General features: G+C 67.3%; 54 protein-coding genes and 2 pseudogenes (2 of these 56 only partly in view). 27 read left to right on the top strand and 29 right to left on the bottom strand.

Annotation, left to right across the window (positions count from 1 at the left end):
• The 3 genes in view from ACXI0U_RS04200 to nadE are tightly spaced (at most 15 nt apart) and all read left to right on the top strand, a layout consistent with a single transcriptional unit that may run on beyond the window.
• A protein-coding gene (locus tag ACXI0U_RS04200) for a nicotinamidase (RefSeq protein ID WP_411860980.1) crosses the window boundary here: on the top strand, window positions 1-528 show its 3' portion. The gene continues 162 nt to the left of window position 1, outside the view; the window shows 528 of its 690 coding nt (coding positions 163-690); its start codon lies off the left edge, out of view; its stop codon occupies window positions 526-528.
• A gap of 2 nt (window positions 529-530) precedes the next feature.
• On the top strand, window positions 531-1,736 hold the full coding sequence (gene pncB, locus ACXI0U_RS04195) for a nicotinate phosphoribosyltransferase (RefSeq protein WP_043242809.1): 1,206 nt from the start codon (window positions 531-533) through the stop codon (window positions 1,734-1,736).
• Window positions 1,737-1,751: 15 nt separating this feature from the next.
• On the top strand, window positions 1,752-2,579 hold the full coding sequence (nadE, locus tag ACXI0U_RS04190; protein ID WP_479549806.1) for an ammonia-dependent NAD(+) synthetase: 828 nt from the start codon (window positions 1,752-1,754) through the stop codon (window positions 2,577-2,579).
• 4 nt (window positions 2,580-2,583) lie between these two features.
• Here the strand turns inward: nadE and ACXI0U_RS04185 are convergent, their stop codons facing one another.
• The 3 genes from ACXI0U_RS04185 to dcd all read right to left on the bottom strand — a co-directional run bounded on the left by ACXI0U_RS04185 (window position 2,584) and on the right by dcd (window position 4,106).
• Entirely contained in the window at window positions 2,584-2,787 is a 204-nt protein-coding gene (locus ACXI0U_RS04185) for a hypothetical protein (protein ID WP_021219189.1), read from the bottom strand.
• A gap of 124 nt (window positions 2,788-2,911) precedes the next feature.
• Window positions 2,912-3,463, bottom strand: a complete 552-nt coding sequence (locus tag ACXI0U_RS04180) for a hypothetical protein (protein WP_271660294.1) — start codon at window positions 3,461-3,463, stop codon at window positions 2,912-2,914.
• Window positions 3,464-3,539: 76 nt separating this feature from the next.
• Entirely contained in the window at window positions 3,540-4,106 is a 567-nt protein-coding gene (gene dcd, locus ACXI0U_RS04175) for a dCTP deaminase (RefSeq protein ID WP_043242812.1), read from the bottom strand.
• Window positions 4,107-4,281: 175 nt separating this feature from the next.
• Between dcd and ACXI0U_RS04170 the strand changes: the two genes are divergently transcribed.
• Window positions 4,282-5,034, top strand: a complete 753-nt coding sequence (locus ACXI0U_RS04170; RefSeq protein ID WP_479549805.1) for a glycine-rich domain-containing protein — start codon at window positions 4,282-4,284, stop codon at window positions 5,032-5,034.
• Between the two features lie 20 nt (window positions 5,035-5,054).
• Here ACXI0U_RS04170 and apbC read toward each other — a convergent pair whose 3' ends face one another.
• A complete protein-coding gene (gene apbC / locus ACXI0U_RS04165; protein ID WP_479549804.1) occupies window positions 5,055-6,146 on the bottom strand; it encodes an iron-sulfur cluster carrier protein ApbC in 1,092 nt (363 codons plus the stop codon).
• A gap of 132 nt (window positions 6,147-6,278) precedes the next feature.
• Between apbC and metG the strand changes: the two genes are divergently transcribed.
• The 9 genes from metG to ACXI0U_RS04120 all read left to right on the top strand — a co-directional run bounded on the left by metG (window position 6,279) and on the right by ACXI0U_RS04120 (window position 14,336).
• Window positions 6,279-8,315 (top strand): methionine--tRNA ligase, encoded by a 2,037-nt coding sequence (gene metG, locus ACXI0U_RS04160; protein WP_265167858.1) that lies wholly within the window; start codon window positions 6,279-6,281, stop codon window positions 8,313-8,315.
• A gap of 101 nt (window positions 8,316-8,416) precedes the next feature.
• Window positions 8,417-9,220, top strand: a complete 804-nt coding sequence (locus tag ACXI0U_RS04155) for a DUF4349 domain-containing protein (protein WP_479550025.1) — start codon at window positions 8,417-8,419, stop codon at window positions 9,218-9,220.
• Between the two features lie 101 nt (window positions 9,221-9,321).
• A complete protein-coding gene (locus ACXI0U_RS04150) occupies window positions 9,322-9,873 on the top strand; it encodes an Rnf-Nqr domain containing protein (protein ID WP_043242816.1) in 552 nt (183 codons plus the stop codon).
• Window positions 9,870-11,255, top strand: a complete 1,386-nt coding sequence (rsxB, locus tag ACXI0U_RS04145; RefSeq protein WP_479549803.1) for an electron transport complex subunit RsxB — start codon at window positions 9,870-9,872, stop codon at window positions 11,253-11,255. Before ACXI0U_RS04150 ends, rsxB begins: the two co-directional genes overlap by 4 nt.
• Window positions 11,252-12,253 carry an RnfABCDGE type electron transport complex subunit D gene (locus ACXI0U_RS04140; protein ID WP_479549802.1) on the top strand — a complete coding sequence of 334 codons (1,002 nt, stop codon included), beginning with the start codon at window positions 11,252-11,254 and terminating at the stop codon, window positions 12,251-12,253. Before rsxB ends, ACXI0U_RS04140 begins: the two co-directional genes overlap by 4 nt.
• Window positions 12,250-12,852: an RnfABCDGE type electron transport complex subunit G gene (locus ACXI0U_RS04135; protein ID WP_479549801.1), complete on the top strand. Its 603-nt coding sequence runs from the start codon at window positions 12,250-12,252 to the stop codon at window positions 12,850-12,852. The genes ACXI0U_RS04140 and ACXI0U_RS04135 overlap by 4 nt, the downstream gene beginning before the upstream one ends.
• Window positions 12,849-13,394 carry an Rnf-Nqr domain containing protein gene (locus tag ACXI0U_RS04130; protein ID WP_479549800.1) on the top strand — a complete coding sequence of 182 codons (546 nt, stop codon included), beginning with the start codon at window positions 12,849-12,851 and terminating at the stop codon, window positions 13,392-13,394. Before ACXI0U_RS04135 ends, ACXI0U_RS04130 begins: the two co-directional genes overlap by 4 nt.
• A 16-nt stretch (window positions 13,395-13,410) precedes the next feature.
• On the top strand, window positions 13,411-14,049 hold the full coding sequence (gene nth / locus ACXI0U_RS04125; protein WP_021219178.1) for an endonuclease III: 639 nt from the start codon (window positions 13,411-13,413) through the stop codon (window positions 14,047-14,049).
• A gap of 107 nt (window positions 14,050-14,156) precedes the next feature.
• Window positions 14,157-14,336 carry a PA3496 family putative envelope integrity protein gene (locus tag ACXI0U_RS04120; RefSeq protein WP_021219177.1) on the top strand — a complete coding sequence of 60 codons (180 nt, stop codon included), beginning with the start codon at window positions 14,157-14,159 and terminating at the stop codon, window positions 14,334-14,336.
• A gap of 189 nt (window positions 14,337-14,525) precedes the next feature.
• On the opposite strand, the gene gloA is transcribed toward ACXI0U_RS04120, so the two are convergent.
• The 3 genes from gloA to ACXI0U_RS04105 all read right to left on the bottom strand — a co-directional run bounded on the left by gloA (window position 14,526) and on the right by ACXI0U_RS04105 (window position 17,327).
• Window positions 14,526-14,918, bottom strand: a complete 393-nt coding sequence (gene gloA / locus ACXI0U_RS04115; RefSeq protein ID WP_021222776.1) for a lactoylglutathione lyase — start codon at window positions 14,916-14,918, stop codon at window positions 14,526-14,528.
• Window positions 14,919-15,040: 122 nt separating this feature from the next.
• Complete coding sequence (locus ACXI0U_RS04110) at window positions 15,041-16,258, bottom strand: argininosuccinate synthase (RefSeq protein WP_043242821.1); 1,218 nt, start codon at window positions 16,256-16,258, stop codon at window positions 15,041-15,043.
• 127 nt (window positions 16,259-16,385) lie between these two features.
• Window positions 16,386-17,327, bottom strand: coding sequence for a flagellar protein MotY (locus ACXI0U_RS04105; protein WP_374981999.1), 942 nt, complete (start codon window positions 17,325-17,327; stop codon window positions 16,386-16,388).
• A gap of 227 nt (window positions 17,328-17,554) precedes the next feature.
• Here ACXI0U_RS04105 and pyrC point away from each other — a divergent pair, with 227 nt between their 5' ends.
• From pyrC to bfr, 4 genes are all read left to right on the top strand, one after another.
• On the top strand, window positions 17,555-18,601 hold the full coding sequence (pyrC, locus tag ACXI0U_RS04100) for a dihydroorotase (protein WP_479549799.1): 1,047 nt from the start codon (window positions 17,555-17,557) through the stop codon (window positions 18,599-18,601).
• Window positions 18,598-19,272 carry a ribonuclease T gene (gene rnt / locus ACXI0U_RS04095; protein WP_021222780.1) on the top strand — a complete coding sequence of 225 codons (675 nt, stop codon included), beginning with the start codon at window positions 18,598-18,600 and terminating at the stop codon, window positions 19,270-19,272. Before pyrC ends, rnt begins: the two co-directional genes overlap by 4 nt.
• 272 nt (window positions 19,273-19,544) lie before the next feature.
• The gene (locus tag ACXI0U_RS04090) at window positions 19,545-19,763 is read left to right on the top strand and encodes a bacterioferritin-associated ferredoxin (RefSeq protein WP_021222781.1); all 219 of its coding nucleotides are present in this window, start codon (window positions 19,545-19,547) and stop codon (window positions 19,761-19,763) included.
• A gap of 199 nt (window positions 19,764-19,962) precedes the next feature.
• Window positions 19,963-20,433: a bacterioferritin gene (gene bfr, locus ACXI0U_RS04085; RefSeq protein ID WP_021222782.1), complete on the top strand. Its 471-nt coding sequence runs from the start codon at window positions 19,963-19,965 to the stop codon at window positions 20,431-20,433.
• Window positions 20,434-20,494: 61 nt separating this feature from the next.
• Here bfr and grxD read toward each other — a convergent pair whose 3' ends face one another.
• From grxD to ACXI0U_RS04070, 3 genes are all read right to left on the bottom strand, one after another.
• Window positions 20,495-20,827: a Grx4 family monothiol glutaredoxin gene (gene grxD / locus ACXI0U_RS04080; RefSeq protein ID WP_031289067.1), complete on the bottom strand. Its 333-nt coding sequence runs from the start codon at window positions 20,825-20,827 to the stop codon at window positions 20,495-20,497.
• A 96-nt stretch (window positions 20,828-20,923) separates the two neighbouring features.
• Complete coding sequence (locus ACXI0U_RS04075; RefSeq protein ID WP_431483750.1) at window positions 20,924-23,032, bottom strand: molybdopterin oxidoreductase family protein; 2,109 nt, start codon at window positions 23,030-23,032, stop codon at window positions 20,924-20,926.
• A 137-nt stretch (window positions 23,033-23,169) separates the two neighbouring features.
• Window positions 23,170-23,607, bottom strand: a complete 438-nt coding sequence (locus ACXI0U_RS04070; RefSeq protein WP_043242824.1) for a hypothetical protein — start codon at window positions 23,605-23,607, stop codon at window positions 23,170-23,172.
• 473 nt (window positions 23,608-24,080) lie between these two features.
• Between ACXI0U_RS04070 and argF the strand changes: the two genes are divergently transcribed.
• On the top strand, window positions 24,081-24,998 hold the full coding sequence (gene argF, locus ACXI0U_RS04065) for an ornithine carbamoyltransferase (protein ID WP_263401218.1): 918 nt from the start codon (window positions 24,081-24,083) through the stop codon (window positions 24,996-24,998).
• Complete coding sequence (locus tag ACXI0U_RS04060) at window positions 24,995-26,104, top strand: ABC transporter ATP-binding protein (protein ID WP_374980121.1); 1,110 nt, start codon at window positions 24,995-24,997, stop codon at window positions 26,102-26,104. Before argF ends, ACXI0U_RS04060 begins: the two co-directional genes overlap by 4 nt.
• Here the strand turns inward: ACXI0U_RS04060 and ACXI0U_RS04055 are convergent.
• The 4 genes from ACXI0U_RS04055 to ybaK form a co-directional block, all read right to left on the bottom strand.
• Window positions 26,086-27,156, bottom strand: coding sequence for a GGDEF domain-containing protein (locus tag ACXI0U_RS04055; protein WP_081672399.1), 1,071 nt, complete (start codon window positions 27,154-27,156; stop codon window positions 26,086-26,088). The genes ACXI0U_RS04060 and ACXI0U_RS04055 overlap by 19 nt on opposite strands.
• A 64-nt stretch (window positions 27,157-27,220) precedes the next feature.
• Window positions 27,221-28,012, bottom strand: coding sequence for a substrate-binding periplasmic protein (locus ACXI0U_RS04050; RefSeq protein WP_184491585.1), 792 nt, complete (start codon window positions 28,010-28,012; stop codon window positions 27,221-27,223).
• A 39-nt stretch (window positions 28,013-28,051) separates the two neighbouring features.
• A complete protein-coding gene (gene glpK / locus ACXI0U_RS04045; protein ID WP_021222790.1) occupies window positions 28,052-29,548 on the bottom strand; it encodes a glycerol kinase GlpK in 1,497 nt (498 codons plus the stop codon).
• Window positions 29,549-29,577: 29 nt separating this feature from the next.
• Window positions 29,578-30,048 (bottom strand): Cys-tRNA(Pro) deacylase, encoded by a 471-nt coding sequence (gene ybaK / locus ACXI0U_RS04040; RefSeq protein ID WP_021222791.1) that lies wholly within the window; start codon window positions 30,046-30,048, stop codon window positions 29,578-29,580.
• A 106-nt stretch (window positions 30,049-30,154) separates the two neighbouring features.
• Between ybaK and ACXI0U_RS04035 the strand changes: the two genes are divergently transcribed.
• Window positions 30,155-30,913, top strand: a complete 759-nt coding sequence (locus tag ACXI0U_RS04035; protein WP_021222792.1) for a DeoR/GlpR family DNA-binding transcription regulator — start codon at window positions 30,155-30,157, stop codon at window positions 30,911-30,913.
• 138 nt (window positions 30,914-31,051) lie between these two features.
• Complete coding sequence (glpD, locus tag ACXI0U_RS04030; protein WP_479549798.1) at window positions 31,052-32,578, top strand: glycerol-3-phosphate dehydrogenase; 1,527 nt, start codon at window positions 31,052-31,054, stop codon at window positions 32,576-32,578.
• 221 nt (window positions 32,579-32,799) lie between these two features.
• On the opposite strand, the gene ACXI0U_RS04025 is transcribed toward glpD, so the two are convergent.
• A complete protein-coding gene (locus ACXI0U_RS04025; protein WP_043242827.1) occupies window positions 32,800-33,792 on the bottom strand; it encodes an alpha/beta fold hydrolase in 993 nt (330 codons plus the stop codon).
• 374 nt (window positions 33,793-34,166) lie between these two features.
• Here ACXI0U_RS04025 and glyA point away from each other — a divergent pair, with 374 nt between their 5' ends.
• Window positions 34,167-35,423 (top strand): serine hydroxymethyltransferase, encoded by a 1,257-nt coding sequence (gene glyA / locus ACXI0U_RS04020; protein WP_184491592.1) that lies wholly within the window; start codon window positions 34,167-34,169, stop codon window positions 35,421-35,423.
• Window positions 35,424-35,479: 56 nt separating this feature from the next.
• Here the strand turns inward: glyA and metE are convergent, their stop codons facing one another.
• Window positions 35,480-37,768: a 5-methyltetrahydropteroyltriglutamate--homocysteine S-methyltransferase gene (gene metE / locus ACXI0U_RS04015; RefSeq protein WP_479549797.1), complete on the bottom strand. Its 2,289-nt coding sequence runs from the start codon at window positions 37,766-37,768 to the stop codon at window positions 35,480-35,482.
• A 109-nt stretch (window positions 37,769-37,877) separates the two neighbouring features.
• Here metE and metR point away from each other — a divergent pair, with 109 nt between their 5' ends.
• Entirely contained in the window at window positions 37,878-38,795 is a 918-nt protein-coding gene (gene metR, locus ACXI0U_RS04010) for a transcriptional regulator MetR (protein ID WP_021217003.1), read from the top strand.
• Between the two features lie 669 nt (window positions 38,796-39,464).
• Here the strand turns inward: metR and ACXI0U_RS04005 are convergent.
• The 10 genes and pseudogenes from ACXI0U_RS04005 to ACXI0U_RS03960 form a co-directional block, all read right to left on the bottom strand.
• Window positions 39,465-40,721: an OprD family porin gene (locus ACXI0U_RS04005; RefSeq protein WP_479549796.1), complete on the bottom strand. Its 1,257-nt coding sequence runs from the start codon at window positions 40,719-40,721 to the stop codon at window positions 39,465-39,467.
• 52 nt (window positions 40,722-40,773) lie between these two features.
• Complete coding sequence (locus ACXI0U_RS04000; protein WP_479549795.1) at window positions 40,774-41,976, bottom strand: 3-oxoadipyl-CoA thiolase; 1,203 nt, start codon at window positions 41,974-41,976, stop codon at window positions 40,774-40,776.
• Window positions 41,976-43,511, bottom strand: coding sequence for a 3-hydroxyacyl-CoA dehydrogenase (locus tag ACXI0U_RS03995; RefSeq protein ID WP_479549794.1), 1,536 nt, complete (start codon window positions 43,509-43,511; stop codon window positions 41,976-41,978). Before ACXI0U_RS03995 ends, ACXI0U_RS04000 begins: the two co-directional genes overlap by 1 nt.
• Window positions 43,508-44,305, bottom strand: coding sequence for an enoyl-CoA hydratase-related protein (locus ACXI0U_RS03990; RefSeq protein ID WP_479549793.1), 798 nt, complete (start codon window positions 44,303-44,305; stop codon window positions 43,508-43,510). The genes ACXI0U_RS03995 and ACXI0U_RS03990 overlap by 4 nt, the downstream gene beginning before the upstream one ends.
• A 44-nt stretch (window positions 44,306-44,349) precedes the next feature.
• On the bottom strand, window positions 44,350-44,490 hold the full coding sequence (locus ACXI0U_RS03985; protein ID WP_479550036.1) for a hypothetical protein: 141 nt from the start codon (window positions 44,488-44,490) through the stop codon (window positions 44,350-44,352).
• Between the two features lie 76 nt (window positions 44,491-44,566).
• A pseudogene (locus tag ACXI0U_RS03980) lies at window positions 44,567-44,983 on the bottom strand (CoA transferase); the annotation flags it as partial.
• A 222-nt stretch (window positions 44,984-45,205) separates the two neighbouring features.
• Window positions 45,206-45,487: pseudogene (locus ACXI0U_RS03975) on the bottom strand (CoA transferase); the annotation flags it as partial.
• 81 nt (window positions 45,488-45,568) lie between these two features.
• Window positions 45,569-45,904, bottom strand: coding sequence for a hypothetical protein (locus tag ACXI0U_RS03970; RefSeq protein WP_479549792.1), 336 nt, complete (start codon window positions 45,902-45,904; stop codon window positions 45,569-45,571).
• A 90-nt stretch (window positions 45,905-45,994) separates the two neighbouring features.
• Window positions 45,995-46,297 carry a hypothetical protein gene (locus ACXI0U_RS03965; RefSeq protein ID WP_479549791.1) on the bottom strand — a complete coding sequence of 101 codons (303 nt, stop codon included), beginning with the start codon at window positions 46,295-46,297 and terminating at the stop codon, window positions 45,995-45,997.
• Between the two features lie 150 nt (window positions 46,298-46,447).
• Window positions 46,448-47,113, bottom strand: coding sequence for an acyl-CoA dehydrogenase family protein (locus tag ACXI0U_RS03960; RefSeq protein ID WP_479550024.1), 666 nt, complete (start codon window positions 47,111-47,113; stop codon window positions 46,448-46,450).
• A 299-nt stretch (window positions 47,114-47,412) separates the two neighbouring features.
• Here ACXI0U_RS03960 and ACXI0U_RS03955 point away from each other — a divergent pair, with 299 nt between their 5' ends.
• Window positions 47,413-48,321: a LysR substrate-binding domain-containing protein gene (locus tag ACXI0U_RS03955; protein WP_423498450.1), complete on the top strand. Its 909-nt coding sequence runs from the start codon at window positions 47,413-47,415 to the stop codon at window positions 48,319-48,321.
• Window positions 48,322-48,472: 151 nt separating this feature from the next.
• Window positions 48,473-49,861, top strand: coding sequence for an MFS transporter (locus ACXI0U_RS03950; RefSeq protein WP_374980110.1), 1,389 nt, complete (start codon window positions 48,473-48,475; stop codon window positions 49,859-49,861).
• A gap of 160 nt (window positions 49,862-50,021) precedes the next feature.
• On the opposite strand, the gene ACXI0U_RS03945 is transcribed toward ACXI0U_RS03950, so the two are convergent.
• The 3 genes from ACXI0U_RS03945 to ACXI0U_RS03935 all read right to left on the bottom strand — a co-directional run bounded on the left by ACXI0U_RS03945 (window position 50,022) and on the right by ACXI0U_RS03935 (window position 53,479).
• Window positions 50,022-51,098: a bifunctional transcriptional activator/DNA repair enzyme AdaA gene (locus ACXI0U_RS03945; RefSeq protein WP_021216995.1), complete on the bottom strand. Its 1,077-nt coding sequence runs from the start codon at window positions 51,096-51,098 to the stop codon at window positions 50,022-50,024.
• 128 nt (window positions 51,099-51,226) lie between these two features.
• Entirely contained in the window at window positions 51,227-52,549 is a 1,323-nt protein-coding gene (locus tag ACXI0U_RS03940; protein WP_479549790.1) for an APC family permease, read from the bottom strand.
• Between the two features lie 114 nt (window positions 52,550-52,663).
• On the bottom strand, window positions 52,664-53,479 hold the full coding sequence (locus tag ACXI0U_RS03935; RefSeq protein ID WP_479549789.1) for a carbon-nitrogen hydrolase family protein: 816 nt from the start codon (window positions 53,477-53,479) through the stop codon (window positions 52,664-52,666).
• Window positions 53,480-53,630: 151 nt separating this feature from the next.
• Between ACXI0U_RS03935 and ACXI0U_RS03930 the strand changes: the two genes are divergently transcribed.
• Window positions 53,631-54,419, top strand: a complete 789-nt coding sequence (locus ACXI0U_RS03930) for a helix-turn-helix transcriptional regulator (protein WP_479549788.1) — start codon at window positions 53,631-53,633, stop codon at window positions 54,417-54,419.
• A gap of 434 nt (window positions 54,420-54,853) precedes the next feature.
• Window positions 54,854-55,469, top strand: partial view of an IS110 family RNA-guided transposase gene (locus tag ACXI0U_RS03925; protein WP_350446189.1) — the 5' portion only. Its footprint extends 356 nt past the window's final position; only the first 616 of its 972 coding nucleotides appear in the window; the start codon lies at window positions 54,854-54,856; the stop codon falls past the right edge of the window.

Here is a 55,469-nt window from a genome sequence, read left to right as displayed (position 1 = left end):
GCCGAACTGCGCATCGGCAGCAAGGACGCCCACAGCCCACAGGCCGCCTGGGTCGTGCCCAGCCACGCGGAGATGCTCGCACCGCTGCCCCTGGCCAACGCCGACATCACCTGGGTCAGCCACTGCGTACCGGGCACCCCCGGCTTCGAGCTGCTGGACGAGCTGCCCCAGCCGCTGGACTACGACTACTTCGTGTGGAAGGGCGTGGAGCCCGACCTGCACCCCTACGGCGCCTGCTACCACGACCTGGCGGAACGCCGCAGCACCGGGGTGATCGAATTCCTCCGGCAGAACGCCGTCAGCCATGTACTGGTGGGCGGCCTGGCCCTGGACTACTGCGTGAAGACCACCGCGCTGCAACTGCGCCGCGCCGGCTTTGCGGTTATCGTCTACCTCCCGGCGTGCCGGGCAATCGCCGAAGCCACGGCCGAAGCCGCGCGGCTGCAGATGAACGAACTGGGCATCGCGCTGTGCGCCAGCGAGGCCGAACTGGACGCCTTGCTGAACAGCATCGAGAAGGAGATCTGATCATGGCCGAGAGCGTGTTTTCCGACCGCATCGTGCAGAACCTGCTGGACACCGATTTCTACAAGCTGACCATGATGCAGGCGGTGCTGCACAACTACCCCAACGCCGAGGTGGAGTGGGAATTCCGCTGCCGCAACGCCGAGGACCTGCGCCCCTATCTGGCGGAGATCCGCTACCAGATCGAGCGCCTGTCGGAGATATCCATCACCGCCGACCAGCTGGCCTTCCTGGAGCGCATCCCCTTCATCAAGCCGGACTTCACCCGCTTCCTCAGCCTGTTCCGCTTCAACATGCGCTACGTCCAGGCCGGCATCGAGGACGATCAGCTGTGCATCCGCCTGCGCGGCCCCTGGCTGCACGTGATCCTCTTCGAGATCCCGCTGCTGGCCATCGTCAGCGAGGTGCGCAACCGCTACCGCTACCGCGAGGTGATCCTCGAACAGGCCAGCGAGCGCCTCTACCAGAAGCTCGACTGGCTCAAGGGCGAAGCCAGCGCCAGCGAGCTGGAAGGCTTCCAGATCGCCGACTTCGGCACCCGCCGGCGCTTCTCCTACCGGGTGCAGGAAGAGATGGTGCACATCCTCAAGCGCGACTTCCCCGGGCGCTTCGTCGGCACCAGCAACGTGCACCTGGCCCGCGAGTTCGACATCAAGCCCATCGGCACCATGGCCCACGAGTGGCTGATGTCCCACCAGCAACTGGGCCCGCGCCTGATCGACAGCCAGATCGCCGCGCTGGACTGCTGGGTCCGCGAGTACCGCGGCCTGCTGGGGATCGCCCTGACCGACTGCATCACCACCGATGCCTTCCTCAAGGACTTCGACCTGTACTTCGCCAAGCTCTTCGACGGCCTGCGCCACGACTCCGGCGACCCGCTGGAATGGGCCGAGAAGTGCATCCGCCACTATGAAAAGCTCGGTATAGACCCGCAGACCAAGACCCTCGTATTCTCCGACGGCCTCGACCTGGCCAAGGCGCTGAAGCTGTATCGCGCCCTGCACGGTCGTATCCACGTCAGCTTCGGTATCGGTACCAACCTGACCTGCGACATCCCGGGCGTCGAGCCCATGAACATCGTCATCAAGATGACCGCCTGCAACGGCCAGCCGGTGGCGAAGATCTCCGACACCCCGGGCAAGACCCAGTGCCGCGACGAGAACTTCGTCACCTACCTGAAACACGTTTTCCGCGTATCAGACGCGCGCTAGCGCCAAGGAACCGCCATGAGCAATCGCCAGAAAGAGATAGCCGCCGCCCTGGATGTGGTACCCCCCTTCGCCGATGAAGCCGCCCTGCAGGCCGAGATCGAGCGACGCAAGGCCTTCATCAAGACCTGCCTGCGCAACGCGCGGCTCAAGGTGCTGGTGCTGGGCATCAGCGGTGGCGTGGATTCGCTGACCGCCGGCCGCCTGGCCCAGGTGACGGTGGAAGAGCTGCGCGCCGAGACCGGCGACCCGGACTACCGTTTCATCGCCGTGCGCCTGCCGCACAACACCCAGCACGATGAGCATGACGCCCAGGAATCACTGAAATTCATCCGCGCCGATGTCGAGGACACGGTGAACATCGCCGCCAGCGTGACCGGTCTCGGTGAGCAGGTGACCCACCTGCAGGCGCTGAGCGATGCCCGCCGCGATTTCGTGATCGGCAACGTCAAGGCGCGTATCCGCATGGTCGCGCAATTCGCCATCGCCAACGCCAACAACGGCCTGGTGATCGGCACCGACCACGCCGCCGAGGCGGTGATGGGTTTCTTCACCAAGTTCGGTGACGGCGCCTGCGACCTGGCCCCGCTGAGCGGCCTGGTGAAGAACCAGGTGCGCGCCATCGCCCGCTACTTGGGCGCGCCGGACAACCTGGTGCAGAAGGTGCCCACCGCCGACCTTGAGGAACTGCGCCCCGGCAAGCCCGACGAAGAGGCCCATGGCGTCAGCTACGCCGAGATCGACGCCTTCCTGCACGGCGAGAGCGTGCGTCAAGAGGCCTACGACATCATCGTGCGCACCTACGACGCCACCCAGCACAAGCGCGACCTGCCGCTGGTGCCCTGAGGCGCTACACCACCGGAGCGGGCGGCGGCGGGTCGGGAAGGGTCGGCTCGCCCGGTTCGTGGGGCTGGGTGGGTTCACCCGGCTCCTCCGGGTCGCCCGGCCCTGGCACCTGTTGCAGCACCAGCGACGGGTCGCTATGGGCGAGGATGGCGTCCACCAGCGCACTGGCACTGGGCGTCAGGGCTTCGAGGATGATCTGGGAGCGCATGGCATTCCTCCAGCGTTTACAGTGGCTTCAAGCAGTAGAGCCCCGCGATTGCCGAAGAATTCCGCCTATTTCCGTCCCTGCCCCGTAGCCCGGGCTTCAGCCCGGGGCTCTTCCCGAAGCGCTCTCAACGCGGGTCGTTGAAATGCACGGTGATGGAGACCAGCACCGACTCATCCTCATTGCCCTGCTGGTTGAACTCCGGCTCGAAGCCGTAGCCCAGCCACACCTCGCTGCCGTTCTTGACCACCAGGTCCGAGCGCTCGTCGCCGGTGCCTTCCAGCCCTTGCAGCCACGGGGCGGTCTGCTCGCGCCGCTGGCCCAGGTGCAGCTGGCCATCCAGGCTGAAACGCCAATTCGCGCCGCGCTCGCCCACGCCCTGCATCCAGCCGAGGAACAGGCTGTCGTTGTAGCCGCCCAGCTCCCAGCAGCGCACTTCGCGCAGGCGGTCACCGAGGAACACCAGCATCATCGAATTGCCATACAGCAGCCCGCGCCGCTTGCCGTACATGGGCAGCTCGGCCGTGGGCTTGCCCAGGCGCTCGACGAACTGCGCGCGGGTGGCGCTGGCCGGCAGGCCGAATGCCCCGGTACCGCTGAGCACGGAGAGTTCCGCAGCCTGCAACAACGAGCAAACGCCCAGGCCGAGGGTGAACAGGAGGGATTTGAGCAGGTTCATTCGTCAGGTTCCTTTGACTGGACAGAGCCATGAAAAAGCCGGGCATGGGCCCGGCTTTGGTCGCAACGCAGGTGGATCAGGCCTTGGGCAGGGTCACGCCGGTCTGGCCCTGGTACTTGCCGCCGCGGTCGCGGTAGGAGACTTCGCAGGCTTCGTCCGATTGCAGGAAGAGCATCTGCGCCACGCCTTCGTGGGCGTAGATCTTCGCCGGCAGGTTGGTGGTGTTGGAGAACTCCAGGGTCACGTGGCCTTCCCACTCGGGTTCCAGCGGGGTGACGTTGACGATGATGCCGCAGCGCGCATAGGTGCTCTTGCCCAGGCAGATGGTCAGCACGTCCCGCGGAATGCGGAAGTACTCGACCGTGCGGGCCAGGGCGAAGGAGTTCGGCGGAATGATGCAAACGTCGCTGTTGATATCGACGAAGCTCTTCTCGTCGAAGTTCTTCGGGTCGACCACGGCGGAGTGGATATTGGTGAAGACCTTGAATTCAGCGGCGCAACGCACGTCGTAGCCGTAGCTGGACACCCCGTAGGAAATCACCCGGTTGTCGTCCGCGCCGCGCACCTGGCGCTCGACGAAGGGCTCGATCATCCCGTGTTCCTGGGCCATGCGGCGAATCCACTTGTCCGATTTGATGCTCATGGCGGGGGGTCCTGTGAAGGTGAAAAATGATCGCGAATCTTACCGGGCGCGGGCCTTTCGGGCAAAGGGCAGCGACCGGTAGCGTGCCCTGCCGCCCAGCGCCGCCGAGCGGGGCTTGTGGCGGCGACGCCGACTGCGCCACTGTTGGCCCGCCCTTGTGGAGAAAGGACCCACCATGACCCCCTGGCTGATCATTCCCGGCCTGTTCTTCGCCGTCTTTTCCTTCTCGTTCTTCAAACGCCGCCGCGCAATCGGCCGGGAACGCTTCATCCGCGAGTTCCGCCCGGCCCCCTGGCTGTTCGATGAACTGCGCAAGCGCCACCCGCAGCTGCGCCTGGAAGACTGCATGCTGGTGAGCGCCGGCCTGCGCCAGTACTTCCTCTGCTACCTGAAGAGCGGCTACGGCTACGTCTCCATGCCGTCCCAGGTGGTGGACGACCTGTGGCACGCCTTCATCCTCGACACTCGCGAATACAAGCACTTCTGCCAGAAAGCCTTTGGCCGCTTCCTGCACCACCGCCCGGCGCGCACCCTTTCGGGCAACGCCCGCCAGGCCGACGCCGGCCTGCGCCGCTGCTGGTGGTACGCCTGCGAGCAGGAACGCATCGACCCGCGCAAGCCCGGCCGCGTACCGCTGCTGTTCGACCTGGACAGCCGCCTGGGCATCCTCGGCGGCTTCCTCTATGTGGCCGACTGCCAGGGCGTACGCCGCAACGACAGCGGCGACGCGGGCAGTGGCGTCATCTACTGCGGCGGGGACTTCGTCGGCGCCGACTCGGGCTACGGCTCCAGCGACTTCGGCGATGGCAGCGGCACGAGCGGCAGCCATCAGAGCGGCGATTCATCGAGCGATGGTGGAGGTTCGGACGGCGGCGGGGACAGCGGAGGCGGATGTGGCGGAGGGTGTGGCGGCGGCGGGGGCGACTGAGCCCCCACCGCCGTGCGACATCAGTCGTCGCTGATGGTGATGGTCGGCATGGCACCGGCGCCCATGCCGGACTGCGCGATGCGCGCGCCGACGCAGCGGGCCATTTCCTGGTAGATCATGGCGATCTGGCTTTCCGGGTCGGCCACCGTGGTCGGCTTGCCGCCATCGGACTGCATGCGGATGGCCATGGACAGCGGCAGGGAAGCCAGCAGCTCGACGCCGTACTGGGTCGCCAGCTTCTCGCCGCCGCCTTCGCCGAACAGGTGCTCGGCATGGCCGCAGTTGGAGCAGATGTGCACCGCCATGTTCTCCACCACGCCCAGCACCGGGATGTTGACCTTGCGGAACATCTCCACGCCCTTCTTGGCGTCCAGCAGGGCCAGGTCCTGCGGGGTGGTGACGATCACGCTGCCGGCCACCGGCACCTTCTGCGCCAGGGTCAGCTGGATGTCGCCGGTGCCCGGGGGCATGTCCACCACCAGGTAGTCGAGGTCGTCCCAGGCGGTCTGGGTGATCAGCTGGATCAACGCGCCGGACACCATCGGGCCGCGCCACACCACCGGGGTGTTGTCGTCGGTGAGGAAGGCCATGGACATGACTTCCACACCGTGGGACTTGATCGGCACGAAGAACTTCTGGTCACGCACCTCGGGGCGGGTGCCCTCGGCGATGCCGAACATGATGCCCTGGCTGGGGCCATAGATATCGGCGTCGAGGATGCCCACGCGGGCGCCTTCGCGGGCCAGCGCCAGGGCCAGGTTGGCGGCGGTGGTGGACTTGCCCACACCGCCCTTGCCGGAGGCTACGGCGATCACGTTCTTGACGTTGGCCAGGGCCGGCACCTGGGCCTGGGCCTTGTGCGGCTCGATCACGCAATCGACCTCGACCTTGGCCGAATCGATGCCGTCCTGGTTCTCCAGGGCCATCTGCAGCATCTGCGCCCAGCCGCTCTTGAACAGCCCGGCGGCATAGCCCAGCTCCAGGCGTACGTGGACCTTGCCGCCCTGGATGTCGACCTCGCGCAGGCAGCCGGCGCTGACCGGGTCCTGGCCAAGGTGGGGATCGGTGAACTGACGAAGCGTGGCTTCCACCACGGCGCGGGTGACAGGCATGGAAGACTCCGGGAAAAAGACCGAGCGAAACAGGCGGGCATCTTAACCCAAAGCCCATGCAACAGATGAAAATGCCCCGCCACGCCTATATAGTTACCGACTTTCCCCGTGTTCCCAGTGCAGCCGATCACCATGACCGAAGCCCGCAAGATCCTCGTTACCAGCGCCCTCCCCTATGCCAACGGTTCCATCCACCTCGGGCATATGGTCGAGTACATCCAGACCGATATCTGGGTGCGCTTCCAGAAGATGCGCGGCAACCAGGCCATCTACGTTTGCGCCGACGACGCCCACGGCTCGGCCATCATGCTGCGCGCCGAGAAGGAGGGCATCACCTCCGAGCAGTTGATCGACAACGTGCGCGCCGAGCACACCACCGATTTCGCCGACTTCCTGGTGGAGTTCGACAACTACCACTCGACCCACTCGGACGAGAACCGCGCGCTGTCCAGCAGCATCTACACCCGGCTGCGCGACGCCGGCCATATCGCCACGCGCCCGGTGACCCAGTATTTCGACCCGGACAAGCAAATGTTCCTGGCCGACCGCTTCATCAAGGGCACCTGCCCGAAATGCGCGGCCGACGACCAGTACGGCGACAACTGCGAAGTCTGCGGCGCCACCTACGCGCCCACCGAGCTGAAGAACCCCAAGTCGGCCATCTCCGGCGCCACTCCGGTGCTCAAGGAATCGCTGCACTACTTCTTCAAGCTGCCGAACTTCGACGCCATGCTGAAGCAGTGGACCCGCAGCGGTGCCCTGCAGGAGTCCGTGGCCAACAAGATCGCCGAATGGCTGGATGCCGGCCTGCAGGAGTGGGACATCAGCCGTGATGCGCCCTACTTCGGCTTCGAGATCCCCGATGCCCCGGGCAAGTACTTCTACGTCTGGCTGGACGCGCCCATCGGCTACATGGCCAGCTTCCAGAACCTCTGCGCGCGCCGCCCGGAGCTGGACTTCGACGCCTTCTGGGCCAAGGACTCCAGCGCCGAGCTGTACCACTTCATCGGCAAGGACATCGTCAACTTCCACGCCCTGTTCTGGCCCGCCATGCTCGAAGGCGCCGGCTACCGCAAGCCGACCGCGCTCAACGTGCACGGCTACCTGACGGTGAACGGGCAGAAGATGTCCAAGTCCCGCGGCACCTTCATCAAGGCGCGCACCTACCTCGACCACCTGAGCCCGGAATACCTGCGCTACTACTACGCGGCCAAGCTGGGCCGCGGCGTGGACGACCTCGACCTGAACCTCGAGGACTTCGTGCAGAAGGTGAACTCCGACCTGGTGGGCAAGGTGGTCAACATCGCCAGCCGTTGCGCCGGTTTCATCCACAAGGGCAACGCCGGCCGCCTGGTGGCCGCCAATGCCGCGCCGGAGCTGTTCGCCGAGTTCAAGGCCGCCGCACCGAGCATCGCCGAGGCCTTCGAGAACCGTGACTTCGCCCGCGCCATGCGCGAAATCATGGCCCTGGCCGACCGCGCCAACGCCTGGATCGCCGACAAGGCGCCCTGGGCCCTGGCCAAGCAGGAAGGCAAGCAGGACGAGGTTCAGGCCGTGTGCGCTGCGGGCGTCAACCTGTTCCGCCAGCTGGTGATCTTCCTCAAGCCGGTGCTGCCGAACCTCTCCGCCGCTGCCGAGCAGTTCCTCAACGTCGCCCCGCTGACCTGGGCCGACCACGAGACGCTGCTGGCCGACCACCAGCTGAACGCCTTCACCCCGCTGATGACCCGCATCGAGCCGGCGAAGATCGAAGCCATGGTCGCTGCCTCCAAGGAAGACCTGGCCGCCGCTGCACCGGCCCCTGCCGGCAACGGCGAGCTGACCAAGGACCCGCTGGCCGCCGAAATCGGCTTCGACGCCTTCGCCGCCGTCGACCTGCGCATCGCGCTGATCGAGAAGGCCGAGTTCGTCGAAGGGGCCGACAAGCTGCTGCGCCTGTCCCTGGATATCGGCGACGAGAAACGCAACGTGTTCTCCGGCATCAAGAGCGCCTACCCGGACCCGAGCAAGCTGGAAGGCCGCCTCACCCTGTACGTGGCCAACCTGGCCGCACGCAAGATGAAGTTCGGCGTCTCCGAAGGCATGGTCCTGGCCGCCGGCCCCGGTGGCGAGGAGATCTACCTGCTCAGCCCCGACAGCGGCGCCAAGCCCGGCCAGCGCGTGAAGTAATACACGCCGGCCATCACGAAGCGCCTGCCCGCTCACCGGCCAGGCGCTTCGTCGTTTCAGGAACCGATAAACCACGCGACACCACGCAAGGAACGCACATGATCAAGCACTGGACCCTGCCCCTGCTCCTGGCCCTCACCGCCCTGGCCGGCTGCTCCCAATCAGAAGGTGAAGGGAGCGGCGGTGCAGCCGCTTTCCGGGGCGAAGCCTCCAAGCCCGGTGCCTTCCTCGCCTACGAGCACCAGGTCACCATCCACCTCGCCGCCGAGAACGTCGCCCCGCGCCTGGCCGCCGCCCGCGAAGCCTGTGGTGACGGCCGCTTCGGCACCTGCGACCTGCTGGCCATCGAGCAGAGCCAGGGCGACTACCGTGCCGGCCAGTTGGTGCTGCGCATCGTGCCCGAGGGCGTGGAAAAGATGGTTGCCCTGGCCGCCGAAGGGGGCGAACTGGCAAGCCGCAACACCCGCGCCGAAGATCTGGCCCAGGCCGTGGGCGACAACGCCCGCACCCGTGAGCGCCTGGAGCGCCAGTACAAAACTCTCGAGGAGTTCCAGGGGCGCAAGGACCTGGCCGTCGCCGACCTGCTGGCCCTGGCCCGCGAGATGGCCGAGCTGGAAGTGCAGCTGGCCGCCACCAACCAGGAAGCCGCCCAGCAGCAGCGCCGCATCGCCACCAACCTGCTGACCCTGGACTTCACCACCGACCAGCAACGCCCGAGCCGCCTGTCGCGCATCGGCGACGCCGCCTCCGGCCTGCTGGACAACGCCACCGAAGGCACCGCCCAGGCCCTGGAGATGCTCGGCTACGGCATCCCCTTCGTGATCATCCTGTTCCCCCTGGCGCTGCTGGTGCGCTGGTTGTGGCGCAAGGCCACGCGCCGCAACAAGGCCGTCGCCCAAGGCTGAGCTAGCCTTGCTGACAAGGGCCGCGACCGTGCGGCCCTGTACCGCTCCGGCAGCATCCCGGATAATGCGCGGCCTTTTCGATAGACCCGACGCCCCTGACCATGACCGACTTCATCCTCGCCCTGCTCGGCGCAGCGCTGGTCAACAACCTGATTCTCGTCCTGCCCCTGGGCACCGACGCCCTGCGCCAGTCCCGCAGCCGCAGCCTGGCGCTGGCCGGCGGCCTGCTGCTGGTGCTCGCCACACCGCTGGCCTGGGCCCTGGACCGACTGCTGGCGCCCCTCGGCCTGGGCTACCTCGGCATCGCCCTGCTGCTCCCCGCCCTGCTGCCGCTGGCCTGGGCGAGCCTGGCCCTGCTCGCCCGCCTCGCGCCGCACCTGCCCCGTGACGGCCTGCTGCCCCTGCTGCTGGGCAACGGCGCGGCACTCGGCGCCATGCTGCTGGCCGCTGCCGGTGATTTCGCCAGCGCCCTCGGCCTGGGCATCGGCGGTGGCATCGGCTTCTGGATCGCCCTGCGCCTGTTCGACGACCTGCTGCAACGGGTGGAGGCGGCCGACGTGCCCGCGCCCTTCCGCGGCCTGCCGGTGATGCTGATCTGCGCCGGGCTGATGGGCGTCGCCCTGCTCGGCTTCAACGGCATGGTGGCCTCATGAGCCAGGCGGCGCTGATCCAGCGCATCGATGCCCTGCTGCCCCAGACCCAATGCGGCAAGTGCGGCCACCCCGGCTGCCGGCCCTACGCCGAGGGCATGGCCCGGGGCGAGGCGATCAACAAGTGCCCACCCGGCGGCAACGCCACCATCATCGCCCTGGCCGACCTGCTGCAGGTGCCGACACTGCCCCTGGAGGCCCCCGGCGGCCAGGTGCCGCCGCAGCTGGCGTTCATCCGAGAGGCCGAGTGCATCGGCTGCACCAAGTGCATCCAGGCCTGCCCGGTGGACGCCATCGTCGGCGCCGCCAAGCAGATGCACACGGTGATCGCCGATGAATGCACCGGCTGCGAGCTGTGCGTGGCGCCCTGCCCGGTGGACTGCATCGACATCCTGCCCCTGGCGGAACCGGCGGCAGGCGAGCAACGCCAGCGCGCCGACCAGTTCCGTCATCGCTATGAACAACGCAACCGCCGCCTCGCCCGCGACGAAGCCCGACGCCTGGCCGAGCGCGAAGCCCGCGCTGCCAGGGCGGCACAGGCGCAGGCGCGGCAACCGGTGGCGACGCCCACGCCCAGTGACCCGGTGCAGGCCGCCATCGAACGGGTAAAGGCACAGAAGGCCGCGGCCGGCATCCAGACCGAGCGGCAGAAGCGCCTGAAGGTCGAGGCCGCGCTGGCCAGGGTCGCCCTGGCCAAGGCCGAGAAGCAGCTGGAGGTCTACGGCACCTCCGATATCGCGGCCGAAGTGGAAGCGCTGCGCATCGCCAACGCCAAGGCCCAGGCCGCGCTGGAAGCGGCCAACGAGAGCACGCCGACCGCCCTGGACCAAGCCGCCTACAAGAAGGCCAAGATCGCCGCCGCCATGGGCCGCACCCAGTTGGCCAAGGCCGAGAAGGCCTTTGGCGATGAGCCGGACGCCGAGCAGCGCAGCCAGCTGGACGCACTGCGCGCCAGCGTGGCTCAGGCCGAAGCCGAGCTGGATCGCCTGCAAGGCGCCCAGCCGGCCGCCGTCCCCACACCGGGCATGGCCGCACTGAAGCAGGCGAAGATCGCCCTGCTCAGCCGCCGTACCGAACTGCGCAGCGCCGAGGCCCGTGGCGCCGCCGGAGCGGAACTGGCACCCCTGCGACAGGCCCTCGCCGACGCCGAGCAGGCGCTGCACGCCGCCGAAGACGCCAGTGGCAAGACCCCGCCGGACCTGCAACGCATCGACAAGAACCCCATCGACCCGGCCCTGCGCGCGCTGAAGACCGAGCTGGCCATGGCCCGCGCCGAGGTGAGCAAGCTGGAGCGGCGCCAACCCGTCGACGAACAGGCCCTGGCCCGCGCCCGGGAACGCCTGGCGCGGGCCCAGGCGCAGCTCGACGGGCACCCGGGAGCATGACCGCACAGCCTGGCTTCGACCCGCGCCCAGGCATGCGCCTGGTGCTGCTGGCCTGCCTGCCGGGCCTGTTCTCACTGCTCTGGCAATACGGCTGCGGCACCATGGCACAACTGGCCATCGCCATCCCCACGGCGCTGGCCTGCGAGGCGCTGGTCCGGCACCTGCGCAACCAGCGCATCGCCCCGACCGACGCCTTGTTCGGCCTGGCGCCCCTGGCCGAGGGCGGCGCCCTGGTCACCGCCGTGCTGCTGGCGCTGGCGCTGCCGCCCTACGCGCCCTGGTGGCTGGCCCTGTGTGCGAGTGCCTGCGCCATCCTGCTGGGCAAATCGCTGTTCGGTGGCTTCGGCCACAACCCCTTCAACCCGGCGATGCTCGGCTTCGCCCTGGCCCTGCTGGCCTTCCCCGCCCACTTCACCCACTGGCCCGCCGCCGGCCAGGTCCACGGCCCCTGGGGCGCACTGCAACAGGTGTTCGGCTTCGGCAGCGGCCTAGTGGATGGCTGGAGCCAGGCCACGGTGCTGGATACCCTGCGCCACAACGACCGCCTGACCATCGACGAGCTGTTCGCCGGCCACGGCGCCTTCGGTGGCGTCGGAGGGCACGGTGCCGAGTGGGTCAACCTGGCCTTCCTCGCCGGCGGCCTGATCCTGATGCAACAGAAGGTGATCCGCTGGCACGCACCGGTGGGCATGCTCGCCGCGCTCTTCGTCGCCGCGCTGCTGTGCTGGAACGGCAGTGGCTCGGACTCCAACGGCTCGCCCCTGCTCCACCTGTTCTCCGGCGCCACCATGCTGGGCGCCTTCTTCATCGTCACCGAGCCGGTTTCCGGCCCCTCCAGCGACCGTGCGCGCCTGCTGTTCGGCGTGGGCGTCGGCCTGCTGGTCTATGGGATCCGCACCTGGGGCGGCTACCCGGACGGCCTGGCCTTCGCGGTGCTGGCGATGAACCTGCTGGTGCCCACGCTGGAGCGGGTCGCCGCACGCGGGGTACGCCCATGAACGGCCGCTCGCTGGCGGTGTTGCTGGCGCTGGGCCTTGGCGGCCTGGCGCTGCTGATCGCCTCGTACCAGGGGCTCGGCCCGCAGATCACCGCGGCCGCTGTGGATGCCGACGAACGCACGCTGCTCGACCTGTTGCCGCCCGGCAGCTACGACAACCACCCCCTGCGCGAGCCGATCGCCCTGCCGGACGCCGAGGCCCTGGGCCGCCCCGCGCCCACCGCCGCCTGGCTAGCGCGCCGCGAAGGCAAGGTGGTGGCGCTGCTGCTGCCGGTCACGGCCGCCGGCTACGAAGGCCCGATCCGCCTGCTGCTGGCCATCGCCCCGGATGGCCGCCTGTTGCGCAGCAAGGTGCTGGAACACCGCGAGACCGCCGGCATCGGTGACCGTATCGAGCCCGCCCGCAGCCCCTGGCTGGCAAGCCTGGAAGGCGTCTCACTGGATAGCCGCCCGGGGGAGTGGCGGGTCAAGGCCGATGGCGGTGCGTTCGACCAGATCGCCGGCGCCACCATCACGTCCCGCGCCGTGGTCGCCGCGACCCAGCAGGGTTTGCGCTACTTCGATGCCCATCGCGAGCAGTTGCTGGGGGATGCGCCATGAAGCCCGCCATCGCCCTGCCCCTGCTTGGCCTGGCGCCCCTGCTGTGCGCCAGCGATCTACTGGTCAAGGCGCTGGGCATCGCCCTGGTTGCCCTGCCGCTGCTGAGCCTGTTCGGCCTGCTGCTGCCTGTGCTGCGCCGTGCACTCTCGGGCCACGCCCTGTGGTTCGGCGCCCTGCTGCTGGCCGGCGTGCTGGTGGGCCTCGCCCAATTGCTGATGCAGGCCTTCGCCTTCGAGCTGCATCGGGCCCTGGGCCCCTTCCCCGCCCTGCTGGCGCTGCCCTGCCTGCTGCTGGTGGCGAGCGAGCCCGCCGGCCCCGGCACCGGCCTGCGCCAGGGGCTGCTGTTCGCCACGTGCGCCCTGCTGCTGGGCGCGCTGCGGGAACTGCTCGGCCACGCCAGCCTGCTGCTCCACGGCGAATGGCTGGGCCTTGGCGCCCTGCACTGGCAGGCGGCTGCCGACGGCCTGCCGCTCTTCGCCTCGGCGCCGGGAGGCCTTATCCTCCTGGGCCTGCTCCTGGCGCTCGTGCGCCTCAAACCCTAATCAGAAGCCGTCGACCATGAATGCCGCCAAACGCCTGGAAATCTTCCGCCGCCTGCATGAGGACAACCCCGAGCCCAAGACCGAACTGGCCTATTCCTCACCCTTCGAGTTGCTGATCGCGGTAATCCTCTCCGCCCAGGCCACCGACGTCGGGGTGAACAAGGCCACGGCCAAGCTGTTCCCGGTAGCCAACACGCCGGAGGCCATTCATGCCCTGGGCGTGGAGGGGCTGTCGGAGTACATCAAGACCATCGGCCTGTACAACAGCAAGGCGAAGAACGTCATCGAGACCTGCCGCATTCTCGTGGAGAAGCACGGCAGCCAGGTGCCGGACGAGCGCGAGGCGCTGGAGGCCCTGCCCGGCGTCGGCCGCAAGACCGCCAACGTGGTGCTCAACACCGCCTTCCGCCAGCTGGCCATGGCGGTGGACACGCACATCTTCCGCGTCAGTAACCGCACCGGCATCGCCCCCGGCAAGAACGTGCTGGAGGTGGAGAAGAAGCTGCTCAAATTCGTACCAAGGGATTACCTGCTCGACGCGCACCATTGGCTGATCCTGCATGGACGTTATGTCTGCGTGGCCCGCAAGCCGCGCTGTGGCGCCTGCCGGATCGAGGACCTGTGCGAATACAAGGCGAAAACCTCGGACGATTGAGGCTTCATTGAACGGCTCGATGCTTCGATTGAAAAAATCTTTTTTACCGGCCCCTGCTTTGTCGCTATAAGGTGCGCCAATAGCGCCCCGCATCGTGGAGTGACCGTATGAGCACAGCCAAAGAAGAGATCGAGACCGAGGAAGACTTCGTCGTCGAGGACGCTGATGATGGCGAGGCTCCGGTCGAGGTTGCCAAGACCAACCTGACCAAGCGCCGCATCATCGACAACTACCTGGAAGAGCGCCGCCTGCAGAAGCAGTTGTCCGATTACGATTTCGACCTCTGATGTGAAGCCACCCGAAAGCCCCGCCGATGCGGGGCTTTTTGTTTGTCGGATTTCACCTAGGTTGGCGTCGAGCCTGCGAGGCCCAACGGTGCCGGGCTGAACAACGCTGCGTTGGGCTTCGTGCCTCAGCCCAACCTACAGACGAAAAAAAGCCCCGCATTGGCGGGGGCTTCTTCAAGCGCCTGGCGCTCAGTCGTTGCGCGAGGGCGAGAGCAGTTCGATCTTGTAGCCGTCCGGGTCTTCGACGAAGGCGAGGATGCTGGTGCCGTGCTTCATCGGGCCCGGCTCGCGGGTGATCTTGCCACCACGGGCGCGGATGTCTTCGCAGGCCTTGTAGACATCGGCCACTTCCAGGGCGATGTGGCCGTAGCCGGTGCCCAACTCGTACTTGTCCACACCCCAGTTGTAGGTCAGCTCGATGACGCTGTTCTCGGCTTCGTTGCCGTAGCCGACGAACGCCAGGGTGAACTGGCCGTCCGGGTAGTCCTTGCGACGCAGCAGGGTCATGCCCAGGACTTCGGTGTAGAAGGCGATGGATGTGTCCATGTCGCCGACGCGCAGCATGGTATGCAGCAGTCGCATCTCGGTTTCTCCTCATTGGCTTGAAACGACAAGCCCCGGCTCGTGACCGGGGCTTGGAAGGCAGCTTAAAGCCACAAGCCTGAAGCGGGAAGTCTTCCAGCTTCAGGCTCTCAGCTTCCAGCTCAAAACAGCTTGCGGCCCTTGCCGGCGGCGATGCGCATGCGCAGGGCGTTGAGCTTGATGAAGCCCGCCGCGTCCGCCTGGTTGTAGGCGCCGCCGTCTTCCTCGAAGGTCGCGATGTTGGCATCGAACAGCGAGTCGTCGGACTTGCGGCCGACCACGATGACGTTGCCCTTGTAGAGCTTCAGGCGCACGACACCGTTCACGTTGGTCTGCGAGGCGTCGATCATCTGTTGCAGCATCAGGCGCTCGGGGCTCCACCAGTAGCCGGTGTAGATCAAGCTGGCATACTTGGGCATCAGCTCGTCTTTCAGGTGGGCCACTTCGCGGTCCAGGGTGATCGACTCGATGGCGCGGTGGGCGCGCAGCATGATGGTGCCGCCGGGGGTCTCGTAGCAGCCACGGGACTTCATGCCGACATAGCGGTTCTCGACGATGTCGAGGCGGCCGATGCCGTTCTCGCCACCGATGCGGTTCAGCTCGGTCAGCACCTGGGCCGGGGACATGTCCTTGCCGTCGATGGCGACGATGTCACCGGCACGGTAGGTCAGCTCGATGTAGGTGGGGGTGTCCGGCGCCGCTTCCGGCGACTTGGTCCACTTCCACATGTCTTCTTCGTGCTCGGTCCAGGTGTCTTCCAGCACGCCGCCTTCATAGGAGATGTGCAGCAGGTTGGCGTCCATGGAGTACGGCGACTTCTTCTTGCCGTGGCGCTCGATCGGGATGGCGTGCTTCTCGGCATAGTCCATCAGCTTCTCGCGGGACAGCAGGTCCCACTCGCGCCAGGGGGCGATCACTTTCACGCCCGGCTTCAGCGCATAGGCGCCCAGCTCGAAGCGGACCTGGTCGTTGCCCTTGCCGGTGGCGCCGTGGGAGATGGCGTCGGCGCCGGTCTCGTTGGCGATCTCGATCAGGCGCTTGGCGATCAGCGGGCGGGCGATGGAAGTACCCAGCAGGTACTCGCCTTCGTAGATGGTGTTGGCGCGGAACATCGGGAACACGAAGTCGCGGACGAATTCTTCGCGCAGGTCGTCGATGTAGATTTCCTTGACGCCCATGGCCTGGGCCTTGGCACGGGCCGGCTCGACCTCTTCGCCCTGACCGAGGTCGGCGGTGAAGGTCACCACTTCGCAGTTATAGGTATCTTGCAGCCACTTGAGGATTACCGAGGTGTCCAGGCCACCGGAATACGCCAGGACAACCTTCTTTACGTCCGCCATGCCATCAACTCCACGGGGTTGTGCGAAAAACCCGTGATTCTACTGACCCTGGCGGCCAAATTACAGGGGCGCGACAGGCAATGACGACCAAGCGACAGATTCTTTCGTCGAATCGACCCGGGCGGGCTCAGGACGCCGCGCCCTGGGTGGCCTTGTCGGCCTCGGGGATGATCGGCGCAGGGGCCGCTGCCGGCGCTTCGGCGGGAGGCGGTGCTTCGGCTTCGCGGGACAGGGCGAGGGTGACGCGACGGTTCTTCGCCCGGTTGGCTTCGTTGCTGTTGGGCACCAGCGGGTAGCGCTCGCCATGGAAGCGCATGACCATGTGCGACTCGGGAATGCCGTTGGCCTTGAAGTAGTCGTACACCGCCAGGGCGCGGCGGCGCGAGAGGTCGCGGTTGGTCAGGCGATTGCCGGCGTTGTCGGAGTGACCGTCGATCTCGATGTGGTTCACGCTGGGATCGGCCTTGAGGTAGTCGAGGATGATCTCCAGCCGCGCACGGCCCATTTCGTCCAGCGCCGTGCCACCGCCCGGGAAGGCGAGCTGGGCATTCTTGATCTGGTCGAAGTTCACCGGCAGCAACTTGGTGGTGCAGGCGAGATAGTCGTTGTAGGCCTTGTTGAAGTTCACCGGCAGCAGGCGCACTTCCATGGCTTCGCCGCCCTGCAGGGTGCGGTGGCGCACCAGCGGGCTGCGCCCTTCCAGCAGGCCGGTGAGCAGGCGCCCGCCCTGGAGCTGGCTGCTGTTGAACGGGACTTCGCCATTGCCGACGCTGACGGCGCCGAGGTTGATGTCGCCCCGCCCGGGCTGCCAGGGGGCGGCAGCGGCCAGCAGGGTGGCTGAACCTGCGCCCATCCAGCGTTCGCGGGCCTTGAGACGGAAGGTCACCTGCTCGCCGGCGCGGCGCACGAACTCACCGCTGCCGAAATCGGTGATCGGTTGCGATAGGCGGCACTCGAACTTGTCGCCCTCGACCGCCCACTCGGCCTTCTCCAGGCGGGTCTGGAAGGTAATGGCCATGGCCGGAAGGCTGGCGAACAGGCTGAGCAGGGCGACATAGCACTGGCGCACGACGGCGGGCTCCACGGGAAATTTCTGCACTCCCCAGGGCTATCGGTGGCGGCCTGCAAAACTTGAGTGGATTCGCCGTATCCGTTCGTTGCCCGCAGCGCCGCCGCAAGGCCTTCTCTGTCACACCGTGAAAAAACCGCCGACGCCTTGAAACACAAGCCCCGCGTGCCCCGAAAAAGCTTTTCCGGTAGCATGCACGACGAGTTTTGCCCGCCTGGAAGCCCCCCATGTCCGACCGTTTGACCTTGCTGCGCCCCGACGACTGGCACATCCATCTGCGCGATGGTGCCGTGCTGTCCCACACAGTCGCCGATGCCGCGCGCACCTTTGGCCGCGCCATCATCATGCCCAACCTGGTGCCCCCGGTGCGCAACGCCGAAGAGGCCGACGCCTATCGCCAGCGCATCCTCGCCGCACGCCCTGCCGGCAGCCGCTTCGAGCCGCTGATGGTGCTTTACCTCACCGACCGCACCCGCCCCGAGGACATCCGCGCGGCCAAGGCTTCCGGCTTCGTCCATGCCGCCAAGCTGTACCCGGCCGGCGCGACCACCAACTCGGACTCGGGCGTCACCCGCATCGACACCATCTTCCCGGCCCTGGAAGCCATGGCCGAAGTCGGCATGCTGCTGCTGGTCCACGGTGAAGTGACCCGTGGCGATGTTGACGTGTTCGACCGCGAGAAGATCTTCATCGACGAGCACCTGCGCCGCGTGGTCGAGCGTTTCCCGACCCTGAAGGTGGTCTTCGAACACATCACCACCCGCGACGCCGTGCAGTTCGTGGAGGCCGCCTCGGCCAACGTCGGCGCGACCATCACCGCCCACCACCTGCTGTACAACCGCAACCACATGCTGGTCGGCGGCATCCGCCCGCACTTCTATTGCCTGCCGATCCTCAAGCGCAACACCCACCAGGAAGCCCTGCTGGATGCGGCCACCAGCGACAGCACGCGCTTCTTCCTCGGCACCGACTCGGCGCCCCACGCCAAGCACGCCAAGGAAGCCGCCTGCGGTTGCGCCGGCTGCTACACCGCCTACGCCGCCATCGAGCTCTATGCCGAAGCCTTCGAACAGCGCAACGCGCTGGACAAGCTGGAAGCCTTCGCCAGCAAGAACGGCCCGGACTTCTACGGCCTGCCGCGCAATACCGACAGCATCACCCTGGTCCGTGAAGAATGGACCGCCCCCGCAAGCCTGCCGCTGGGCGAGCAGACCGTAATCCCGCTGCGCGCTGGCGAGAAGCTGCGCTGGCGCCTGCTGGAGAAAAACGCGTGAGCGAAGACCTGTACGACGACGAGCTCGACGGCAGCCTGCCCCAAGGCCCTCGCCACCCCATGGCCGCCCGCTTCCGCGGCTACCTGCCCGTGGTGGTGGACGTGGAGACCGGCGGTTTCAATGCCGCCACCGACGCCCTGCTGGAGATCGCGGCGACCACCATCGCCATGGACGAACAGGGCTTCCTCTACCCGGACCACACCCACTTCTTCCGCATCGAGCCGTTCGAAGGCGCCAACATCGAACAGGCGGCGCTGGAGTTCACCGGCATCAAGCTCGACCACCCGCTGCGCATGGCGGTGAGCGAAGAGCACGCGCTGAATGAAATCTTCCGGGGCCTGCGCAAGTCGATCAAGGCCAGCGGCTGCAAGCGCGCCATCCTCGTGGGGCACAACAGCAGCTTCGACCTGGGCTTCCTCAATGCCGCCGTGAACCGCACCGGGCTCAAGCGTAACCCCTTCCACCCCTTCTCCAGCTTCGACACCGCCACCCTCGCCGGCCTCGCCTACGGGCAGACCGTCCTGGCCAAGGCCTGCCAGGTGGCCGGCATCGAGTTCGACGGCCGCGAAGCCCACTCCGCGCGCTACGACACCGAGAAGACCGCCGAGCTGTTCTGCGGCATCGTCAACCGCTGGAAGGAAATGGGCGGCTGGATGGAAGACGACGACTGAGGTCGCCGTTGTCCACAGACCCTCTATAAGAAAGCCCGGCCGATGCCGGGCTTTCTTTTGCCTGGGTTGTAGGGTGCCCCGTAGGTTGGCGACGAGTGCAGCGAGGCCCAACGTCGCGGAGCCCGGAATCGCACCACCGGACCTGGCTCCTCGCCCTGGTTTAAGGCCAGGACCGCTCTGGAATGCAGCCTGACGGACGGACTTTGACAATCATTCTCATTATGATTAGTATCGCTTTCCATCAAGCCCACTACCGAGCGTTGAGCCCACCCATGTACGTCTGTCTCTGCCAAGGTGTCACTGACGGCCACATTCGTGATGCGATCTATGAAGGCTGCTGCAGCTACCGCGAGGTCCGCGAGACCCTCGGCGTAGGCACCCAATGCGGCAAATGCGCCTGCCTCGCCAAGCAGGTGGTGCGTGAAACCCTCACCGAAGTACAGAGCAGCCAGGCCGCCCTCGCCTATCCCGCGACCTTCGTGCCTGCCTGATACAAATTGGTTTTTGAAGAACCGGACCTAGCGTCCGGTTTTTTTATGCCAATAATTCAAGCAGTTAGCGCCAAGACGCGGAATCTAAACGTTCTTATTCACATTCAAATTCTCTTACTAATCAATAACTTACGTTGACTTTGCCGGGCGACTGGATAAAATTCGATCACTTCCACCCCTTTGCACGGCAGGACTCCACATGAAAGGCGACAAGAAAGTCATCCAGCATCTCAACAAGATCCTCGGCAACGAACTTGTGGCCATCAACCAGTACTTCCTGCATGCCCGCATGTACGAGGACTGGGGCCTGGAGAAGCTCGGCAAGCACGAGTACCACGAGTCCATCGACGAGATGAAACACGCCGACAAGCTCATCAAGCGCATCCTCTTCCTGGAAGGCATCCCCAACCTGCAGGACCTGGGCAAGCTGATGATCGGCGAGAACACCAAGGAAATGCTCGCCAGCGACCTGAAGCTGGAACTGACCGCCGTACCGGACCTGAAAGCCGCCATCGCCTACTGCGAAAGCGTCGGTGACTACGGCACCCGCGAACTGCTCGAAGACATCCTCGAATCCGAGGAAGAGCACATCGACTGGCTGGAAACCCAGCTGGGCCTGATCGACAAGGTCGGCCTGGAGAACTACCTGCAGTCGCAGATGGACGAGTAAAACGTCCGGACATGAAAAAGCCCCGCATCTGCGGGGCTTTTCTTTTGGAGCGGGAGCGGTATCAGGCGCTGGCGCCGGACTTGCTCACTGCATCCTTGATCAGTTGCTGCAGCTCGCCCTTGTCGAACATCTCGGCAAGGATGTCGCTACCACCGACCAGCTCACCGCCCACCCAGAGTTGGGGGAAGGTCGGCCAGTTGGCGTAGGTGGGCAGGTTGGCGCGGATTTCCGGGTTCTGCAGGATGTCGACATAGGCGAACTTCTCGCCACAGCCCATGACCACCTGCGCGGCACGCGCGGAGAAGCCGCACTGCGGGGCATTCGGCGAGCCCTTCATGTACAGCAGTACGGTGTTGTTGGCGATCTGCTCTTTGATGGTTTCGATGATATCCATGGCTACCTCGGCTGAACGTTCCGACTCGTCGGTCGGCAGGATGGCGGCATTGTAACGGAAGTCCAAGCACAACGCTCGGGCTTGCCCCTACGACTTTCAGGCGGCCACCACCTCCACCGGCACCCCATTCAGCGCGGCATTGCCGGAGACCGCATCCAGCTGCCGTTCGTCGGTCAGGTCGTTGGCGCTGGCCCCAGGCTGCTCGCTGGCGATGCCCATCATCACCCCGGGCCGTGCATGACCCCAGCCATGGGGCAGGCTGACGACGCCGGGCATCATCTCCTCGCTGGCCGCCACCTCCACCTCGATCATCCCCACCCGCGAACGCACCCGCACCCGCTGCCCATCCACCAGCCCGCGACGCTCCAGGTCGCCCGGATTCATCAGCAACTGATGACGTGGCTTGCCCTTCACCAGGCGGTGGTAGTTGTGCATCCAGGAGTTGTTGCTGCGCACGTGGCGGCGGCCGATGAGCACCAGCTCGCCTTCCGCCGGCAGTTGCTGGGCGGCGAAACGGCCCAGGTCGTCGAGGAAGATCGACGGTGCGCCGACCACGCGCTTGTCAGCCGTTTTCAGGCGCCCCGCCAGGTTGGGTTTGAGCGGCCCCAGGTCCAGCCCATGGGGGAAATCGCCCAGGCGCTGCACCGAGAGCTTGTGCTCGGAACGATCGCCATAAGGGCCGAAACGCAGGCCCATGTCGATCATCTGCTTCGGCTCCAGGGTCGGCTTCAGCTCGACGCCGGTGCGCGCGGCGAAGGCCTGGGCCAGGCCGACGAAGATCTCCCAGTCGTGCAGGGCACCCTGGGGCTTGGCCAGCACCGGCTCGTTGAAGCGGGTGACGTTGCGCACCGCGAAGACGTTGAAGGTGGTGTCGTAGTGATCGTGCTCCAGCGGCGCGGTGGGCGGCAGGATCAGGTCGGCGTAGCGCGTCGTCTCGTTGATGTAGAGGTCGATGCTGAGCATGAAGTCCAGGCCGTCCAGGGCCTGCTCCAGGCGCCGCCCGTTGGGGGTGGACAGCACCGGGTTGCCGGCCACCGTCACCAGCGCACGGATCTGCCCATCGCCCGGGGTCAGCATCTCTTCGGCCAGGGCCGAGACGGGCAGCTCGCCGCCGTATTCCGGCAACCCGGAAACGCGGCTCTGCCAGCGGTTGAAATGCCCGCCACCAGTGGTCGCCACCAGGTCCACCGCCGGCTCGGTGCAGAGCACGCCGCCGACGCTGTCGACGTTGCCGGTGACCAGGTTGATCAACTGGATCAGCCACTGGCAGAGGCTGCCGAAGGCCTGGGTGGAAACCCCCATGCGCCCGTAGCAGACGGCGCTCTCGGCGGCAGCGAAGTCCCGCGCCAGCTGGCGGATGGCCGCGGCGTCGATGCCGCAACGGGGGCCCATGCTCTCGGCGGTGAAGCCGCTGATGGCGCGGCGCACTTCATCCAGCCCGTCCACGGCCAGGTGGGTGCCGCGGCCCAGGTTTTCCTCGAACAGGGTGTTGAGCAGCGCCAGCAGCAGCGCCGCATCCTGGCCGGGGCGCACGAACAGGTGCTGGTCGGCGATGGCCGCCGTCTCGCTGCGGCGCGGGTCCACCACCACCAGGCGGCCGCCCCGGGCCTTGAGGGCCTTCAGGCGTTTCTCCACATCGGGCACGGTCATGATGCTGCCATTGGACGCCAACGGGTTGCCGCCGAGGATCAGCATGAAGCCGGTGTGGTCGATGTCCGGGATAGGAATCAGCAGGCCATGGCCGTACATCTGCTGGCTCACCAAGTGGTGGGGCAACTGGTCCACCGAAGTCGCGGAGAAGCGGCTGCGGGTCTTCAGCAGGCCAAGGAAGTAGTTGCTGTGGGTCATCAGCCCGTAGTTGTGCACGCTGGGGTTGCCCTGGTACACCGCCACCGCGTTGTTGCCGTGGCGGGCCTGGATCTCGGCCAGGCGCTCGGCCACCATGGCGAAGGCTTCATCCCAGCCGATGGGCTGCCACTCGCTGCCGGCACGGCGCATGGGCTGGCGCAGGCGATCGGGGTCGTTCTGGATGTCCTGCAGGGCCACCGCCTTGGGGCAGATATGGCCACGGCTGAAGCTGTCCTGGGCATCGCCCTTGATGGAGAGGATGTGGCGGGAGCCGTCGTCCCGGTCCTCGGTTTCGATGGTCAGCCCGCAGATGGCTTCGCAGAGATGGCATGCACGGTGGTGAACGGACTTGGTCATGGCCTTGCCTCATGTTCTTGTGTCGAGACGACCGGTCGGGTCGCAAGAGCAGAACTATGGAAGCAGATCGATCGGTCGGCCAGTAGATTCAACGATATGAATCGGCAGGCATCAGGCCTGCCGATTCGCTTCGCGGGTCAGCGGATGGACTGGATGGTGCCCTTGTTGCCGGTCACCTTGGCGCTCACTTTCTTGAAGACGAAATAGTCCTGGATGGTGAGCTCGTAGCGCGGCGCCACGATCAGGTCGGCACCCGAGGACTTGACGGCCTTGAACGCGGCAGCGGATTTCACCGCCGAGATGGGATCGGGCCCGAAAGGCAGGCTGCCACCGGCATCACCGCCATAGACCACGCCATCGGCGAACTGGGAATCGCCGCCGAACTGCAGGAAGTGGAACAGGATGTTCACTTCGGACTGCCCGCTGATCGGCTCACCTACCGCCACGTCGGCCTTCAGGCCGGTCTTGACGTTGCCGTTGAGCGGAGCGCTCGGCTGGCTGACGTTGTAGGTGCTGCAACCGGTCATACCACCAATAGCGACGACCAGGGCGGCAGGTGCGAGGAACTTCTTCATTGATATCTCCATGATCAGAACATGCTGGCCGGGCCCAACATCCGTAAGCGGACCCTGCCCCCGAAACCGAGTGATTTCGAGGTGGCACACGCTAGCAACGCGCCCTGAGCCGCATAAGTTCATGCAGGCTGATTTGTCCCTTGGAAATTTCCCAAACCCCACCTTTTCGCCGAATTTCCTCGCATTCGGCCAGGCGTTCGTGCCATCCCCTTCGGCCGCGATCCCAGACCGCACGCCTTGCCTATCGGCCAGGGTGATTCCCGCCACCCCCTCGCCCAGCCGCCGACAGAGACGCCGGCACCTCTCAGGCACGGCCCCCTCGAGGCACAGGTTGGCAGAGTGCGACAATTCCTTATAAGATCGCGCCTCCCCCCATTCCGTCGCCCCGTGCGGCTTAGCCCGCCGGTCCCGCCTGCTTTTCCCTGAAAAAACCGACCAGGACCCGCGGCCAGAGGCAAAAAAGGTAGTCAGCAATGAGCGCAAGGCATTTTCTCTCCCTGATGGATTGCACCCCCCAGGAGCTGAGCAGCCTGATCCGTCGAGCCATCGAGCTGAAGGACCTGCGCCACCGAGGCGTCCCCTACGAGCCCCTGAAGAGCCGTGTGCTGGGCATGATCTTCGAGAAGGCCTCCACCCGTACCCGCCTCTCCTTCGAGGCCGGGATGATCCAGCTCGGTGGCCAGGCGATCTTCCTCTCGCCCCGCGACACCCAGCTGGGCCGTGGCGAGCCGATCAGCGATTGCGCCATCGTCATGTCGCGCATGCTCGATGCGGTGATGATCCGTACCTTCGCCCACAGCAAGCTGGTGGAGTTCGCCGAGAACTCCCGCGTGCCGGTGATCAACGGCCTCTCCGACGACCTGCACCCCTGCCAGCTGCTGGCCGACATGCAGACCTTCCAGGAACACCGCGGCGCCATCCAGGGCAAGACCGTGGCCTGGATCGGTGACGGCAACAACATGTGCAACACCTATATAGAAGCGGCGATCCAGTTCGACTTCCGCCTCAACGTCGCCTGCCCGGAAGGCTTCGAGCCCAACCCGGCGTTCCTCGCCCAGGCCGGCGACCGCGTGCAGGTACTGCGTGACCCGCGGGAAGCGGTTCGCGGCGCCCACCTGGTGAGCACCGACGTGTGGACTTCCATGGGCCAGGAAGAAGAGACTGCGCGGCGCCTGGCGCTGTTCAAGCCCTACCAGGTGAACCAGGCGCTGCTTGCGCTGGCCGATGAAGCGGTTATCTTCATGCACTGCCTGCCGGCGCACCGGGGCGAGGAAATCAGCATGGACCTGCTCGACGACCCGCGTTCCGTGGCCTGGGACCAGGCAGAAAACCGCCTGCATGCGCAAAAGGCGCTGCTGGAATTCCTCGTCGAACACGCGTCCCGAGCATGAGCCACGAACTGCTTCTAAACCTGCGCAACCTGAGCTGCGGCTACCAGGACCAGCGCGTCGTACAGAACCTCAACCTGCACCTCAACGCCGGCGACATCGGTTGCCTGCTGGGGCCATCGGGCTGCGGCAAGACCACCACCCTGCGCGCCATCGCCGGTTTCGAGCCGGTGTTCGAAGGCGAGATCGAGCTGGCCGGTGAGGTCATCTCCAGGGCCGGCTTCACCCTGGCCCCGGAAAAACGCCGCATCGGCATGGTGTTCCAGGACTACGCGCTGTTCCCCCACCTCACCGTGGAAGAGAACGTCGCCTTCGGCATCCGCAAGCACCCCGAGCGAGCGCGCATCACCGGTGAGCTGCTGGAGCTGGTCAAGCTCGGCCAGTTGGCCAAGCGCTACCCCAACGAACTCTCCGGCGGCCAGCAGCAACGCGTCTCCCTGGCCCGCGCCTTGGCCCCCGAGCCGGCGCTGCTGCTGCTCGACGAACCCTTCTCCAACCTCGATGGCGAGCTGCGCCGTCGCCTCAGCCTCGAGGTGCGCGACATCCTCAAGGCCCGTGGCACCAGCGCCGTGCTGGTTACCCATGACCAGGAAGAAGCCTTTGCAGTGAGCGACCAGGTCGGCGTGTTCAACAACGGCAACCTGGAGCAGTGGGACACCCCCTACAACCTCTACCACGAGCCGGCGACCCCTTTCGTCGCCAGCTTCGTCGGCCAGGGCTACTTCATCCGTGGCCAGCAGGTGTGCCCGGACACGGTGCAGACCGAACTCGGCCTGATCCGTGGCAACCGCGCCTACGCCTGGCCGGAAGGCAGCGCGGTGGACGTGCTGCTGCGCCCCGACGACATCGTCCCGGCGCCCGAGGGTGAGCTCAAGGCCCTGGTGACCGGCAAGACCTTCCTCGGTGCCGCCACCCTGTACCGCCTGCAACTGCCCACCGGCACCCAGCTGGAAGCCATTTTCCCCAGCCACGCCGACCACCAGCCCGGCCAGCACGTGGGCATCCGCGTGGCCGCCGATCACCTGGTGGTGTTCCCTGCCCATGGCAGCGTCGCCGCCCAGGCCGCGATGCAGGACGAGGGCGTGCGCCGCTACAGCACCGCGAGCTGATCGCGGCCGCTGTGCTTGGCCTCGTAAAGCGCCATATCGACCCGTAGCAGGCTTTCCTCCCAGGATTCGCCGGGCCGGTAGGCGCTGACCCCCAGGGACAGCGTCAGCTTCAACCCCGGGCAATCGTCCCAGTGCGCCGCACGCACCTTGGCCTGCAAGCGTTCCAGCATCACCTCGGCCCCCGCCTCGTTGGTGCGCGAAAGCACCAGCAGGAACTCCTCGCCCCCCAGCCGCGCCACGAAGTCCACATCCCGCACCGACTCCTGCAGCATCTTCGACAGCTGGCGCAGCACCGCGTCGCCACAGCCGTGGCCATAGCGATCGTTGACGTTCTTGAAGTAGTCCAGGTCCACCAGGCAGAGCACGAAGCCGTAGTCGCCCCGATCGGCCAGGGCTTTCTGCTGGGCGAGGATTTCCTTGGTGAAGCGGCGGTTGTAGAGGCCCGTGAGTTCGTCGGTGATGGCCAGCTTCTGGATGCTCTCCAAGGCCAGGCGCAAGTCGTTGTTGCGCTGCACCAGGCTGCGCCGCAGGCCGTTCATCTCCAGGGAGAGCAGGCCGACGCCGGTCAGCAGCACGAAGAACTCCACCGCCTGGATCGCCTCGCTGTGCAGGTCCAGCTCCCGGCCCGAAGCGACCAGCGAGCTGATCAGCAACGCGTAGCACACGGCCGTCAGCAGGATCACCAGCAAAAAGCCGCGCAACAGCAGGCGGAAGGTGCCGAACATCAGCACCAGCAGCACCGTCATCAAAAACAGCAGGCGCAGCTCGCCGGCATGGTAGGCGGTGGCGAAGATCACGCAGATCGCCCAGCTCATCAGCGGCAGCGTCAAGCTGGGATCATGGAAGCGCAGGTTGAGGTTGCTGCGCACCAGGGCCAGGAACGCCAGGCAACTGAGCCCGACCAGGCCCGTGAGCAAGAGCATGCCGCCCAGGCTCAGGCCCAGGTAGCCGGCGGCATGCGCCGACCAGCACAACAGCAGGAACAACAACGATGCACCACTGGCCAGCGATACCCTTCGCAGGCGCAGCAGCTGATGTCGGGAGGGCTGCATGGGCTCCCCTTCTATAACGATGAATGGCCGGGAGTATAGACAGGCGTCGTAATCCCGCCGCCAATCAGGGCGTCGTCACGCCATAGCTGCGCATCAGGGCATCCAGCCGGCCCGAGGCGCGGTAACGCTGCAGGCCCGCCTCGAACAGGGCGTTGTAGCGGGCGCTGGCCTCGATGGCGGGCGAGAAGGCCAGGTAGATGGGCACGTCCGGGGCGCGGCAGCCCGCCGACTGCAGGCGGTCCTGCTGGCGGGTACGGGCCAGCAGGTTCTCCATCACCCAGCTGTTCTCCACCGTGGCGTCGAGGCGGCCGAAGCGCACCTTCTCCACATTCATCTCCAGTGCCTGCTCGCCGGAAACCACCTGCACCCGGTCGCCCTTGGCGCGATGCATGCGGACGTAGGCGTCGATTTCCTGGCCATAGCTGTAGCTGTTTATGGTGCCCAGGCGCACCTGCGCCAGCGAACCCAACCCCTGGTAGCGCCAGGGCGCGCCCTGGGCGACGTAGAAGCACATGCGCGAAATGCCAGGCGCGGTGGGGGTGTAGAGGAAGTCCGGGGCATCCTGGATGCCGGCGCCTATCACCGCGTTGAGCTTGCCGGTGCGCGCGTCGCTGATGGCCCGCGCCCAGTTGATCACGCGGTACTCAACCTGGATGCCGGCCTCGGCGAAGATATCCCGCGCCAGCTCGACGAAGATGCCGGGCTTGGCCGACTCGGGCGCGCAATTGATGGGGCACCAGATATCCCCGGCAATGACCAGGGTCTCGGCCCGCGCGGGGCCGATGGCGAGAAGGGCGAACAGGCCGAGAACCAGCCTGCGCCATGGTCGATGAACACGTGCATCCCTGACAGCCACGTCAAACTCCCTGCGTTGCTTACCGCTCCAGTGTGCAGCTTACGCCTCGGAGGCCTCGCTGCGTACCCGCTGGACGGCGTCCAGCCATCCATCGTAAAGCTTGGTCCGATGCGCGGTCGCCATGTGCGGGGTGAAGCGCTGCTGGCGGTGCCAGTGCCGGGCGATCTCGTCGAGGTCGCGGTACAGCCCCGCCTTCAGGCCCGCCAGGTAGGCCGCGCCCAGGGCCGTGGTCTCGGTCACCTCGGGGCGTTCCACCGCCACGCCGAGGATATCGGCGAGGAACTGCATCACCCAGTTGTTCTCCACCATGCCGCCATCCACCCGCAGCGCGCTGGGTGCGGCAGCGCCGTCCTGGCTCATGGCCTCCAGCAGGTCGCGGGTCTGGTAGCAGACCGATTGCAGGCCGGCGGTGACGATCTCCTTGATCCCGGTGTCGCGGGTCAGGCCAAAGATCGCGCCACGGGCGCGCGGGTCCCAGTAGGGGGCACCCAGGCCGGTGAAGGCCGGCACCAGGTACACGCCGCAGGCATCGCCGGTCTGCTCGGCCAGGGCCTCGGTGTCGCGGGCATGGCTGATCAGCTTGATGCCGTCGCGCAACCATTGCACCGCCGCGCCGGCGACGAAGATGCTGCCTTCCACCGCGTAGGTGACCTTGCCGTCCAGGCGATAGCCAACGGTGGTGAGCAGGCGGTTGCGCGAGGTCACGGGCGTCTCGCCGGTGTTCTGGATCAGGAAGCAGCCGGTGCCGTAGGTGCTCTTGACCATGCCCGGCTGGAAGCAGGCCTGGCCGATCAGCGCGGCCTGCTGGTCACCGGCCATGCCCAGCACCGGGATGGCCGCGCCCAGCAGCGGCGCCTCGGTGGTGCCGAAGTCGGCGGCGCTGTCGAGCACCTCCGGCAGCAGGCTGGCGGGGATCTCGAACAGCTTGAGCAGTTCCTCGTCCCACTGCTGGGTGTGGATGTTGAAGAGCATGGTCCGCGAAGCGTTGGTGGCATCGGTGCGGTGCGCCTTGCCGCCGGTCAGGCGCCAGAGCAGGAAGCAGTCCACGGTGCCGAAGCGCAGCTCGCCCTGCTCCGCGCGGGCCCGGGCGCCCGGCACGTTCTCGAGGATCCAGCGCAGCTTGGTGGCGGAGAAGTAGGGGTCGATCAGCAGGCCGGTGCGACGGGCGACTTCGTCTTCGTGGCCGGCCTCCTTCATGGTCGAGCAGTAATCGGCGGTACGGCGGTCCTGCCAGACGATGGCCGGGTGGATCGGCGTGCCGGTGGCGGCGTCCCACACCAGGGTGGTCTCGCGCTGGTTGGTGATGCCGATGGCGGCGATGTCCGCAGCCGGCATGCCGCTCTTCTGGATGGCCTCGCGGCAGACCTTGAGGGTGGTCAGCCAGATTTCCTCACCGTCGTGCTCGACCCAGCCGTCCTTGGGGAAGTACTGCTTGAACTCCTGCTGGGCGCGGGCCACGGGCAGGCCCTGGGCGCTGAAGACGATGGCGCGACTGCTGGTCGTGCCCTGATCGATGGCAAGTAGGTACTGGGCCATATGCAGGCTTCCTTGTTGTTATGGGGGCGTCACTCGCGGCCGATCGCCGCGAACTGCGCCTGGGTGTGCTGGGCCAGGGTGTCCGCACTCAGTTCCACTTCCAGGCCGCGCCGCCCGGCGCTGACGTGGATGCTCGGGTGCGCCCGGGCCGATTCGTCGATGAAGGTGCGCAGGCGCTTCTTCTGCCCCAGCGGGCTGATGCCGCCCACCAGGTAGCCAGTGGCGCGCTGGGCCGCATCCGCCGCTGCCATGTCCACCTTCTTGGCCCCGGCCGCATGGGCCAGCGCCTTGAGGTCGAGGGTGCCGGCCACCGGCACCACGGCCACCAGCAGCTCACCCTTCTCGGTGGCCGCCAGCAGCGTCTTGAACACCCGCGCCGGGTCCAGGCCAAGCTTCTCCGCCGCTTCCAGGCCATAGGAGGGCGCCTTGGGATCGTGGGTGTAGCTGAGCACCTTGTGCTCGGCTTTGGCTTTCTTCAGCAGATCGATGGCAGGGGTCATGTTCGATTGTGAAAACAGGAGGGCGAATTGGGCGTACCTTAGCTGAAAAGTCGCCGTTCGGCAGCACGTCGCTATAATGCGCGACAAAAATCCGGAAGCCGTTCCCATGACCTTGGCTCCTCGCCAGCAGGAAATCCTCGACCTCGCCCGCGACCGTGGCTACGTCAGCATCGACGAGCTGGCCCAGGCCTTCGCCGTGACCCCGCAGACCATCCGCCGCGACATCAACCAGTTGGCCGAACAGGGCCTGCTGCGGCGCACCCACGGAGGTGCTGCCAGCGAGTCGTCGAGCATCCAGAACACCGCCTACGCCATGCGCGCCGGGCTGATGCGCGACGAGAAGCAGCGCATCGCCGAAACCGTGGCGGCGCTGATTCCCGACCATGCCTCGCTGTTCATCAACATCGGCACCACCACCGAAGCCATCGCCCGCGAACTCATGGGCCACAAGGGCCTCAAGGTCATCACCAACAACCTGCACGTGGCCGCGCAACTGGCCGACCGCGCGGATTTCGAGGTGCTGGTGGCCGGCGGCACGGTGCGCAGTGACGGCGGCATCGTCGGCCCCTCGGCGGTGGACTTCATCCAGCAGTTCAAGGTGGACTACGCCATCGTCGGCATCAGCGGCATCGACGATGACGGCAGCCTGCTGGACTTCGACTACCAGGAAGTCCGCGTCTCCCAGGCCATCATCGACAACGCCCGCCAGGTGCTACTCGCCGCCGACTCCAGCAAGTTCGGCCGCAACGCCGTGGTGCGCCTGGGCTCCATCGCCCTGGTGGACCGCGTGATCACCGACCACGCGCCCTCCCCCGCCCTGGCCCGCCTGATGGCCGAACACAAGGTCCACCTCGACCTGGTCTGAGCCGCGCCAGCGCGCCCCTCCTTTCGTCGCCCACCCGCTCGCAGCCGCGCATGCGGGCTGGCGGTTTCATGCGTATTCGACTAGCATTTTTCGGAAACGAACATTCAAAGTTCACTTTCGACTTACGGTGCCGCCTGCATGAACCCTCCGATGAGCCGCCAATCGCCCATTTCCGAAGTCTATGACCTGGCCGTCGTCGGTGGCGGCATCAATGGCGTGGGCATCGCCGCCGATGCGGCCGGGCGCGGGCTGTCGGTTTTCCTTTGCGAAAAGGACGACCTCGCCCAGCACACCTCCTCCGCCAGCAGCAAGCTGATCCACGGCGGCCTGCGCTACCTCGAGCACTACGAGTTCCGCCTGGTGCGCGAAGCCCTGGCCGAGCGCGAAGTGCTGCTGGCCAAGGCCCCGCACATCGTCCGCCCCATGCGCTTCGTGCTGCCCCACCGCCCGCACCTGCGCCCGGCCTGGATGATCCGCGCAGGCCTGTTCCTCTATGACCACCTCGGTAAGCGCGAGAAGCTGCCGGGCTCCCGTGGCCTGAAGTTCGGCGCCGGCAGCCCGCTGAAGGCGGATATCGCCCGCGGCTTCGAATACTCCGACTGCTGGGTCGACGACGCCCGCCTGGTGGTGCTCAACGCCATGGCAGCCCGCGAGAACGGCGCGCACATCCACACCCGCACCCGCTGCGTCAGCGCCCGCCGCAGCAAGGGCCTGTGGCACATCCACCTGGAGCGCGCCGACGGCACCCTGCTGTCGATCCGCGCCCGCGCCCTGGTCAACGCCGCCGGCCCTTGGGTGGCGAAGTTCATCAAGGACGACCTCAAGCAGAAGTCGCCCTACGGCATCCGCCTGATCCAGGGCAGCCACATCATCGTGCCCAGGCTGCATGACGGCGAGCACGCCTACATCCTGCAGAACGAGGACCGCCGCATCGTCTTCGCCATCCCCTACCTGGAACGCTTCACCCTGATCGGCACCACCGACCGCGAATACCAGGGCGACCCGGCCAAGGTGGCGATCAGCGCCGAGGAAACCGCCTACCTGCTGGACGTGGTCAACCGCCACTTCAAGCAGCAGATCAGCGAGAAGGACATCCTGCGCACCTATTCCGGCGTGCGCCCGCTGTGCGATGACGAGTCCGACGACCCTTCCGCCGTCACCCGCGACTACACCCTGTCGCTGGAAGCCCACCCGGGCGAAGCGCCGCTGCTCTCGGTGTTCGGCGGCAAGCTCACCACCTACCGCAAGCTCGCCGAATCGGCGCTGGCCCAGCTGGCGCCGTTCTTCCCCAACGCCAAGCCGAGCTGGACCGCCAGCCTGCCGCTGCCCGGTGGCGAACAGATGAGCAGCCAGGCCGAACTGGCCGCCGCCCTCTGCGCCCGCTTCGGCTGGCTGCCCGACAGCCTGGCACGGCGCTGGGCCGGCACCTATGGCAGCCGTACCTGGAAGATGCTGGATGGCGTGCAGAACCTCACCGACCTGGGCGATCACCTCGGCGGTGGCCTGTACGCTCGTGAAGTGGATTACCTGTGCCGCATGGAATGGGCCACCGGCCTGGACGACATCCTCTGGCGCCGCACCAAGCTCGGCCTGTTCATGACCCCCGGCCAGCAGGAACGCCTCGCCCAGTACCTGCTCAACCGCCCCAAGGCCGATGCTGCCTGACCCTGAAGGCCAGCCACACCATCACGCCGTAGGGTGGGCCGGGCGGCGTTCCGCTTCAGCCCACCAACAACGACGCGATAAACGGACCCGGGAAGAAATGATCATTCCGCAGGTAGCCCGGGCTTCAGCCCGGGGAGCCTGGCACGAAGTGGGCGGATGACCGTGGGGCGTCTATTGGTGGGCTGAAGCCCACCCCCTCTCACAGCCCTCGAGCGATCAACTCACAGCTGCGCCACGTGCCCATCCACCTGCCGATGGGCCAGCAGGTGCGGCAGCACTGCCGCCAGCAGGGGCTCCTTGAAGGCCTCCTGGAATCGGTGGGCCAGCCCCGGGATCAGCTTCAGTTCCGAACCCTTGATATGCGCCGCCACGTGCACGCCATGCATCACCGGCAGCAGCGGGTCGGCGGTGCCGTGCACCACCAGGGTCGGCACGCTCAGGCGGTTGAGCATCTCCACGCGGCTCGGCTCGGCGAGTATCGCCAGCATCTGCCGCTGCACGCCCTCGGGGTTGAAGGCGCGGTCATAGGCCCGCGCGGCTTGCTCCAGCAGCTGGGTGCGATCGTCCGCCACATCCGGGCTGCCCAGGGCGGCCAGCAGGTCGGCCTGCTGCTCCAGTGCCACCTCGCGGCTCGGCGCCTCACGGCGGGCCAGCAGGGCGATCAGCGCATGGCTCGGCGCCGGCAGCCCCTGGGCGCCGGAGCTGGTCATCACCAGGGTCAGGCTCAGCACCCGCTCCGGGGCGATATCGGCCACATGCTGGGCGATCATCCCGCCCATGCTCGCGCCCAGCACATGGGCCTGGCGGATATGCAGGGCGTCCATCAGGCTCAGCGTGTCACCGGCCATGTCACGCAGGCTGTAGGGCGCCTGCACGGGGAAGCCCAGGCGGTAGCGCACCGCTTCGTAGGTCAGGTTGGCGGCGGGTTCCGGGTGGGTCCAGGCGGAAAGACCGACGTCGCGGTTGTCATAGCGGATCACCCGGAAACCCTGCTCGCAAAGGGCCGCCACCACCTCGTCGGGCCAATGGATGAGCTGGCCACCCAGCCCCATGATCAGCAGCAGCGCCGGGTCCTTTTCATCGCCGATGCTCTGGTAGGCCAGCCGCACTTCGCCCAGGTGCACGGTCTCCGTCGGCACCTGCGTATCGCAGCGCGCGGAGGCAAAAGCAGGCAGGCCGCAGAGCAAGGCGGCGAGGAAAATGAAAAGACGCATGATGAAAATCCAGAACGCAAAACCCCAGTGAAGCGCGATTCTGATGAATCTCTTTCGCGCGCACTGCCACAGAACCGTGACAGTTTCATGAAGGGCGCCCAACGGTCGTTGCGGGTCTCTGCAACGGCATTTCCACAAGCCTTGTAGCGCTTCCGTTACAGCGTAACGGCAACGCTACAGGCGCTGCAGGCCCGGGCTGACGGGAGTCAGACTGCAGCGGGCGCGGCCGGGTTCGCCCTGTTGTAGCGAAATCCCTACAGCCGCTTCGTCGTGCTCCACCCCGAATATCCCCAACCCCTTGATAAACCTGTGTTTATTACCCCTGGCACCGCCCTTGCTATCCCTCACCCCAGGACCATGACCGAGGATTTCCCATGTTCAGCAAGCACGACCAGATCCAGGGCTACGACGACGAACTCTTCAGTGCGATGCAGGAAGAAGAGCAACGCCAGGAAGACCACATCGAGCTGATCGCCTCCGAGAACTACACCAGCCAGCGGGTGATGGAAGCCCAGGGCAGCGGCCTGACCAACAAGTACGCCGAGGGCTACCCGGGCAAGCGCTACTACGGTGGCTGCGAATACGTCGACAAGGTCGAGCAGCTGGCCATCGACCGCGCCAAGGAGCTGTTCGGCGCCGACTACGCCAACGTCCAGCCGCACTCCGGCTCTTCCGCCAACTCCGCCGTCTACCTGGCCCTGCTCAACGCCGGCGACACCATCCTCGGCATGAGCCTGGCCCATGGCGGCCACCTGACCCACGGCGCCAAGGTGTCGTCCTCCGGCAAGCTCTACAACGCCGTGCAGTACGGCCTCGACACCCGCACCGGGCTGATCGACTACGACGAAGTCGAGCGCCTGGCCGTGGAACACAAGCCGAAGATGATCGTCGCCGGCTTCTCCGCCTATTCGAAGACTCTCGACTTCCCGCGCTTCCGCGCCATCGCCGACAAGGTCGGGGCGCTGCTGTTCGTCGACATGGCCCACGTCGCCGGCCTGGTCGCTGCCGGTCTGTACCCCAGCCCGCTGCCCTACGCCGACGTGGTCACCACCACCACCCACAAGACCCTGCGCGGCCCGCGCGGCGGCTTGATCCTCGCCCGCCGGAACGAGGAGATCGAGAAGAAGCTCAACTCCGCCGTGTTCCCCGGCGCCCAGGGCGGCCCGCTGATGCACGTCATCGCCGGCAAGGCGGTGTGCTTCAAGGAAGCGCTGGAGCCCGGCTTCAAGACCTACCAGGCCCAGGTGATCAAGAACGCCCAGGCCATGGCCCAGGTGTTCATCGAGCGCGGTTTCGACGTGGTTTCCGGCGGCACCGACAACCACCTGTTCCTGCTGTCGCTGATCAAGCAGGGCCTCACCGGCAAGGACGCCGACGCCGCCCTCGGCCGCGCCGGCATCACCGTGAACAAGAACGCCGTGCCCAACGACCCGCAATCGCCCTTCGTCACCTCGGGCGTGCGCATCGGCACCCCGGCCATCACCACCCGTGGCTTCAAGGAGCCGCAGAGCATCGAGCTGGCCGGCTGGATCTGCGACATCCTCGACCACCTCGGCGATGCCGATGTCGAGGCCCAGGTGGCCAAACAGGTCGCGGCCCTCTGCGCCGATTTCCCCGTGTACCGCGGCTGATCCACGCCCATGAAAAAGGCGGCCCGAGGGCCGCCTTTTTCGTTACCACGCCCTGGTCAGGCGAACTGTGCGCGCAGCTGCCGCGCCGCCGCCACCATGTTCACCAGTGCCGCTTCGGTCTCCGGCCAGGCGCGGGTCTTCAGGCCGCAATCCGGGTTGACCCACAGGCGCTCGGCGGGGATGCGCTCGGCCGCCTTGCGCAGCAGGCCGGCCATCTCGGCGCTGTCCGGCACACGGGGCGAGTGGATGTCGTAGACGCCCGGGCCGATCTCGTTGGGGTAGGCGAAGGCCTTGAAGGCCTCCAGCAACTCCATGTCCGAGCGCGAGGTCTCGATGGTGATCACGTCGGCATCCATGGCGGCGATGGACTCGATCACATCGTTGAATTCGCTGTAGCACATGTGGGTGTGGATCTGGGTCTGGTCCGCCACGCCCGAGGCGCACAGGCGGAAGGCCTCGGTGGCCCAGTCCAGGTAGCCCTGCCACTGGCTGCGGCGCAGCGGCAGGCCCTCGCGGAAGGCCGCCTCGTCGATCTGCACGATGCGGATGCCCGCCGCCTCCAGGTCCACCACCTCGTCGCGGATGGCCAGCGCCAGCTGCCGGGCCTGCTCCTCGCGGGTCAGGTCCTCGCGGGGGAAGGACCACATCAGCATGGTCACCGGGCCGGTGAGCATGCCCTTCATCACCTTGTCGGTCAGGCCCTGGGCGTAGCGGATCCAGTCCAGGGTCATGGCCTTCGGGCGGCTCAGGTCACCGAAGATCACCGCCGGCTTCACGCACCGCGAACCGTAGCTCTGCACCCAGCCGAAACGGGTGAACAGGTAGCCGTCCAGCTGCTCGGCGAAGTACTCGACCATGTCGTTGCGCTCCGCCTCGCCGTGCACCAGCACATCCAGCCCGAGCTGCTCCTGCACCTCCACCGCATGACGGATCTCGCTGTGCATGGCCTCGGTGTATGCGGCCGCCGACAGCTTGCCCTGGCTGAAGGCCTGGCGCGCCAGGCGGATCGACGCCGTCTGCGGGAAGGAGCCGATGGTGGTGGTGGGGAACAGCGGCAGGTCGAGGTGCGCGCGCTGCTGGCGGATGCGTTCGGCGAAGGGCGAGCGGCGCTGGCTGTGGGCCGGCTCGATGGCTGCCAGGCGTGCCTGCACCGCCGGTTTGTGGATACGCGGCGAGCGCGCACGGTCGGCCTGCACGGTGCGGCTGTGGGTCAGGGCGGCCAGCACCTCGGGAGCTTCCGGCTCGTTCAGGGCACGGCCGAGGATGGCGACCTCGGCGCACTTCTGCACGGCGAAGGCGAGCCAGTCCTTGAGTTCGCCATCGAGTTTGTCCTCACGGCCCAGGTCCACCGGGCTGTGCAGCAGCGAGCAGGACGGCGCCACCCACAGGCGCTCGCCCAGGCGTTCATGGGCGTGCCGGAGCACATCCAGGGCCTTGTCCAGGTCGCAGCGCCAGACGTTGCGGCCGTTGACCAGGCCCAGGGACAGCACCTTATAGGCCGGCAGGCGGTCGAGGATGGTCGGGTACTGCTCCGGGGCGCGCACCAGGTCGATGTGCAGGCCGTCCAGCGGCAGGCTCGCGGCCAGGCCGAGGTTGTCTTCCAGGCCGCCGAAATAGGTGGCGATCAGCTTCTTCAGCGGCTCGCGCTGCAGCAGGTTGTAAGCCCGCTCGAAGGCGCTCTTCCACTCCTGGGGCAGGTCCAGCACCAGGATCGGCTCATCGATCTGCACCCATTCCACGCCCTGGGCGGCCAGGCGCTGGAAGATCTCCCCGTACACCGGCAGCAGGCGATCCAGCAGGTCGAGGCGGTCGAAGTCACCGCCCTTGGCCTTGCCCAGCCACAGGTAGGTCAGCGGGCCGATCAGCACCGGCTTCACTGGGTGGCCCAGGGCATGGGCCTCGTCCACTTCCTCGAACAGCTGCTCCCAGCTCAGCTGGAACTGCTGGTCAGCGGTGAACTCCGGCACCAGGTAGTGGTAGTTGGTATCGAACCACTTGGTCATCTCCTGGGCATGGGCGCCGCCGCAGCAACCACCGGAAACGCCACGAGCCATGGCGAACAGGGTGTCCAGGCCGGGCTTGCCGCTGTGGGGGCGGAAGCGCTCGGGCACCACGCCGAAGGTCAGCGAATGGGTCAGCACCTGGTCGTACCAGGCGAAGTCGCCCACCGGCAGCAGCTCGATGCCGGCGTCCTTCTGCAGTTGCCAATGGGTGGCACGCAGGTCACGGCCAACAGCGCGCAGCCCGGCTTCGTCGAGTTCACCTTTCCAGAAGGCTTCGAGGGCTTTCTTCAGTTCGCGGTCGCGACCGATGCGGGGGAATCCAAGACTGTGGGCCAGGGCCATGGCATGACGCTCCATTCAGGTTGATGGCGCCATTGTCGACAGCCGCGACTCCATGAGACAAACTCAACATTTTCTCGTTCGTCACAAATTCTGCTCATAGAGAATCGCCATGCTCGAGTTCCGCCACCTCAAGACCCTGCACGCCCTGCGCGAGGCCGATAGCCTGGTGGAGGCGGCGGAACGCCTGCACCTCACCCAATCGGCCCTCTCCCACCAGTTCAAGGAACTGGAGGAACGCCTCGGCATGCAGCTGTTCGTGCGCAAGACCAAGCCGGTGCGCTTCACCAGTGCCGGCCTGCGCCTGCTGCAACTGGCCGACTCGCTGCTGCCGCAACTGCGCAACGCCGAGCGCGACATCGCGCGGCTGGCCGGCGGCACCGCCGGGCGCCTGCACATGGCCATCGAATGCCACAGCTGCTTCCAATGGCTGATGCCGACCATCGACCAGTTCCGCGATGCCTGGCCGGAAGTGGAGCTGGACCTGGCCTCGGGCTTCTCCTTCGCCCCGCTGCCGGCCCTGGCCCGTGGCGACCTCGACCTGGTGGTGACCGCCGACCCCATCGACCTGCCCGGCATCACCTACGTGCCGCTGTTCACCTACGAAGCGCTGCTGGCGGTGGCCAACCAGCACCCGCTGGCGGGCAAGCCCTATATGGTCCCCGAGGACCTGGAAACGGAAACCCTGATCACCTACCCGGTGGAACGCGACCGCCTGGACATCTTCACCCGCTTCCTCGAACCCGCCGACGTCGAACCGGCCCAGGTGCGCACCTCGGAACTCACGGTGATGATGATGCAGCTGGTGGCCAGCGGCCGCGGCGTCTGCTGCCTGCCCAACTGGGCGCTGCACGAGTACAGCTCGCGGGGCTACGTCACGGCCAAGAAGCTGGGCGAGAAATCCCTCTACGCCACGCTCCACGCCGCCATCCGCTCGGACATGCTCGACGCCCCCTTCATGCGCGACTTCCTGCTCACCGCCAAAGACACCTCCTTCGCCACCCTTGAAGGCGTCAGCGCCGCGCGTTGACCCGCAGGCATGCGCCAACCCGTGAGAACGAATTCATTCGCGATGGGGCCGCGGGTTGCACCCGCCCTACGACGGCACAGCCCCTGTAGGGGCGAATTCATTGGCTCTGTCTGCGTTAAGTGTTGCTAGAAGAATTGAGCCCAGCTGATTGCCGAGCTCTGGTGATGTTTCTGGTTTCGCCCCCCCGGGCGAGTCCCTTTTAACAATCGCCTTAAAAGGAACCAAAAGGGCTTGCCCCATCATCCGGCCCCGGCTTCGCCGGGGTTCCCTCACTCCATCGTCGCTCTGGGGGCCGGCGCGATAGGCCATCCATGGCCTGGCGCGCCTCTCGCGGCATCCATGCCGCTCGTCCCCCGGCGCAACGACTGCGTTCGGCCTCCTGGAGGGGCGTTGGCGGCTGCTCCAACTTTCTTCGTCCAGCACATCGCCACGTGGTGCGCACGAGCTTTCGTAGGATGGTGTAGAGCGAAGCGAAACCCATGCGGTGGAGGTGGTACGAACTCTTGGACGCCCGGAAAGGGCCGTGCTTGAGCGCTTGCTTTAAAACCACAACAGCTAACGCAGACAGAGCCAATTCATTCGCCAAGCGATGCGCAGCATCGCCAGCCCTGTAGCCCGGGCTTCAGCCCGGGGGCCATTCGCCCCCGAACGCCAAAGCCCGGGCCCCGCTCAGAACAGCGCCAGGCTGTAGCTCAGGATCACCCGGTTCTCATCCACGCCCCGGCCCACGCTGGTGCGGTAGACGGCGTTGCGCCAGGTCAGCCCCAGGTCCTTGAGCGGGCCGCTCTGCACCGCGTACTTGATGTCCGTGTCGCGCTCCCAGCCCTCCACCGAGCGGCCATCGCCCAGCTCGCCGTCCCGGGCCTTGAAGTAGCGGGTCATCAGCGACAGCCCCGGCACCCCGAGGGCGGCGAAGTCGTAGTCATAGCGCAACTGCCAGGAGCGCTCGCCGCGCTCGACGAAGTCGTAGTACTGGCCGAAGTTCACCAGGTAGGCATCGGCCCCCTGCACGTAGGGGAAGGCGGTGCGACCACTCATGCGCTGCAACCCCAGGCCCAGGGCATGGCCGTCGTGGCGGCGGTAGGTGAACAGGCCACCGACCGAGCGGTTGTCGATCTCGCGGCTCCAGCCGGTGCCGGCATCGCGGCTGTCGAACAGGCGCAGGTCCAGCTCCAGGCGGTCCTCGCCCAGGGGCAGGCGGCCCTTAAGGCCGAAGAAGTCCTGGCGGTAGAGGTCCTCCAGTTCGGCATGGTGATAGCTCAACACCCAGCCGGAGCGCGCCTCCCAATCGACGCCGGCGAGGTCCAGGTGCCCGGCGCGCGGCCCGGCGGTGAAGCGCTTGTTGCGGTTGTACAGCGCCAGGTCGCTGCGCCCGCCCTCGTTGCGCTGGCTCACCTCGTCCAGGCGCGCCAGGGTGAAGCCCAGCCTCTCCCACTCGCGGGATTCCACCAGGCCGCCATGGAAGGTCTGCGGGAACAGGCGGCCGTTGTTCGGCTGCAGGGTGGGCAGCTTCGGCACCAGCGCGCCGAGCTTCAGTTCGCTGCGCGACACCCGCGCCTTGAAGGTGCCGTCGAGACGGCCGTAGTCATCGGCGGCGCGGCCATCGTCCTGCACCGCCAACAGCCCGGTGCCGGCGCGGCCCTTGCCGGAATCCAGCTTCAGGCCCAGGCGGCCCATGGCGTCGAGACCGAAGCCAACGGTGCCCGGCGTGTAGCCGGAGCGGTAGTCGAGGAGGAAGCCCTGGGCCCACTCCTCGTGCAGCGAATCGCCCGTGTCGTTACGGAAGTCGCGGTTCATGTAGAAGTTGCGCATCTGCAGGGTGGCGCTGGAACCCTCGATGAATCCCTCGGCGGCCAGGGCCCAGGGGGCCGCGCCGCCCAGCAGCAGGGCAATGAAGACAGGGGAGTGTTTCTTGTTGTTATGCATGGTGCTCTCCAAGGCTCGGGGCGCCGGGGGGCGCCCCTTCGTCAGGGAGCGCTCAGGTGCGCTCCAGGACCACGGCCACGCCCTGGCCCAACCCCACACAGAGGCTGACCACGGCGTAGCGCAGGTTCTTGCGTTGCAAGGTGCGGCAGGCGGTCAGCGCCAGGCGCGCGCCGGAGGCGCCCAGCGGATGGCCGATGGCGATGGCGCCGCCGTGGGGGTTGACCCGGGAGTCGTCCGCCTCCAGGCCCAGCCCCTTGAGGCAGGCCAGCACCTGCGGGGCGAAGGCCTCGTTGATTTCGATCAGGTCGACCTCGCCCAGCGTCAGGCCGGCGCGTTGCAGCGCCAGCTGGATCGCCGGCTGCGGGCCGATGCCCATGATCCGCGGCTCGACACCGACGCTGGCGCTGGCCAGCACCCGCGCCAGCGGCCGCACGCCGTGGCGCTCGCCGATGGCGCGGTCGCCCAGCAGCAACAGGGCAGCGCCATCGTTGATGCCCGAGGCGTTGCCGGCGGTGACCACGCCTCCCGGGAACAGCGCCGGCAACCCGGCCAGCCTGGCCAGGTCGATGTCGGCGCGGGGATGCTCGTCCCGCTCCACCCGCGTGACCTCGCCCGCGCGGCGCCCGGCAATCTCCACCGGCAGGATTTCGCCCGCGAAGAAGCCCGCCTCCAGCGCCGCCTGGTAGCGCAGCTGCGAGGCCAGGGCGAAGCGGTCCGCGGCCTCGCGAGAAATACCGAACGCGCGGGCGATCTCGTCCCCCGTCTCCGGCATCGAATGGGCGCCGTGCCGCGCCACCAGGCGCGGGTTGGCGAAGCGCGCGCCGATGGTGCTGTCGGCCACCTCCAGGTCACGGCTGAAGGCACGCTGCGCCTTGGCCATGACGAAGGGCGCCCGCGACATGCTCTCGGCGCCGCCGGCCAGGACCAGCCGGCCTTCGCCGCAAGTGATCGCCCGCGCCGCGTCGACCACCGCCGATAGGCCGCTGGCGCACAGGCGGTTGACCGTCTGGCCGGCCACGCGCACGGGAAGCCCGGCCGCCAGCAGGGCGTTACGCGCCAGGTTGCGGCTGTCTTCCCCGGCCTGGTTGGTGCAGCCGAGGATCACCTCATCCAGCGCCTCCAGCGGCAACCCGACGGCTGTCAGCACCGGCATCAGCAGGCCAGCGGCGAGATCGTCCGGGCGCACCGGTGCCAGGGCGCCGCCGTGACGGCCGAAGGGCGTGCGCAGGCCGCCATAGATATAGGCATCGAGCATCAGCGTTCTCCTTGGAAGGGGGCATCGACATGCAGCAGAGACAGGCCCAGCCGCGCGCGGCGGCGCAGCCAGGGGCTGGGGCGGTAGCGCGGGTCACCGCTGAGGGCGTGCAGGCGCTGGAGGATCGACAGCACCCGCGCGGCGCCCAGGTGGTCACCCCAGGCCAGTGGGCCCAGTGGGTAACCCAGGCCCAGGTGCAGGGCCAGGTCGATATCGGCCGGCGTGGCGATGCCCTGCTGGGCGATGTCGCAGGCCAAGTTGACGATGCCGGCCAGGGTGCGCTGGACCACGAAGCCGGCGCTGTCGCGGATCACCGTGACCTTGGCGCCATCGGCCGCGAACAGGGCTCGCGCGGCCTCCAGGCAGTCCGGCCGAGTGACGGGCGTGGACATCAGGCAACGGTGCGAGGCCCGCTCGGCCAGGGCATCGAAGGCCACCACCCGGGTGGGGTCGAGTTCGAGGTGCAACGCCGCCTCGGTGGCATCCAGGCCCAGGGGCGCCAGCAGGCAGAGCGCCCCAGCGGAAGGCCGCTCGCCCTCCTCCAATACCGCGCCCAGGCCTTCCAGCCAGGGGCGCAGAAGCGCAGCGTCGAAGCCTTCGTCCAGGCCCAGCCACACCGGCATCCGTGGCCCATCCAACGCCACGATCGGTGGTTGCTCCACAGCGTCGGGCGGTGGATAGCGATGGAAGCCACGCCCGCTCTTGCGCCCCAGGTGGCCGGCGGCCAGGCGCTGGCGCAGCATGGGGTGCGGACGGTAGCGCGCCTCCTCGTAGTACTGCCGGTAGATGGACTCCATGACCGGCACGCTGACATCCAGGCCCACCAGGTCCATCAGCTCGAAGGGGCCCATGGAAAAGCCCGCGCCATCGCGCAACAAGGCATCCACCTCGGCCGGTGCAGCCACGCCCTCGGCGAGGATGCGCAGCGCCTCGGTGCCATAGGCGCGCCCGGCATGGTTGACCAGGAAGCCCGGCGAGTCCTGCGCCCGCACCGGCTGGTGCCCCAGCCGCCGCACCAGCGCCAGCAGGCGCTCGACCACGCCCTCGTCGGTGGCGAGCCCGGGGATCACCTCCACCAGGCGCATGCGCGGCACCGGGTTGAAGAAGTGCAGCCCGGCCACTCGCCCCGGCGCCTCGCAGGACGCAGCGATGGCGGTGATCGACAGCGACGAGGTGTTGCTGGCGAGAATCGCCTCATCCCCCAGCAGCGCCTCCAGCTGGCGGAACAGCACCTGCTTGGCGGGCAGCTCCTCAACTATCGCCTCCACCACCAGTTGACAGCCGGCCAGGCCCTGCACCCCTTCCACCGGCAGCAGGCCGAGGCGGGCCTGTTCCAGTTGGGCGTCGCTGACCCGGCCCTTGTCCCGCTGCTTCTCCAGCTCGGCAAGGATGCGTTCGCCGGCCTGTGCTGCCGCCTCGGGCCGCATGTCATGCAGCCGCACCTGCAGGCCGGCGCAGGCCGCCAGCTGGGCGATGCCCTGGCCCATGGCGCCACAGCCGACCACGCCGAGGTGGGTGGTCTCGTTCCCGTTCATCGGCCCTGGTACTCCGGCTCGCGCTTGGCGAGGAAGGCGCGCATGCCCTCCTTCTGGTCCTGGCTGTCGAACAGCAGTTGGAAGGCCTGGCGCTCCAGCAGCAGCGCGCTCTCCAGGGGCAGGTCGGCACCATCGCGCACCACCGCCTTGATCTGCGCCACGGCCAGCGCCGGCAGGCGGACGATCTCTTCGGCCAGGGCCAGCGCGCGGGGCAGCGCGTCATCGTCGGCCCGCTCGCTGACCAGGCCCATGGCCAGAGCCTCCTCGGCGCCCACCAGGGCGCCGGTCAGCAGCAGGCGCAGCGCCCGGTACTTGCCCAGCGCCCGCACCAGCCGCTGGGTGCCACCGGCACCGGGCATGATGCCGAGGCGCACCTCGGGCTGGCCGAAGCGCGCCGTGGCGCCGGCGACGATCAGGTCGGCATGCAGCGCCAGCTCGCAGCCCCCACCGAGGGCCAGGCCGTTGACCGCGGCGATCAGCGGCTTGCGGCACTGCGCCAGGGCCTGCCAATAACGCTCCACGCGCCGTTGTTGCACCTGCAGCGGGCCGGCCTCCACCAGCTCCCCCAGGTCGGCGCCGGCGGCGAAGACCGTGGGGCCGCCGCTGATGACGATGGCCCGCACCTCGGGGTCGTCGTCCAGGCCCTGCACGGCGTCGGCCAGGGCACGGCGCAGGGCCATGTCCAGGGCGTTGCGCCGCTCCGGGCGATCCAGCGTCAGCAGGGCGATGCCGGGGCCGGGGTGTTCGAGCCGCAGCGGTGGCGGCGGGCAAAAGCGTTCTTCATGGACCGTCATGACGATCTCCGATCAGTTCTCTGTGCAGGGGAAACGGGGGTGCGTCAGCCGCGCACCACGCCGCGCCGGACGAGGTCGTCGATGCACACGGCATCCAGGCCAAGGCCATCGAGCAGCTCGCGGCTGTGTTCGCCCAGGGCCGGCGGCGGGCTGCGGTACTGCGCCGGGGTGCGCGAGAACTTCACTGGTCGAGGCGATGCCGCGGTAATGGCCCAGCTCCACCAGCATTCCGCGGTGCAGGGTGTGCGGGTGGGCGATCACCTGGTCCACCGTGGCCACTGCGCCACAGGGCACGCCCAGGCGGATCAGCGCCTCGGCCAGGGGCGGGCCGTGGTGCCCGGCCAGGTAGCCTTCCAGCGCGGCCTTGCAGGGCCTCGCGGTGCACCGAGCGGCTGCCGTTGTCGACGAAGCGCGGGTCGTCCAGCAGTGCTTCGGCACCCAGGTGCTCGCAAAGCCGGGCGAACTGGCGGCATGCCCACGGCGAGGAAGATCGGCTCGCCGCCGGTGCGGTAGCTGTCGTAGGGGGCGATATTGGGGTGGGCGTTGCCGCTGCGCGGAGTCACCCGGCCGGAGCCGAAATACGTTGGGCAGGTGCGGGTGCAACAGGGAGATGCCGCAGTCGTAGAGGGTGATGTCCACGGACTGGCCACGCCCGCTGCGCTCGCGCTCGTGCAGCACCAGGAGGATGCCCGCCAGGGCGTTGAGCCCAGTGGGTGATGTCCACCCACCGGCAGGCCCACCCGCAGCGGCCCACCCTGGGCTTCACCGTTCACGCTCATCAGCCCGGCCATGGCCTGGATCAGCCGCGTCGTAACCGGGCAGCCCGCCCAGGGGGCCGTCGGCGCCGAAGCCGGATACCGAGCAATGGATCAGCCTGGGGAAGCGCTCGGCCAGCACCTCGGCATAGCCGATGCCCCAGCGCTCCAGGGTGCCGGGCTTGAAGTTCTCCAGCAGCACGTCGGCGTCTTCCAGCAGGCGCATCAGCAGGTCGAGGCCTTCGGCCTGGCCAAGGTCCACCACCAGGCCCTTCTTGTTGCGGTTGATGCCCCGGAAGTAGGAGGCCGTGTCGCCCTCGAAGGGCGGGCCCCGCCACGGGTCTCGGTCACCGGCCGGCGGTTCCAGCTTGATCACCTCGGCACCGTGGTCGGCCAGGGCCTGGGAGCAGTAAGGGCCGCCCAGCACGCGGCTGAGGTCGATGACCTTGACGCCCTGCAGGGCGCCTCGGGGAGTGCTCGTCGTCAGGTGTCGGTCTCATCGAGCGGGTCAGTGGGGCAGCAGGGTCAGGGCGTCGTCCAGGCTCAGCGGCCCTTCTTCCAGCAGGCGCGGCAGCAGCGCATCGCTCGCCTCCTCGCCGTCCAGTTCCAGCGGGTCGCGAGGCTGCACGCGGTGGCGCAGCACCAGCAGGGCCAGGGCCAGGCGGCGGTGGTCAGGGGCCAGGCGCGAAGCTTCCCAGGCCATGAACACGGCGCTGACGACGTGGTAGAGGGCACTGCCGGCCTGGCGTACCTGCTGGTGGCGGCGCTCTTCGGCGACACGGCGAATGGTGCCCACGGCACGGGCCAGGCAGTCGCACAGCAACTGGTCGGCGGGCGACGGCAAGGCGGCTTCGTCCAGCACGGCCTTGCAGGTGGTGCAGCAGGGGCTCCAGTGCGCCTTCGCGGGTCACCGCGCGGGCGATGTCCAAGGCGACTATGTTGCTGGTTGCCCTCCCAAATGGAGGCCCAGGTGGGCGTCGCGCACCAGCCGCGCATCGCTCCGATTCCTCGATGTAGCCGACGCCGCCGCGCACCTCCATGGCATCACCGGTGACCCGCGGGCATCGCGGCAGGCGCGGAACTTGATCAGCGGGGTGAGGATGCGCACGCACTTCTGCGCCGCCTCATCGCCACCGTCGGCGCGGGGCAGCAGCGTGGCGATCTGCATGTACAGGGAGCGGGCCTGCTCGGCCGGCAGCATCTGCTTGAGCGGGCGCTGCATCAGCGGCATGTCCACCAGGCGCTTGCCGAAGGCCTGGCGGTGGCGGGCGACGAACAGCGCCTCGTTGAGCGCCCGGCATCAGCCCGGCAGCGCGCACGCCGTTGGACAGGCGCGACATGTTGACCATGTCGGCCATCTGCTGGAAGCCGCGCCCCACCTCGCCGATCAGGTAGGCGGTGGCGCCCTCCAAGGACGATCTCGCCGCTGGCCATGGAGCGGGTGCCGAAGCTTGTCCTTCAAGCGCACGATGCGATAGGCGTTGCGGCTGCCGTCCGGCCGGAGCCTGGGCAGCAGGAAACAGCTTGTCCCCGGCCCGCCCTCGGGGGCGTCCTCGGGGCGCGCCAGCACCATGGCCAGGTCCGCGTCCGGGTTGGAGCAGAACCACTTGTCACCGTGCAGCGTCCACTGGCCGCCTTCGAGGCGGGCGCGGGTGCGGGTGCGTGCCACGTCGGAACCGGCAGCCTGCTCGGTCATGAACATGGCGCCCTGGAACAGGGTGTCGAAATCCCGCGAGGCCAGGCTGGGCAGGTAGCGCTCCACCAGCTCGGGGGCGCCGTACTTGCGCAGGGTGCGGGTCAGTGAGTCGGTCATGCTCACCGGGCGGGGCAGCAGAGGCCGAACTCCAGCCTGCACGAAGAGGTAGGTCAACGCGTACTTGATCAAGGGCGGCGGGCCGTCCGCTACATGGCTCATGGAGGCCAGGCCGAGCTCCACGTAGGCGACTCGCTCCAGGGCCACGTAGTCGGGGTGCTTGAGCACTCGCTGCAGGTCCTCGCCACGGCGGGTGCGGCTGGCCAGCACCGGGGGGTCCTCTTGTCGGCCGAGAGCCAGGCGGTGGAACCCGCCACCGGCACGGGCACCCAGCGCCTCAGGCGCGGCAGCCGGGGCGCCAGCACTGCTTCGGGGAGGTACAGGGACAGCAGGCGGGCGAGATCGGGGTCGGCATCGAAGAGGTTCATCCCGCTGCTGTCGGGGATGTTCAGGTCGTCGATGACGGGGCGTTCGAGCAGGGCGTTGATGGCGTCACTCCTTTCTTGTCGTGCGCCGAGACTAGGAAGCCCTTCGATAAGTATCCAATAGAATAAAAAGCCCATACGATAAGAAAAACATATCGTTGAAAGGGGCATCGGATGGACCTCAAGCAGCTTCGCTACTTCATCGCCGTCGCCGAGGAACTGCACTTCGGCCGCGCCGCCGCGCGCCTGTTCATCTCCCAGCCGGCGCTGTCCTTCGACATCAAGAAGCTGGAGGAACAGTTGGGCGTGCAGCTGCTGGTGCGCACCAACAAGTCGGTGAAGCTCACCGCCGCCGGCCAGGTGCTGCTGGACGAGGCCCGTAGCCTGTTGCAGCAGGCCGAGCAGGCACGGCGCCTGACCCTGCGCTCGGCCCAGGGCGCGCTGGGGCGGCTGCGGGTGGGCTTCGTCAGCTCCATGCTCTACCGTGGCCTGCCGGCGGCGGTGCGCCGTTTCGAGGAGGCGCACCCGGGCATGGAGGTGGTGCTGCAGGAGATGAACAGCGCCGAGCAGGCCCTGGCCCTGCAGCGCGGGCAGATCGACATCGGCTTCGTCCATCGCGGCCCGCTGCCGGCCGGGCTGCGCGCCGAGCCGCTGCTGGCCGAGCCCTTCCTCTGCTGCCTGCCGCCGGGCCATCGCCTGGCCGGTGCGGCGAGGCTCGACCTGGGCGAACTGCGCGAGGAGCCCTTCATCCTCTTCCCGCGCCCGGCGGCACCGCACTACCACGACCTGATCATCGCCTGCTGCGTGGCGGCCGGCTTCAGCCCGCAGATCCGCCACGAGGCGCGGCTGTGGCAGACCATCGCCGCCATGGTCGGCCAGGGCATGGGCGTCGCGCTGCTGCCGGAATCCCTCTGCCGCGCCTGGCCCGGCGTGGTCGGCGTACCGCTGAAGCAAGCCGGCGCACAGTCGGAGATCCACGCCCTGTTCAGCGAGGAAAACGCCCCCGAAGCGGCCCATGCCTTCCTTGCCCGGCTGCTGCAGCAACTGCCCGGCGACGATACGGATTCGGTTATCGCGCCATAAGAACAAACGACTATTGATTTACTGCCTGCGCTCCTAGACTCCGGCTCGACTCGAGTCCCAAACCACGCACCAGCCACCCCGCCACGACCTTGCCTGCACCGGCGGGCATACGGCTGGTTCGCCAGATAAAAACAACAAAGAGGTGGAGTCCATGAACCACGCCCTGCACCCGGACGACCGGGAACAGCATCGCAAGGCCCGCAAGGCGGGCATCGCTTCCTTCATCGGCACCACCATCGAGTGGTACGACTTCTACATCTACGGCCTGGCCGCCGCGCTGGTCTTCGGCAAGGTGTTCTTCCCCGCCGACATGGACCCGGGCGTCGCCACCCTGCTGTCCTTCGCCACGCTCTGGTCCGGCTTCATCGCCCGGCCCCTGGGCGGCATCATCTTCGGCCACCTGGGCGACCGCATCGGCCGCAAGACCACCCTGGTGATCACCCTGATCATGATGGGCCTGGCCACCACCGGCATCGGCCTGCTGCCCACCTACGCGCAGATCGGCGTCTGGGCGCCGGTGGCGCTGGTGTTCCTGCGGGTGATCCAGGGCATCGCCGTCGGCGGCGAGTGGGGTGGCGCCATCCTCATCGCCAGCGAGAGCGCGCCCAAGGGCAAGGGCATCCTCTACGCCGCCTTCGCCCAGCAGGGCTCGCCCACTGGCAACCTGCTGGCGACCCTGGCCTTCTTCGCCCTGAGCAGCCTGCCCATGCCGGACTTCCTGCAATGGGGCTGGCGCGTGCCCTTCCTGCTCTCGGCCATGCTGGTGATCATCGGCATGGTGATCCGCCTGACCCTGGAAGAGTCGGCGGATATGCAGCGCCTGATGCGCGAGAAGAAGACCGCCAAGCTGCCGATCCTCGAAGTGCTGCGCAAACACTGGCTGGTGGTGCTGCTCGGCGCGGGCACCCTGCCGGTGATCCACGTTACCTACTTCAAGAGCACCTTCGCCCTGTCCTGGGCCACCAAGACCCTGGGCTACAGCCAGAGCACCTTCCTCAGCATCATCGTCATCGCCCTGATCGTGCAGTTCATCAGCCAGCCCATCGGCGCGCTGCTGACCACCCGCATCGACATGCGCAAGGCAGTGGCGATCATGGTGCTACCGGAGTTCATCCTGATGCCGGCGATGTTCTTCGCCGTGGAAACCAACGTGTATTGGATCGCCGCCGTCGGCATGTGCCTGGCGACCATCCCCCACGCCATGTTCTACGGCGCCATCGGCGGCATCCTGGCCCGCGCCTTCCCCACCCGGGTGCGCTACTCCGGCCTGTCGCTGGCCTATCAGCTGTGCTCGCTGCTGGTGGGCGGCGGCACCCCGCTGCTGGCCCAGTGGATCCTCAACTCCACGGGCAGCATCGTCGGCGTCGCCATCGCCTCGGCGCTCTACGCAGTGGTGTCGCTGGTCTGCACCCTGGCCCTGCTGCGCATCACCGGCCACCGCGCCAGCGAACTCTCCACCGCCGAGCGGGACAACGGCGACCCGGATGCCGAAGCCGAGCCCCGCCGCGACGCCCGCATCGGCCAGACCAACCCGGCCTGACCGCCGCCCCCACGACCCGCGTGCACGCCACGCGGGTTGCACCTGGCACATTCCCTGTAGGGGCGACTTCAGTCGCCAAGCGGTGCGCAGCATCGCCAGCAGCTTCGCGAGCAGAGCTCGCTCCTACGAGGAGGCACGCGCCAGCCAAGTAGCCCGGGCTTCAGCCCGGGACCGCACGCCCCATCCGCCGCTCATGCTCGATCAGCCAGCGCTTGCGCCACAGCCCGCCGCCGTAGCCGGTGAGGGAACCGTCGGAGCCGATGATGCGGTGGCAGGGGATGACGATGGCGATCTGGTTGGTGCCATTGGCACGGGCCACGGCGCGCACCGACGAGGGCGAGCCGATGGCGCGGGCCAGGTCGGCGTAGCTGCAGGTGATGCCGAAGGGGATCTCGCGCAGGGCCTGCCACACGCTGCGGGTGAAGGCCGAGGCGCCCATGGCCAGCGGCGTGGCGAAGACCACCGGCTCGCCGGCGAAATAGCGCGAAAGCTCCGCCTCGATCTGGTCGATGGGGGCGAAGCGGCCGAAGCCGATGCTGGTGCCGGTGAGTTTCTGCAGGTTCTTCAATTCGTTGGCCAGGGCCGGCCGGTCGAAGAACTCCAGCAGGTGCAGGGATTGCGCATCCGCCACCGCCAGCATCACGCCCAGGGGCGTTTCCAGCCAGTCGGCCTTGAGCAGCTCGCGCCCGCGCAGTTGCGACGGCGGCTCGCCCAGCAGGCGGGTGAAGGCGCTGCGGAAACCACTGTCGGAATCGAAGCTGGCGGTCACCTGGGCGTCCACCACCCGCGCCCCGGCGGAGAGCTGGGCCAGGCCGTGGCCGATGCGGCGCAGGCGGGCCATCTCCAGGAAGGTCACGCCGAAGTGGCGTTTGAAGGCACGGCGCACCGTGGACGGGTCGTGGCCGAGGGCGACCAGGTCGCCCTCCAGCCAACGCCGCTCCTGGTCCTGCTCCAGCAGCGCGATCAGCTCCTTGACCAGCGGCTCCTGGGCGCCCACCTGGTCCAGCGGGCGGCAGCGCAGGCAGGGACGGAAGCCCGCCTCGACACAGGCCTTGATGCTGCCGAAGAACACCGAGTTCTCCCGCTTGGGCTTGCGCGCAGCGCAGGTCAGGCGGCAGAACACCCCGGTGCTCTTGACCCCGACGAAGGCGAAGCCCTCATAGGCCGGGTCGCGCTCCAGCAGCGCCTGGTACAGGGTCTCGTCATCGGGTAGCGAATCGAACAGCGGGGCATCCATGGCCGGCTCCGGAACCGTGGGAAAAAGAGCGCCCACTTTATGCCAGGAAACCGACCTTTGCCGCCTCGGATCGGGCGTCTATTCCGCCGGGCGGGCGAGCACGGTACCCGCCCTCCCCGGCGCGGCCGTCAGGCCTCTTCGAAGTGCAGTTCCGGCGGCTGGCGACGGAAGCCGCCGGTGAGCCAGGCGAGGTAGATCACGCCGATGGCCAGCCAGGACAGGCCGAGGATGATGGCCAGGTGGTCGAGGCTGATCATCAGCCACAGGGTGGAGACCATGCCGATCAGCGGGCACACCACGAACAGCAGCGCCTCGCGCGGGCCGCGCTGATCGCTGCGCAGCCAGTAGTGGAAGATCACCGACAGGTTCACCAGGCTGAAGGCCAGGAAGGCGCCGAAGTTGATGAAGGAGGTGGAGGTGGTCACGTCCATCTCCAGTGCCAGCAGGGCCACCACGCCGCACAGCACGATGCTGCCCACCGGGGTGCCGAAGCGCTCGCTGAGGCGGCCGAACAGGGATTGCGGCAGCACGCCGTCGCGGCCCATGGCGAACAGCAGGCGCGAGGCGCTGGCCTGGGCGGAGAGGCCCGAGGTGAACTGACCGACGATCAGGCCGATGAGGAACACCGAGACGAACACATCACCGCCGATGTTGCGGGCGATCTCGTAGGCCGCCGAGTCCGCGCTCTGGAACTCGATGGAGGGGTGCGCCAGCTGTACGAAGTAGGAGGTGGCGATGAAGATCAGGCCGCCGACCAGGGTGATCAGCAGGATCGCCTTGGGGATGGTGCGGCTCGGGTCACGGGTCTCTTCGGTGAGGGTGCTCACCGCGTCGAAGCCGAGGAAGGAGTAGCAGGCGATGGCCGCGCCGCTCATCACCAGCGGCAGGTTGAGCCCCTCGCCGACGAAGGGCGCCAGGGACCACAGCGGCTTGCTGGCATCGCCCAGCACGTAGTGCACGCAGAGCGCGACGAAGGCCAGCAGCACCAGGAACTGCACCAGCATCAGCGCGCCGTTGATGTTCTTCGCCAGCTTCAGGCCGACCACGTTGATGGCCGTGGTGACGCCGATGAAGGCCAGCACCCAGACCGCCTGGGGCACACCGGGGAAGGCCGAATGCAGGTAGGCCGCGCCGATCAGCCAGATGGCCATGGGCAGGAACAGGTAGTCCAGCAGCACCGCCCAGCCGGCGAGGAAGCCCAGCTTGGGGCTGATGGATTTGCGCACGTAGGTGTAGGCCGAGCCGGCCACCGGGAAGGCCGCGGCCATCCGTGCATAGCTAAGCGCGGTGAACAGCATGGCCAGTGAAGCGGCCACGTAGGCGGCGGGAACCAGGCCCTGGGTGACGTCGGCGAGGATGCCGAAGGTGCCGAGGACGATGATCGGGGTCATGTACGCGATGCCGAACAGCACCACGGACCCCAGCGACAGGGTGCGCTGAAGACGAGCCATTACTGCTACTCCGAATTGTTGGTTGTTATGGCAGAGCCGAAGTCGGCGAAGGTGAAGCGACCGCCCAATGCAGGCGGCAATGCGGGCGCATCGGGGGCGCCCGTCAAATCAGGGTCAGGGAATCAGCAGCTCGCGGCGGCCGTCGGCGTGCTCGCGCATCTCGCCCGGCAGCACCATGCGCCGGTCGTCGAGGTAGCGGTAATCGCTGCGGGCGGCGGCGAGCTGGGCCAGGTCCAGCTCGATGACCTGCCGGCACGCCTCGCGCCCGGCTTCCAGCAGCAGGTGGCCGAAGGGGTCGACCACGGCGCTGCCACCGGCGAACACCAGCCCGCCGTCGCCCTCGCCCACGCGGTTCACCATCACGGCGAAGGCCTGGTTCTCCATGGCGCGGCCCATGATCGCGGTGCGGTGGGTGGGGCCGTAGGGGTCCATGTTGCCGTTGGTGACGATGATCAGCTCGACGCCGAGCTGGCCAAGGGCGCGGGCGCTCTCGGGGAACTCGATGTCGAAGCAGATCAGCAGGCCCACGCGCACGCCCTTGTACAGGCAGGTGGCGTAGCGGTCGCCGGGGGTGAAGATGCCGCGGTCGGAGGCCCAGAGGTGGGTCTTGCGGTACTTCAGGGCGATGCCTTCGGGGGTGATCAGCAGGGTGGTGTTGTAGTAGGTGCCGGCGTCGTTCTCGGCGATGCCGATGGCCACGGCGACGTCGCGCTCGCGGGCGGCGCGCTGCACGGCCTGGACGGTGGGGCCGTCCAGCGGCTCGGCGACGGCGGCGATGTTCTCGCGGGCGGGGAAGCCCATCAGGTGGGTTTCCGGGAACACCACCAGATCGGTGTCGGCGGCGCAGGCGGCGATGGCTTCCAGGGCGCGGGCGAGGTTGTAGGCGGTATCGCCGTCACGACCGGCCAGCTGGACGAGTTCGACCTTCATGGGGACTCCTGATTCTTGTCTTGGCACGAGACCTGATTGCGCAAACCGGTCAGAATGCGCGCTGCGTCGGTCCCGGGTGTTCCCGAAGTATGGAACCGCCGACGCTTCCGGTGAAATTACGCCCGCGTGGTAACCCATCAGGGGTAGAAGCATGACGTTGAGCCTTCAGGACATCGCCTGGCACCGCTCGGTGGGGCAACTGATCGAAGCCATGGACGCCCCGGGCTTCTGGGTCGCCCTGGTGCGCACCCTCGGCCAGTACGTGCCCCACGACAGCTGGGTGGCGCTGCTGTTCAGCGAGGGCCGGCCCCAGGTGTTCGCCGAATGCCCGGGCGAGGACGGCGAGCCGGACCTGCTGTTCCGGGACTACCTGGACGGCCTCTACCTGCTCGACCCCTTCTACATCCACAGCCGCGAAAGCAACCGTGGCGGCCTGCTGCGCCTGGCCGACGTGGCGCCGGAGTGTTTCGAGCAGACCGACTACTACCAGCGCTACCACCGCCTCAACGTGGTGGCCGACGAGTTGCAGTTCAACGTGACGCTGGAGGGCGGCCGCACCCTGTGCCTGTCCCTCGGCTCACGCCAGGCCTTCACCCCCGAGCAGATCGCCCTGCTGAGCCTGGTGGAACCCTGGGTGACGGCGCTGATGCGCCAGCGCCTGGCCTTCGAGCGCGAACTGCTGACCCGCGCGCCGCAACCGGCGCCGAACTGGGAAGTGCAGCTGGAGCAGGTGGGCCAGCAGGTGGAAAGCGCCCTCACCGCCCGCGAACTGGAAGTCGCCCGGCTGATGCTCAGCGGCTGCTCCAGCAAGGAAGTGGCGCGCAAGCTGGCCATCTCGGCGGAGACGGTGAAGGTCCACCGCAAGCACATCTACGCCAAGCTCGGGATCAAGTCGCAGTCGGAGCTGTTCTCGCTGTTTCTCAAGGCGCAGCGGGGGTAGGCCGCGAGGGCGTAGGGAGCGCTGCGGCCCCTGGGGGGAAATTCGCTGGCGATCAGCCCCGGCGCTCCTACCTTTCGCGGTTGAAACCGCTCCCATAAAAAGCGCCGACGCCCCTTGCCGGGCGTAGGGTGGACCACGCTTCACCGGTCCACCGTCGGAGCCACCGGCAACACCGCTGGTGGACGTGAAAAGCGACGTCCACCCTTGTATCTCGACTAACTACCCCTTCAGGGGTAATAGTTCCCGACTGATCATCGGGGGAGGGGCTGGAAGTCGTGTCCACCCTTAGGCCCTGAGCCTGCGACGTAGATAGTGCTCCGCCCCTCCACACTCACTCGAACAGCCCGAACGGTATCTTGAGCCCAGAGCTCGCATTCACAAGGTTGGGCCGGGTGCAGTGATGATCGTGTCTGAAAAGATCAGGAGGAGCTCACATGCCCAGTGTCATTGGTATCGACATTGCCAAGCACACGTTCGATATCGCCACCCTGCAGGCGAACGGCAAGTACCGCACCAAGGCCAAGTTGGCCAACAGCGAGGCGGGCTTTCGCACGCTGCAGGAGTGGCTGAACAAGCACAGCGAGGCGGGTGCCTGGGTCGTGATGGAAGCCACCGGCATCCACCATGAAGCCCTGGCCGAATGGCTGCTGGAGCAGAACTATCGGGTCTGCGTCCTCAACCCTGCGCAGATCGCTCACTACGCCCGCAGTCAGCTGCAGCGCGTGAAAACTGACAAGGTCGACGCCAAGCTGATCGCCGAATACGGCGAGCGCCACCAAGACGAGCTACGGCCCTGGCAGCCTGAACCTCGCGCCATACGGCGCCTGAAAGCACTGATGCGGCGCCTGGCGGATCTGCAGGAAATCCAGCAGATGGAGAGCAATCGCCTGGAGGTGGCCGATACCAGCGTGCAGGAGTCGATCCGCTCAGTGTTGCGGCACATCGAGCAACAGATCGAGGAAACCCTCAAGGCCATCAACGACCACATCGACAATGACCCGGATCTGCGTGGCAAACGTGATCTGTTGACCAGCATCGATGGCATCGCGG

The organism is Pseudomonas sp. C9D1, from assembly GCF_056491235.1.
Note: the sequence above shows the minus strand (reverse complement) of the source record. Positions and strands in the feature narration are given on the sequence as shown.

Bases quoted from the DNA above. Each gene is read 5' to 3' on its own strand.
- ACXI0U_RS03950 (WP_374980110.1), top strand. From the start codon at position 48,473: ATGAACCACGCCCTGCACCCGGACGACCGGGAACAGCATCGCAAGGCC.
- ACXI0U_RS04110 (WP_043242821.1), bottom strand. From the start codon at position 16,258: ATGGCGGACGTAAAGAAGGTTGTCCTGGCGTATTCCGGTGGCCTGGAC.
- ACXI0U_RS04185 (WP_021219189.1), bottom strand. From the start codon at position 2,787: ATGCGCTCCCAGATCATCCTCGAAGCCCTGACGCCCAGTGCCAGTGCG.
- argF (WP_263401218.1), top strand. From the start codon at position 24,081: ATGAGCGCAAGGCATTTTCTCTCCCTGATGGATTGCACCCCCCAGGAG.
- ACXI0U_RS04150 (WP_043242816.1), top strand. From the start codon at position 9,322: ATGACCGACTTCATCCTCGCCCTGCTCGGCGCAGCGCTGGTCAACAAC.
- apbC (WP_479549804.1), bottom strand. From the start codon at position 6,146: ATGCCTGTCACCCGCGCCGTGGTGGAAGCCACGCTTCGTCAGTTCACC.
- glyA (WP_184491592.1), top strand. From the start codon at position 34,167: ATGTTCAGCAAGCACGACCAGATCCAGGGCTACGACGACGAACTCTTC.
- ACXI0U_RS04140 (WP_479549802.1), top strand. From the start codon at position 11,252: ATGACCGCACAGCCTGGCTTCGACCCGCGCCCAGGCATGCGCCTGGTG.
- metE (WP_479549797.1), bottom strand. From the start codon at position 37,768: ATGGCCCTGGCCCACAGTCTTGGATTCCCCCGCATCGGTCGCGACCGC.
- grxD (WP_031289067.1), bottom strand. From the start codon at position 20,827: ATGGATATCATCGAAACCATCAAAGAGCAGATCGCCAACAACACCGTA.
- nth (WP_021219178.1), top strand. From the start codon at position 13,411: ATGAATGCCGCCAAACGCCTGGAAATCTTCCGCCGCCTGCATGAGGAC.
- ACXI0U_RS04025 (WP_043242827.1), bottom strand. From the start codon at position 33,792: ATGCGTCTTTTCATTTTCCTCGCCGCCTTGCTCTGCGGCCTGCCTGCT.
- ACXI0U_RS04075 (WP_431483750.1), bottom strand. From the start codon at position 23,032: ATGACCAAGTCCGTTCACCACCGTGCATGCCATCTCTGCGAAGCCATC.
- nadE (WP_479549806.1), top strand. From the start codon at position 1,752: ATGAGCAATCGCCAGAAAGAGATAGCCGCCGCCCTGGATGTGGTACCC.
- metR (WP_021217003.1), top strand. From the start codon at position 37,878: ATGCTCGAGTTCCGCCACCTCAAGACCCTGCACGCCCTGCGCGAGGCC.
- rsxB (WP_479549803.1), top strand. From the start codon at position 9,870: ATGAGCCAGGCGGCGCTGATCCAGCGCATCGATGCCCTGCTGCCCCAG.
- ybaK (WP_021222791.1), bottom strand. From the start codon at position 30,048: ATGACCCCTGCCATCGATCTGCTGAAGAAAGCCAAAGCCGAGCACAAG.
- pyrC (WP_479549799.1), top strand. From the start codon at position 17,555: ATGTCCGACCGTTTGACCTTGCTGCGCCCCGACGACTGGCACATCCAT.
- ACXI0U_RS04070 (WP_043242824.1), bottom strand. From the start codon at position 23,607: ATGAAGAAGTTCCTCGCACCTGCCGCCCTGGTCGTCGCTATTGGTGGT.
- ACXI0U_RS04035 (WP_021222792.1), top strand. From the start codon at position 30,155: ATGACCTTGGCTCCTCGCCAGCAGGAAATCCTCGACCTCGCCCGCGAC.
- gloA (WP_021222776.1), bottom strand. From the start codon at position 14,918: ATGCGACTGCTGCATACCATGCTGCGCGTCGGCGACATGGACACATCC.
- ACXI0U_RS04170 (WP_479549805.1), top strand. From the start codon at position 4,282: ATGACCCCCTGGCTGATCATTCCCGGCCTGTTCTTCGCCGTCTTTTCC.
- dcd (WP_043242812.1), bottom strand. From the start codon at position 4,106: ATGAGCATCAAATCGGACAAGTGGATTCGCCGCATGGCCCAGGAACAC.
- bfr (WP_021222782.1), top strand. From the start codon at position 19,963: ATGAAAGGCGACAAGAAAGTCATCCAGCATCTCAACAAGATCCTCGGC.
- ACXI0U_RS04055 (WP_081672399.1), bottom strand. From the start codon at position 27,156: ATGCAGCCCTCCCGACATCAGCTGCTGCGCCTGCGAAGGGTATCGCTG.
- ACXI0U_RS03955 (WP_423498450.1), top strand. From the start codon at position 47,413: ATGGACCTCAAGCAGCTTCGCTACTTCATCGCCGTCGCCGAGGAACTG.
- ACXI0U_RS04130 (WP_479549800.1), top strand. From the start codon at position 12,849: ATGAAGCCCGCCATCGCCCTGCCCCTGCTTGGCCTGGCGCCCCTGCTG.
- glpK (WP_021222790.1), bottom strand. From the start codon at position 29,548: ATGGCCCAGTACCTACTTGCCATCGATCAGGGCACGACCAGCAGTCGC.
- ACXI0U_RS03940 (WP_479549790.1), bottom strand. From the start codon at position 52,549: ATGGCTCGTCTTCAGCGCACCCTGTCGCTGGGGTCCGTGGTGCTGTTC.
- pncB (WP_043242809.1), top strand. From the start codon at position 531: ATGGCCGAGAGCGTGTTTTCCGACCGCATCGTGCAGAACCTGCTGGAC.
- ACXI0U_RS03930 (WP_479549788.1), top strand. From the start codon at position 53,631: ATGACGTTGAGCCTTCAGGACATCGCCTGGCACCGCTCGGTGGGGCAA.
- ACXI0U_RS03945 (WP_021216995.1), bottom strand. From the start codon at position 51,098: ATGGATGCCCCGCTGTTCGATTCGCTACCCGATGACGAGACCCTGTAC.
- metG (WP_265167858.1), top strand. From the start codon at position 6,279: ATGACCGAAGCCCGCAAGATCCTCGTTACCAGCGCCCTCCCCTATGCC.
- ACXI0U_RS04090 (WP_021222781.1), top strand. From the start codon at position 19,545: ATGTACGTCTGTCTCTGCCAAGGTGTCACTGACGGCCACATTCGTGAT.
- ACXI0U_RS03990 (WP_479549793.1), bottom strand. From the start codon at position 44,305: ATGACGGTCCATGAAGAACGCTTTTGCCCGCCGCCACCGCTGCGGCTC.
- ACXI0U_RS04120 (WP_021219177.1), top strand. From the start codon at position 14,157: ATGAGCACAGCCAAAGAAGAGATCGAGACCGAGGAAGACTTCGTCGTC.
- ACXI0U_RS04180 (WP_271660294.1), bottom strand. From the start codon at position 3,463: ATGAACCTGCTCAAATCCCTCCTGTTCACCCTCGGCCTGGGCGTTTGC.
- ACXI0U_RS04060 (WP_374980121.1), top strand. From the start codon at position 24,995: ATGAGCCACGAACTGCTTCTAAACCTGCGCAACCTGAGCTGCGGCTAC.
- glpD (WP_479549798.1), top strand. From the start codon at position 31,052: ATGAACCCTCCGATGAGCCGCCAATCGCCCATTTCCGAAGTCTATGAC.
- ACXI0U_RS04005 (WP_479549796.1), bottom strand. From the start codon at position 40,721: ATGCATAACAACAAGAAACACTCCCCTGTCTTCATTGCCCTGCTGCTG.
- ACXI0U_RS03995 (WP_479549794.1), bottom strand. From the start codon at position 43,511: ATGAACGGGAACGAGACCACCCACCTCGGCGTGGTCGGCTGTGGCGCC.
- ACXI0U_RS04135 (WP_479549801.1), top strand. From the start codon at position 12,250: ATGAACGGCCGCTCGCTGGCGGTGTTGCTGGCGCTGGGCCTTGGCGGC.
- ACXI0U_RS04000 (WP_479549795.1), bottom strand. From the start codon at position 41,976: ATGCTCGATGCCTATATCTATGGCGGCCTGCGCACGCCCTTCGGCCGT.
- ACXI0U_RS03935 (WP_479549789.1), bottom strand. From the start codon at position 53,479: ATGAAGGTCGAACTCGTCCAGCTGGCCGGTCGTGACGGCGATACCGCC.